Annotated in this window: 53 protein-coding genes (2 of these 53 running past the window's edge); 21 read left to right on the top strand and 32 right to left on the bottom strand. The window is 42.9% G+C overall.

The features are described from left to right. Both ACTXGK_RS18365 and ACTXGK_RS18360 read left to right on the top strand, forming a co-directional pair. On the top strand, positions 1–72 hold the 3' end of the coding sequence (locus ACTXGK_RS18365) for a secondary thiamine-phosphate synthase enzyme YjbQ (protein ID WP_443515747.1). It extends 363 nt beyond the left edge of the window; 72 of the gene's 435 nt are visible here — the last part of the coding sequence; its start codon lies off the left edge, out of view; its stop codon occupies positions 70–72. A gap of 79 nt (positions 73–151) precedes the next feature. Next, positions 152–796 (top strand): hypothetical protein, encoded by a 645-nt coding sequence (locus ACTXGK_RS18360; protein ID WP_443515749.1) that lies wholly within the window; start codon positions 152–154, stop codon positions 794–796. A gap of 141 nt (positions 797–937) precedes the next feature. Here the strand turns inward: ACTXGK_RS18360 and ACTXGK_RS18355 are convergent, their stop codons facing one another. From ACTXGK_RS18355 to ffh, 7 genes are all read right to left on the bottom strand, one after another. Then, the gene (locus tag ACTXGK_RS18355; RefSeq protein WP_443515750.1) at positions 938–1,615 is read right to left on the bottom strand and encodes a DUF4112 domain-containing protein; all 678 of its coding nucleotides are present in this window, start codon (positions 1,613–1,615) and stop codon (positions 938–940) included. Further along, complete coding sequence (gene ubiA, locus ACTXGK_RS18350; protein WP_443515752.1) at positions 1,608–2,525, bottom strand: 4-hydroxybenzoate octaprenyltransferase; 918 nt, start codon at positions 2,523–2,525, stop codon at positions 1,608–1,610. The genes ACTXGK_RS18355 and ubiA overlap by 8 nt, the downstream gene beginning before the upstream one ends. 50 nt (positions 2,526–2,575) lie before the next feature. Further along, positions 2,576–2,815: a hypothetical protein gene (locus ACTXGK_RS18345; protein WP_443515753.1), complete on the bottom strand. Its 240-nt coding sequence runs from the start codon at positions 2,813–2,815 to the stop codon at positions 2,576–2,578. Positions 2,816–2,906: 91 nt separating this feature from the next. Continuing rightward, on the bottom strand, positions 2,907–3,788 hold the full coding sequence (locus tag ACTXGK_RS18340; RefSeq protein ID WP_443516030.1) for a class I SAM-dependent methyltransferase: 882 nt from the start codon (positions 3,786–3,788) through the stop codon (positions 2,907–2,909). Between the two features lie 100 nt (positions 3,789–3,888). Beyond that, positions 3,889–4,731, bottom strand: coding sequence for an undecaprenyl-diphosphate phosphatase (locus ACTXGK_RS18335; RefSeq protein ID WP_443515755.1), 843 nt, complete (start codon positions 4,729–4,731; stop codon positions 3,889–3,891). Between the two features lie 85 nt (positions 4,732–4,816). Beyond that, positions 4,817–5,518, bottom strand: coding sequence for a tRNA (adenosine(37)-N6)-threonylcarbamoyltransferase complex dimerization subunit type 1 TsaB (tsaB, locus tag ACTXGK_RS18330; RefSeq protein WP_443516032.1), 702 nt, complete (start codon positions 5,516–5,518; stop codon positions 4,817–4,819). 267 nt (positions 5,519–5,785) lie between these two features. Then, positions 5,786–7,330, bottom strand: a complete 1,545-nt coding sequence (gene ffh, locus ACTXGK_RS18325) for a signal recognition particle protein (protein WP_443515757.1) — start codon at positions 7,328–7,330, stop codon at positions 5,786–5,788. A gap of 451 nt (positions 7,331–7,781) precedes the next feature. Between ffh and ACTXGK_RS18320 the strand changes: the two genes are divergently transcribed. Continuing rightward, on the top strand, positions 7,782–8,573 hold the full coding sequence (locus ACTXGK_RS18320; protein WP_443515759.1) for a cytochrome C assembly family protein: 792 nt from the start codon (positions 7,782–7,784) through the stop codon (positions 8,571–8,573). Positions 8,574–8,658: 85 nt separating this feature from the next. Here ACTXGK_RS18320 and purU read toward each other — a convergent pair whose 3' ends face one another. Further along, a complete protein-coding gene (gene purU, locus ACTXGK_RS18315; protein WP_443515761.1) occupies positions 8,659–9,588 on the bottom strand; it encodes a formyltetrahydrofolate deformylase in 930 nt (309 codons plus the stop codon). Positions 9,589–9,779: 191 nt separating this feature from the next. Continuing rightward, positions 9,780–15,452: a beta strand repeat-containing protein gene (locus ACTXGK_RS18310; RefSeq protein ID WP_443515762.1), complete on the bottom strand. Its 5,673-nt coding sequence runs from the start codon at positions 15,450–15,452 to the stop codon at positions 9,780–9,782. Between the two features lie 485 nt (positions 15,453–15,937). Between ACTXGK_RS18310 and rpmB the strand changes: the two genes are divergently transcribed. Both rpmB and rpmG read left to right on the top strand, forming a co-directional pair. Then, positions 15,938–16,174, top strand: coding sequence for a 50S ribosomal protein L28 (rpmB, locus tag ACTXGK_RS18305; RefSeq protein WP_057761372.1), 237 nt, complete (start codon positions 15,938–15,940; stop codon positions 16,172–16,174). A gap of 127 nt (positions 16,175–16,301) precedes the next feature. After that, positions 16,302–16,457 carry a 50S ribosomal protein L33 gene (gene rpmG / locus ACTXGK_RS18300; protein ID WP_010201403.1) on the top strand — a complete coding sequence of 52 codons (156 nt, stop codon included), beginning with the start codon at positions 16,302–16,304 and terminating at the stop codon, positions 16,455–16,457. A gap of 155 nt (positions 16,458–16,612) precedes the next feature. Here rpmG and ACTXGK_RS18295 read toward each other — a convergent pair whose 3' ends face one another. The 8 genes from ACTXGK_RS18295 to htpG form a co-directional block, all read right to left on the bottom strand. Continuing rightward, a complete protein-coding gene (locus tag ACTXGK_RS18295) occupies positions 16,613–16,924 on the bottom strand; it encodes a hypothetical protein (RefSeq protein ID WP_443515764.1) in 312 nt (103 codons plus the stop codon). 221 nt (positions 16,925–17,145) lie between these two features. Next, entirely contained in the window at positions 17,146–17,457 is a 312-nt protein-coding gene (locus ACTXGK_RS18290) for a hypothetical protein (protein ID WP_058024609.1), read from the bottom strand. Positions 17,458–17,576: 119 nt separating this feature from the next. Then, positions 17,577–17,972 (bottom strand): hypothetical protein, encoded by a 396-nt coding sequence (locus ACTXGK_RS18285; RefSeq protein ID WP_443515766.1) that lies wholly within the window; start codon positions 17,970–17,972, stop codon positions 17,577–17,579. A 104-nt stretch (positions 17,973–18,076) separates the two neighbouring features. Then, positions 18,077–18,766, bottom strand: a complete 690-nt coding sequence (gene rpe, locus ACTXGK_RS18280) for a ribulose-phosphate 3-epimerase (RefSeq protein WP_160022287.1) — start codon at positions 18,764–18,766, stop codon at positions 18,077–18,079. A gap of 111 nt (positions 18,767–18,877) precedes the next feature. Beyond that, the gene (locus ACTXGK_RS18275; RefSeq protein ID WP_443516034.1) at positions 18,878–19,177 is read right to left on the bottom strand and encodes a TIGR03643 family protein; all 300 of its coding nucleotides are present in this window, start codon (positions 19,175–19,177) and stop codon (positions 18,878–18,880) included. Positions 19,178–19,388: 211 nt separating this feature from the next. Further along, positions 19,389–20,279, bottom strand: coding sequence for an S-formylglutathione hydrolase (fghA, locus tag ACTXGK_RS18270; RefSeq protein WP_443515768.1), 891 nt, complete (start codon positions 20,277–20,279; stop codon positions 19,389–19,391). A gap of 98 nt (positions 20,280–20,377) precedes the next feature. Then, on the bottom strand, positions 20,378–21,859 hold the full coding sequence (locus ACTXGK_RS18265) for a C13 family peptidase (RefSeq protein ID WP_443515770.1): 1,482 nt from the start codon (positions 21,857–21,859) through the stop codon (positions 20,378–20,380). Positions 21,860–22,176: 317 nt separating this feature from the next. Continuing rightward, positions 22,177–24,138 carry a molecular chaperone HtpG gene (htpG, locus tag ACTXGK_RS18260; RefSeq protein ID WP_443515771.1) on the bottom strand — a complete coding sequence of 654 codons (1,962 nt, stop codon included), beginning with the start codon at positions 24,136–24,138 and terminating at the stop codon, positions 22,177–22,179. A 277-nt stretch (positions 24,139–24,415) separates the two neighbouring features. On the opposite strand from htpG, the gene ACTXGK_RS18255 reads away from it, so the two are divergent. Then, on the top strand, positions 24,416–25,246 hold the full coding sequence (locus ACTXGK_RS18255) for a helix-turn-helix domain-containing protein (protein WP_443515773.1): 831 nt from the start codon (positions 24,416–24,418) through the stop codon (positions 25,244–25,246). A 16-nt stretch (positions 25,247–25,262) separates the two neighbouring features. After that, complete coding sequence (locus ACTXGK_RS18250) at positions 25,263–25,619, top strand: cupin domain-containing protein (protein WP_443515775.1); 357 nt, start codon at positions 25,263–25,265, stop codon at positions 25,617–25,619. Between the two features lie 242 nt (positions 25,620–25,861). On the opposite strand, the gene ACTXGK_RS18245 is transcribed toward ACTXGK_RS18250, so the two are convergent. From ACTXGK_RS18245 to ispH, 5 genes are all read right to left on the bottom strand, one after another. Next, on the bottom strand, positions 25,862–26,362 hold the full coding sequence (locus tag ACTXGK_RS18245; RefSeq protein WP_443516036.1) for an IS630 family transposase: 501 nt from the start codon (positions 26,360–26,362) through the stop codon (positions 25,862–25,864). Further along, the gene (locus ACTXGK_RS18240) at positions 26,349–26,702 is read right to left on the bottom strand and encodes an IS630 transposase-related protein (protein ID WP_443515776.1); all 354 of its coding nucleotides are present in this window, start codon (positions 26,700–26,702) and stop codon (positions 26,349–26,351) included. Before ACTXGK_RS18240 ends, ACTXGK_RS18245 begins: the two co-directional genes overlap by 14 nt. Before the next feature lie 324 nt (positions 26,703–27,026). Beyond that, positions 27,027–27,842, bottom strand: coding sequence for a thioesterase family protein (locus tag ACTXGK_RS18235; protein ID WP_443515777.1), 816 nt, complete (start codon positions 27,840–27,842; stop codon positions 27,027–27,029). Positions 27,843–27,896: 54 nt separating this feature from the next. Beyond that, on the bottom strand, positions 27,897–28,145 hold the full coding sequence (locus ACTXGK_RS18230; protein WP_443515778.1) for a hypothetical protein: 249 nt from the start codon (positions 28,143–28,145) through the stop codon (positions 27,897–27,899). 47 nt (positions 28,146–28,192) lie between these two features. Next, positions 28,193–29,149, bottom strand: a complete 957-nt coding sequence (gene ispH, locus ACTXGK_RS18225; RefSeq protein WP_371531850.1) for a 4-hydroxy-3-methylbut-2-enyl diphosphate reductase — start codon at positions 29,147–29,149, stop codon at positions 28,193–28,195. A 353-nt stretch (positions 29,150–29,502) separates the two neighbouring features. Between ispH and gmk the strand changes: the two genes are divergently transcribed. The 8 genes from gmk to ACTXGK_RS18185 all read left to right on the top strand — a co-directional run bounded on the left by gmk (position 29,503) and on the right by ACTXGK_RS18185 (position 40,743). Continuing rightward, positions 29,503–30,129, top strand: a complete 627-nt coding sequence (gmk, locus tag ACTXGK_RS18220) for a guanylate kinase (protein ID WP_443515779.1) — start codon at positions 29,503–29,505, stop codon at positions 30,127–30,129. A 174-nt stretch (positions 30,130–30,303) separates the two neighbouring features. Then, positions 30,304–30,564 carry a DNA-directed RNA polymerase subunit omega gene (rpoZ, locus tag ACTXGK_RS18215; protein WP_057761396.1) on the top strand — a complete coding sequence of 87 codons (261 nt, stop codon included), beginning with the start codon at positions 30,304–30,306 and terminating at the stop codon, positions 30,562–30,564. A 355-nt stretch (positions 30,565–30,919) separates the two neighbouring features. Further along, a complete protein-coding gene (locus ACTXGK_RS18210; protein ID WP_075107190.1) occupies positions 30,920–33,118 on the top strand; it encodes a RelA/SpoT family protein in 2,199 nt (732 codons plus the stop codon). Positions 33,119–33,262: 144 nt separating this feature from the next. Continuing rightward, positions 33,263–33,643: a RidA family protein gene (locus ACTXGK_RS18205; protein ID WP_443515781.1), complete on the top strand. Its 381-nt coding sequence runs from the start codon at positions 33,263–33,265 to the stop codon at positions 33,641–33,643. Positions 33,644–33,797: 154 nt separating this feature from the next. Further along, positions 33,798–36,086 carry a primosomal protein N' gene (locus ACTXGK_RS18200; protein ID WP_443515783.1) on the top strand — a complete coding sequence of 763 codons (2,289 nt, stop codon included), beginning with the start codon at positions 33,798–33,800 and terminating at the stop codon, positions 36,084–36,086. 226 nt (positions 36,087–36,312) lie between these two features. Continuing rightward, positions 36,313–37,482, top strand: coding sequence for a cation diffusion facilitator family transporter (locus ACTXGK_RS18195; RefSeq protein WP_443515785.1), 1,170 nt, complete (start codon positions 36,313–36,315; stop codon positions 37,480–37,482). 579 nt (positions 37,483–38,061) lie between these two features. Next, entirely contained in the window at positions 38,062–38,766 is a 705-nt protein-coding gene (locus ACTXGK_RS18190; RefSeq protein WP_443515787.1) for a hypothetical protein, read from the top strand. Between the two features lie 90 nt (positions 38,767–38,856). Then, positions 38,857–40,743, top strand: a complete 1,887-nt coding sequence (locus ACTXGK_RS18185) for a monovalent cation:proton antiporter-2 (CPA2) family protein (protein ID WP_443515789.1) — start codon at positions 38,857–38,859, stop codon at positions 40,741–40,743. 23 nt (positions 40,744–40,766) lie between these two features. Here ACTXGK_RS18185 and ACTXGK_RS18180 read toward each other — a convergent pair whose 3' ends face one another. After that, a complete protein-coding gene (locus tag ACTXGK_RS18180; protein ID WP_443515791.1) occupies positions 40,767–41,696 on the bottom strand; it encodes a DUF2628 domain-containing protein in 930 nt (309 codons plus the stop codon). 197 nt (positions 41,697–41,893) lie between these two features. Here ACTXGK_RS18180 and trmB point away from each other — a divergent pair, with 197 nt between their 5' ends. The 3 genes from trmB to ACTXGK_RS18165 all read left to right on the top strand — a co-directional run bounded on the left by trmB (position 41,894) and on the right by ACTXGK_RS18165 (position 45,962). Then, complete coding sequence (trmB, locus tag ACTXGK_RS18175; RefSeq protein WP_443515793.1) at positions 41,894–42,733, top strand: tRNA (guanosine(46)-N7)-methyltransferase TrmB; 840 nt, start codon at positions 41,894–41,896, stop codon at positions 42,731–42,733. A 1,038-nt stretch (positions 42,734–43,771) separates the two neighbouring features. After that, positions 43,772–44,824 carry a recombinase RecA gene (gene recA, locus ACTXGK_RS18170; RefSeq protein ID WP_201598074.1) on the top strand — a complete coding sequence of 351 codons (1,053 nt, stop codon included), beginning with the start codon at positions 43,772–43,774 and terminating at the stop codon, positions 44,822–44,824. Between the two features lie 52 nt (positions 44,825–44,876). Next, the gene (locus ACTXGK_RS18165; RefSeq protein ID WP_443515795.1) at positions 44,877–45,962 is read left to right on the top strand and encodes a regulatory protein RecX; all 1,086 of its coding nucleotides are present in this window, start codon (positions 44,877–44,879) and stop codon (positions 45,960–45,962) included. Between the two features lie 90 nt (positions 45,963–46,052). Here ACTXGK_RS18165 and ACTXGK_RS18160 read toward each other — a convergent pair whose 3' ends face one another. The 6 genes from ACTXGK_RS18160 to ACTXGK_RS18135 form a co-directional block, all read right to left on the bottom strand. Further along, the gene (locus tag ACTXGK_RS18160) at positions 46,053–46,766 is read right to left on the bottom strand and encodes a YidB family protein (RefSeq protein WP_443515797.1); all 714 of its coding nucleotides are present in this window, start codon (positions 46,764–46,766) and stop codon (positions 46,053–46,055) included. Positions 46,767–47,023: 257 nt separating this feature from the next. Continuing rightward, positions 47,024–47,473 carry a hypothetical protein gene (locus ACTXGK_RS18155; protein WP_443515799.1) on the bottom strand — a complete coding sequence of 150 codons (450 nt, stop codon included), beginning with the start codon at positions 47,471–47,473 and terminating at the stop codon, positions 47,024–47,026. A 28-nt stretch (positions 47,474–47,501) separates the two neighbouring features. Further along, entirely contained in the window at positions 47,502–47,783 is a 282-nt protein-coding gene (locus ACTXGK_RS18150) for an FAD assembly factor SdhE (protein WP_371531839.1), read from the bottom strand. Between the two features lie 105 nt (positions 47,784–47,888). Beyond that, the gene (folP, locus tag ACTXGK_RS18145) at positions 47,889–48,809 is read right to left on the bottom strand and encodes a dihydropteroate synthase (protein WP_443515800.1); all 921 of its coding nucleotides are present in this window, start codon (positions 48,807–48,809) and stop codon (positions 47,889–47,891) included. A gap of 164 nt (positions 48,810–48,973) precedes the next feature. After that, the gene (gene ftsH / locus ACTXGK_RS18140) at positions 48,974–50,869 is read right to left on the bottom strand and encodes an ATP-dependent zinc metalloprotease FtsH (protein ID WP_201598060.1); all 1,896 of its coding nucleotides are present in this window, start codon (positions 50,867–50,869) and stop codon (positions 48,974–48,976) included. Between the two features lie 400 nt (positions 50,870–51,269). Continuing rightward, positions 51,270–51,902: an RlmE family RNA methyltransferase gene (locus ACTXGK_RS18135; RefSeq protein WP_371531837.1), complete on the bottom strand. Its 633-nt coding sequence runs from the start codon at positions 51,900–51,902 to the stop codon at positions 51,270–51,272. A gap of 334 nt (positions 51,903–52,236) precedes the next feature. Between ACTXGK_RS18135 and ACTXGK_RS18130 the strand changes: the two genes are divergently transcribed. Next, the gene (locus ACTXGK_RS18130; RefSeq protein ID WP_058024582.1) at positions 52,237–52,548 is read left to right on the top strand and encodes a YhbY family RNA-binding protein; all 312 of its coding nucleotides are present in this window, start codon (positions 52,237–52,239) and stop codon (positions 52,546–52,548) included. Positions 52,549–52,752: 204 nt separating this feature from the next. Next, positions 52,753–53,478: a DOMON domain-containing protein gene (locus ACTXGK_RS18125; RefSeq protein WP_443515803.1), complete on the top strand. Its 726-nt coding sequence runs from the start codon at positions 52,753–52,755 to the stop codon at positions 53,476–53,478. A gap of 135 nt (positions 53,479–53,613) precedes the next feature. Here ACTXGK_RS18125 and ACTXGK_RS18120 read toward each other — a convergent pair whose 3' ends face one another. Beyond that, complete coding sequence (locus ACTXGK_RS18120; protein WP_201598047.1) at positions 53,614–54,342, bottom strand: CHAP domain-containing protein; 729 nt, start codon at positions 54,340–54,342, stop codon at positions 53,614–53,616. Positions 54,343–54,587: 245 nt separating this feature from the next. Between ACTXGK_RS18120 and ACTXGK_RS18115 the strand changes: the two genes are divergently transcribed. Beyond that, the gene (locus ACTXGK_RS18115) at positions 54,588–55,103 is read left to right on the top strand and encodes a hypothetical protein (RefSeq protein WP_371531835.1); all 516 of its coding nucleotides are present in this window, start codon (positions 54,588–54,590) and stop codon (positions 55,101–55,103) included. 298 nt (positions 55,104–55,401) lie between these two features. Here ACTXGK_RS18115 and lpxC read toward each other — a convergent pair whose 3' ends face one another. Together lpxC and ftsZ are read right to left on the bottom strand one after the other, a co-directional pair. Next, complete coding sequence (gene lpxC / locus ACTXGK_RS18110; RefSeq protein ID WP_201598041.1) at positions 55,402–56,319, bottom strand: UDP-3-O-acyl-N-acetylglucosamine deacetylase; 918 nt, start codon at positions 56,317–56,319, stop codon at positions 55,402–55,404. Positions 56,320–56,635: 316 nt separating this feature from the next. Beyond that, a protein-coding gene (gene ftsZ, locus ACTXGK_RS18105; protein WP_058024577.1) for a cell division protein FtsZ crosses the window boundary here: on the bottom strand, positions 56,636–57,671 show its 3' portion. It continues 170 nt past the right edge of the window; only the last 1,036 of its 1,206 coding nucleotides appear in the window; its start codon lies beyond the right edge, outside the window; it ends in the stop codon at positions 56,636–56,638.

The raw sequence follows: 57,671 nt of genomic DNA, 5'->3' as shown, positions 1-57,671 counted from the left end.
TGCTTGTGCGAGCATAGAGACGTGACTGGATATGGCGGACAGCGCAAGCTGGTTATTACGGTCAATACGTAATAATATAGAGTTATTCACTGGCAGGTTAACGCCTGCAAATTGCCACATTGATATAGAGCGCTATTAACGGATAAACCTCATGATGACCCCTTTTGCCTCAAAACTACCAATCCCAACAAACCCTAAGTCTCACGGTCTCAAGGCTTCTGCTGTTTTTTTGAGTTTATTTCTGCTGAGTGCCTGTCAAGAAACGCCAGAATCTGAAGCACCTGCCGAAACACCATCTGAAACGTCAACACAGACCACACCAGTCACCACAAATATTAATGTTAATGAAGCGGCTAATGACAATACTGTCGATGACGGTACCACACCTGTACAGAGCGACACTGATCCAGCACGCGATGTGAGCGTGACAGAATTAGAAAAAAACCTTGGAGACACTGCGCCAAATAATGCGGATACAGCACCCAATCCAGAACAGGCAATCAAAGGCGCACAGATCACTGATGTACGCTATAAGAGTGCCGCAGGTGATAGCCTGTCAGTCGTTTTTGAGACATCAGCTGCAGGGCTACTCAATGCCATCGTCACCCGCCCCAACCAGCCAAAAATGACGCTCAGCGCACCAGAAGGACAAGGTAACAATCCCACTTATCGCTCAGCCGATGGCAATATCCAACTGGTGAGTCATGCAGGTGGTAGTACGATTGATCTTATCCAAAATGATACTGTCACGAGCTTTGATGCGGTCAGCGCTGAAGCAGAAGTCGTCACTGAATAAGTGCTAGCTGTATGCTTTTTGAAAGTCTTATCTTAAATAATTAAAAAGCGGCAAACGTTACTATCATTGCCGCTTTTTTCACTAATACTGAATGCTCTCCGCTTACTTGCATTCACTCAAATTTCTAATATATAACTTTATTTATCCAAACCCAGTCGATTGACCAAAAAGTCCGACCAACCAGCTTATCGCCGTCCATATTCCCCAACCGACAAATACAATCACGATGAGTCCTAACATGTCAGGGATATGCAAGTACAGCCAAGCCACTATAGGATTTCGCCAAAAGGCACCAAAGCGGCTTTGTTGCTGCTTGTCTTCTAGTGATTGATGCAAAAAAGGCCGATCCATATGCATGGTTTCAGTGATGCCATACTCCTGATGCAAATGCTCGTGTACGATACCCAATGTCTTGCGGCTAGGGCGAATAAAAATATCTAGCAATGTTCCAATACCCGGTACAATACCAACGATCATATCAATCAGCGCCAGTCTAACAGCGGGTGTCATTTTATCGGCAGGAACACCCAGCTGACGACCCAGTATAAAAGCATAGCTCGTCAATATCAGTCCTGCGACATCCCCTGCGAGAGGAATGGTAGAGAGCGCCGCATCCGCACCCATGCCTTGCTTGGTAAAAGGCACGCGGACAAGAGAATCCATTGTATTAGCAAACTTTGCTAGTTTACGCTCGGTGGCAATGACTTGCTCGCGCGTCAATCCATGCTCAGCAAGTTTTGCCTGATAGTCGACGCCTGAGCCATGTGTAGCGGAGGATTTCTTTACTTTAAATTTCGGCAACTTCTTAAATCTATCCATTTAGAGTCGTCCATATACAAGCAATTGCAACAAGGGCAAAAACATAGCGTCCTACCCAGATATTGGCTAAGAATGCCTGAAAGCAAGCCTGTGCATTGCGACTGGCACACGCGCTGTTTTGTTTGGCAAACATCATCGCCACCAATGCCAATCCGAATACGGGTGTCACGCCTAGCGTTGTTGGGGCAAAGTAATGCCACATAGCCGTGCCCATCATCAGCAAAAATAGCATTTGCAGGATTGAGATAATAATCACATCATAGCGGCCAAATAATATCGCTGTTGATTTGACGCCAATCTTGAGATCATCTTCGCGGTCAGCCATCGCGTACTGCGTATCATAGGCCACCGTCCAGCACATATAAGCAAAGAATAATATCCAGCACCAAATATCGGGAGCGCCCTGCACCGCCACATAAGACATCGGTATGGCCCACCCAAACGCCGCTGCTAAAAATACTTGCGGTAGATGGGTATAGCGCTTCATAAATGGATAAATAAAGGCCAAGACAACAGCACCCAATGACCAATAAAATACCGCTATCGGTAAGAAGAATAGCAAACTGGCGCTTAGCAATACCAGTACCAAAAATGCAGCAATGGCTTCTTTGCCAGATAGACGTCCATCTGCTAATGGACGACCTTTAGTGCGAGTCACATGACCATCTACTTTACGATCAGCAAAATCATTAATCGCACAACCAGCGGCGCGCATAAATATCGCTCCAAGCGCAAATATCGCAAATATCTTGAGCGTTGGAAGACCTGCTGTAACTCCTTGCTGCTGGGCTTGGCCCATGGCAGCCAGTAGTACGCCCCATAATGTCGGCCATAGTAGGAGCTCAATACCCACTGGTTTATCAAAACGCGTGAGCTGGATGTAGGCTTGTAGTTTGTCTTTGAATGTCATGGCTTCTTATTATCATTAATAAAGAGTGTTATATGCTTTTTGGCTAACCGTTAGATTTGTTGCCATAAGTTATTGGCTTCGACTAGGGACAATTCAGGATACTGTTTACGTAACGCTTTAATCGCAGGGATTTTCTCTTTGTGTGCTGCTTGTTGCCGCAAAAATGCCAATTGCTCTTGTGGACTGCTCAATTCCTTTAAACGTGCTTCAAGCCGAAGAATCCGAGTGCTCAGCATGATATTGACCAACAATAAGCCTGCACCCATGACCCAAATGATTAGCGTTGACATTTCCTGCTCCTGAATACATTTATTCTAAATACTCAAGCTAATGAATGACGTACGTTTATGCTGATACACTCATTATCACAAACAATCGCTATCAGACAAAATACCCATCAAAGCGCACGGCTTCATTATGCCAGCTTTCGCTAGCAGGCTGTTCAGCCAGCAAGGGCGCAAATTGCGGACGTTTCACGACCACACGGCCTTGTCCTTGCGCGCTTCGACTCACAATTGCCTTGGCGCTATTTAGCAGTTGGCGCTCTTCATCTAGCGTTGGTGGACGCGCCAACTGATGCAGCGCTTGCATGTGCTTACCGACTTTTGCGCCTTTGCCTGTCTTACTGTCTTGATAGCTATCCTCTGGAAACATGGGGTCCAAATACACTACATCGATTGCATTGCCATCATTCGCTATATTGTCAGCTTCTAAACTCGCAAAGTAACTCAGTGCATCAGCATTAGTAATATGTAGACGGCTCATCAGCTTCTGCCAATTAGGCAGCTTGCTCATGCGCTCTTGCTCCGCAAGTAATAGCAGCGCCATCAAAGGCTGCTGCTCAAGCATAATGACCTGTGCCCCCGTACTGCCCAATATCAAACTATCATGGCCAAAGCCGGCCGTTGCATCGATAACACGGCTATCTGCGGTAATCTTTGCTGCTTGCAGTAATAGCTCCGACTTACGACCAGCACTCACCACGCGGCGTTGCAATTTATCCCACTCTGGTGACACGCTCAGACCATCGCTAAGCCATGATAGCTTATCTTTTTCATCAAGCAGCAAAATAGGTTGAGAGGATGTTTGGCTCAGTTGTTGGCGACGTTTTTGTGTGAGCCTTTCTGTGGAGAATTGAGTCTCTAAGACGATTGGTAGTTTGTGCTCAGCTATTAATGACTGTAGACTCTCAATCTGTGCTTGCTGGCTGTCATTGATGTAGAATAACTGACAATGTACAACAGCACCTGTTTCGTCATACATTTGGGGCACATCTGTCATAACCATCATCCTATTTGCTGCTTATTTTCACTATAAATTACTGACGTGTTAAATCATCAACATCATAAACCACGGGCTAAATCTAGCCAGCCATTTGATAACCAAAGCCCCAAGCCGCAACCAACACGATAACACCCGTAATAATGCGTAACCAAGCAAAAATGGTAAAGTCGCGGCGACTCACCCATGCTACAAGCAAGCGAATACAGAGTAGCGCCACGACAAATGAAACGATGGTGCCGATACCGAGCACCAACCAGTCTTCACGATTGCTCAGTACATCGCCATGCTTGAGCAAATCCAACAGTGCTGCTCCAACAATGACAGGAATACCCAAAAAAAATGAGAACTCAGCAGATGCCTTACGTGAGACCCCAAGCCATAGCGCCCCAATAATAGTGGCTCCCGAACGCGACGTACCTGGTATCAAAGCCAAACATTGAAATAGACCAATCATTAGGGCCGTTTTTATACTGACATCTTCTGCTTCTTCTGCAATGATGGTTTTAGGGCGTTTTTCTACATAGAATATGAGCAGACCGCCGATGATGAGCATAATTGCAACGACAATAGGATTGAATAAATACGCTTTGATTTCATCGGCAAAGGTAAAGCCAACAATCATTACAGGAATGGTCGCGACAATGAGACTGAGTCCCAGCTGCCTAGGATTGGTCATACCTTCTGCTTTGCCAGTCAGCAAACCCATCAATGCTTGCCACAATCGACCCCAATAGTCATAAATCACTGCCAAAATAGCACCAAGCTGTACCACGACCACAAACAAATCAACTTTTTCTTTGGTCCAAAATCCCATCACATCGGCTGATAAAATCAAATACCCCGTGCTAGAGATAGGTAAAAACTCTGTGATGCCTTCCACGATACCCATGATGACAGCTTGAACGAATAACAGTATATCCACAATGACTTTCCTAAAAACAGGCCGATTGGCTGTCCTATATTAACGTTGGTTTTATATTGATTAATGCTTAAAAAATACTCAAAAGCTATGCTTTGCCTTGCTCTTTGAGTGTTTTCCAAGCTTGGTTGCGTAGATATTTTGGTAGTGCTTGCGCTGCCTCCGTACCGCCAACGTTTGCAAACTGAGCAATACCAAGCTGCCCAATCACAACAGCATCTGGCCAGACATCTTCATGACAGGCTTGCTGATCCTGTAACGCTAATAGCGGCGCGCCATTTCCTGCGATAGGGATATTCAGCGCTGTTTGGCTATCATAATCTAATAGCTGTTCTGTACTATCACTGCCATCAGCCAATACTGGCTGCATAATGCTATAACCTAACTGCTCGTCAACTACCAACTCATACTGTCCGAAATAGACTTGCTGCATACGAGCATCAAGGGCGCTGTATAGGTGCGTCAGGCTGTACTGCTGATACGCAGATTGTGCAATCGCTTGTAGGCTAGAGACACCAACACAAGGCAAGTCATGCGCGACAGACAACGCTTGCACCACTGCCGTATTAATGCGGATACCACTGAACGCACCCGGCCCTCGATTAAATATTAAAGCCTGTATATCAGCAAGACGTAACTGCGCCTCAGATAACGCAGCATCAATCATCGGTAAAATCTGCTGAGTTTGCTGGCGTTTACCTGTTTCGGTATGGTTCGACAGTACCTGTCCGCTCGAATCTAAAATCGCGATCGAACACTGATCGAACACGGTATCCATTGCTAAAAACATCACAACCTCGGCTTTTACTTTTGGCGTTCTAAATGGGTTTGTCAGATTTTAATAATTTTTAATAGCTATTTATTATTTATGTACTATCAAAATTCAGACAGAATGAAACAGCGCCTATCATAGCATTTAGGCTAAATGAATTTTATGAATTTCTACGTTTTCCACACTTTATTCATCTGTACTTATTCATAGCTAATCATAAAAAACCCTAAAGCTTAGGTAGCTTTAGGGCCTGTATAAAATGTTTTCAGTATACATCACGATAGCTTAGAAGCGTGTTTTAAACTTCTTTGGCGCTTGGTTTTGCATTTCTTGCATCTGCTTTTGCATCTCTTCGGTGCTTGGCATATTGTTCGGATCCAGTCCCATTTGCTTGGCCATTTGTTCTGGATTCACATCTTTTGCGCCGCCTTGTTGACCGCCGCCAAACAATGGACCGCCGCCACCGCCCGCGCTGCCGCCACCCATGAGTCCTTGCATAGACTTCATCATTTTACTGATGCCTTCAGGCTTTGAGATCATTTTCATCATTTTTGCCATTTGCTTATGCTGCTTGAGCAAACGATTAACGTCCTGAATTTCACGGCCTGAACCTGCAGCAATACGGCGCTTACGACTTGGGTTAATTTTATCAGGGTTTTTACGCTCAAACGGCGTCATTGAATTGATCAATGCTTCCATCTCGCGCACTTTTTCTTCTGGTTTGGCGTCCTCAACGGCTTTTTGCATGTCGGAACCGCCCATACCAGGCATTTTGTCTAAGAAGCCTGCCATGCCGCCCATGCTTTTCATCTGCTGGAACTGAGTCAATAGATCCTCAAGGTCGAAGTCACCACCCTTTTGCATCTTTTTCGCCATTTTTTCGGCTTTATCACGGTCGATTTTTTGCTCAACTTCTTCGACCAAACTTAGTACGTCACCCATACCAAGGATACGCTGGGCAATACGCTCAGGGTGGAACAGCTCTAACTCGTCTAGTTTTTCACCGCGACCCAAGAACTTAATTGGCTTACCGGTAATAGCACGTACAGACAGTGCCGCACCGCCGCGAGCGTCACCGTCAGTCTTGGTTAAGATAACACCCGTCAATGGCAACGCATCATTAAAGGCTTTTGCGGTATTGGCGGCATCTTGCCCCGTCATTGCATCGACGACAAATAGCGTCTCAGATGGATTGACCGCAGCCGTTAGCGCCTTAATCTCATCCATCATGGTATCGTCGATATGTAGACGACCCGCGGTATCAATAATCAGGATATCTTGATATTGGATTTTGGCTTCTTCAATCGCACGCTTTGCGATATCAATCGGATTCTCATTCGTGCTTGAGTTCACAAACTTAGCATTTACCTGACCGGCGACTTGCTCAAGCTGTTTGATCGCCGCTGGACGGTAGACGTCAGCCGATACCAGCATGACTTTTTTCTTTTGGCGTTCTTGTAGATATTTGGCCAATTTACCAGCTGTGGTCGTTTTACCCGCACCTTGCAAACCTGCTAGTAAATAGACAACGGGCGGCTTGCCTGTCATCTCTAGCTGCTGATTGGCGCTGCCCATCATTTCGGTCAGCTCATCGTGCACGATTTTGACAAATGCTTGACCTGGCGCTAACTCTTTTAGCACTTCAGCACCAAGCGCTTGCTCTTTCACGCGTTTGACGAAATCACGAGTGACAGGCAGTGCCACGTCAGCTTCTAACAGTGCCATACGTACTTCACGCAGGGTGTCTTTGATATTGTCTTCGGTCAACTGCCCCGTACCCACGATATTACGTAGGCTAGACGATAAGCGTTCTGTTAAGGTATCAAACATAAATAACTCTCAATTAAAATGGTTTTCAATTAAATAATACGCAATTAAAATAACTTTCAATAAAATGGTGGCGAATCAAACCATTCAAATGGTTCATCAATACTATTAGGATGGACTATCAAATACTGGAGTTGCTCTGATAAGAAATGTATAAAAAATCATATTATCAATACTATAGCATCAACACGGCTCAAAACTTATAGTGGTTTTGCAAAAGCCCCAGTTCTTATCTTTATAAGTGATTTCTTGTCAGTGACTATTTATAAGCGACTGATTTTATATTTTGCTCATTGCAGCCTTGGTAAACATTTATAAGGAATAATCAAGATGGTACTCAACTGGCACCCATTTTATGATAAATTGGACGATTATTCTAATCATTCTGATAATACTATTTTAGCGACACATTGAGCGGCAGTTTACGCTCAGTATAAGATGAGGCTTTTTATCTGTGCACCTTGCATTCTTACTTGCTAGCATGGCTTATGTCTTAGTCAGCCTCCACATTGGTTGGGCGCTGATTCAGGACAAACCTATTTATAAAGGCGTCAGTTTGGGGCTTTTATTGGTAGGGATGGCCGCACATGCGACCTTACTCTATCCATATGTTGTGACGCTTTATGGTCTGAACTTCAATTTGTTCAATATCATTAGCCTGACCAGTTTATTCTTCTTATTCTTTTATCTGCTGTTTTGTTTATATCGCCCTATTCTGAGCCTTGGTATTTTGGCTGCGCCTACTGCACTAATAGGTATGACCGTCGGCTATATTGGCCGCGCACCCTATCAACCGCTTACTGACGTCAGTGTCGGTCTTGAAGCTCATATCTTATTATCATTAGCGGCCTATTGTGTGCTGTTGATGGCGGCAGTACAAGCGCTATTTTTGCGTCTACAAATTCGCGAGCTCAAGCATCATACCATTCACCGATTTTGGGTCAATAAATTACCCTCATTACAAAGTATGGAGAGTCTATTATTCGATATGCTCTTGGTAGGCTTTGTGCTGCTTAGTATCGCACTGGGTATCGGGTTCATCTATGTCGAAGATTTGATGGCACAGCACATTGTGCACAAAACGGTATTTAGTCTGCTCTCGTGGTTATTATTTGGTACGTTGCTGCTTGGCAATTGGCGAGCAGGATGGCGAGGCAAACGTGCGGCGAATATCACTATTTATGCCTTTATTCTGTTAGCGATTGGCTTTGTGGGTAGTAAGTTTGTTTTGGAAATGCTGATATAAAATATCACATTATAAAAAAGGCGGTCAGTAACTGTTACTACTGACCGCCTTTTTTACTTTTAAATTGGTTTTTTACGGAATTTTACTAGTTAAAAACTACGGTCTTGTTACCTGCCACAATCACACGGTTTTGCACATGCCAATTAACAGCACGCGCCAATACATTTCGTTCGATATCACGTCCAATCGCACGTAATTCTGTTACTCCTTGGCGATGCGTCACGCGGTGCACATCCTGCTCAATGATAGGGCCTTGATCAAGCTCAGCTGTGACATAGTGCGCAGTTGCCCCAATGAGCTTAACGCCTTTATCATAAGCTTGACGGTATGGATCTGCACCCACAAAAGCAGGCAAGAACGAATGATGAATGTTGATTACTTGCATCGGCCAACGCTTCACAAAATCAGACGACAATATCTGCATGTAACGCGCCAACACAAGCAAGTCATTACCTGCCATCAGCTGATGGATTTGCTCTTCTGCTTCCACCTTATTCTCTTTGGTCACGGGGACATGGTGAAAGGTGATACCAAAGTTTTCGACCGCTTGCTGTAAGTCAGGATGGTTACTCACCACGCAAGTAATCTCGCAATCTAGCAAGCCACGCTGATGTCGCCACAATAAATCTAACAATGCATGATCAAACTTTGAGACCAAAATACCCACTTTGGTCTTGGTCGCATTGTTATGTAGACGCCAATCCATGTTATGGCGTTTAGCCACAGTATGTGCAAAGCTGGCCTCAAAATTATCAATGATATCGCTCAAGCCTGCCAAAGCAAACTCCAAGCGCATAAAGTACTGACCGCCCTCATGAGCCGTTGAATACTGATCTAGGGTGATGATATTCGCGCCATAACGATGAATAAATTCAGAGACTGCTTGCACGATGCCGGCCTGATCTTTACATTTGATGAGCAATGTCGCTGTATCAGTAAAGCTAGGAATCTGTTTGCTCTGTGAGGCTGTGTTTGTTGTATTTGATGATGAAGCCGTTTTGGTATTGTCTGACATAATACGCCCAATATAAAAAATGATGACTGATCGCTGAAGTGACTGACAGCGTAGTAAACCGGTTATTTTAATCTTTTTTGCGGTGCTTTGCTGAGCGAGTTGGTTGTTTTTGGTTATTTAACTCCATAAAACAAAAACCCCTGACATGTGGTCAAGGGTTTTGAAATATCAACTTTCAATATTTACCAATATTATTCAACCTTTATAGTTCTGGTAAAACCTGCTCCGTTGCTAACGATTCCTAACGTAGCCCCTAATTCAAACGCTTGATTGAAGTCTACAATATAACTATTATAACCTTGTGATTGTGTATTTGGTCCGACGCCATTAATCGATACTGCATAGCTTGGCTGATATGGTGAAAGTATCACTTTCGTAGTATCTTTTTCAGCATCGATATTAACACTCAAGCTATTCACACAAGTAGCTCCACCCGTACCGAATGGGCTTGCATTATCTATCCAAGGCGTGACTAAGCCGGTTCCGCTTGTTGATAAATCGTTTACCTCGCTAGGTAGTTGATAGTTAATGCTTTGTGTATTCTCACTACCATTTAAGAATGTGGTAACGTCAAACTGCACTTCCACCCAGTTGGAATAGCGCAATGGGTAACGAATTTGAAAATCAGCACGCCCTTCATCATTAGTAATAAACGTATAGCCATCTTCTGAAACCGTACCACCAATAATTGCAACTGGATTAATTGAATCTAGCTGTTTGTTACCAATGACAATATTACCATTAGCATCAACATTTCTGTCAATATCTTCGTCTTGATCTAACGTATAGTTATAGTTTAGATCTTCCGTAGTAATCCATCCAGACTGCAAGAAAATAGGCGATTTTTCAGAGAACACTTTAGGCTCAGGTGTCGTAGTAATATCTTGACCATTCTCATATTTTTCTTTAATATCAGCCGCTTGATAGGTCACTGTGCTGTCTAACAAACAGACTCTGCCTTGAGCATATTGTGTAGCATAAGACTTAATCGACACTTCCTGATTTGGCAAAGCACGACCCGAGCCATCCATAACAGATATTGAACCGCGAACCGTGTAGTAAATGTCATCAGAAGATAACGTATTGGCAAACGCCAAAGTAGTATAAACCGCTTCTTTCGATACCGTAATCTTAGTCGTTTTGGTACCAATGCTTGCATTGTCGTTTAATAAGCGGGCATTAATCTCTACACCACCTATAGGTGAGCTAGCGTTGGCTTGATACACCACACGCGCCTCTCCTCTAATGTTTGTCACTGCGGTAGCAGCAGACAATCGTCCTGCTGAGGAATCAGAAGCACGGCTAAAGACAACTGTCTGCCCTTCGACTGGTACATCATTTTTATCTTTGACAGTTGCTACAAGCTCAGTACTACTACCCGGTGTAATCACTGATCTTACTGCTTGGAACAGTATATTAGCTGGCGTAGTGGCTCTAAAACGCGTGTCTACGGTTGTTTGATACTTGAGCTGACCATTATTCATCTCACCAAGTACTGTCGCCTGTAATACTGCTGTACCAGCAAGTGGAGAATTCAGTACGACTGGAACTGTAATAATATTACCTTGAATATTGGCAGCCGTTATCGCTTGAGTCGAGATGACATCATTGTTCGCAAACGTTCCAATCGTTGTTTGTACTTCTACAAGCTTACCAATAAGTGCATTCGCCTCAGCTACAGAGGTAGTGCGAATCTGTATATTAATATTCTGAGCCATATTAACATCGTAAACATCTTCAATATCGATGAAGCTAATACCTGCTTGCGATATCTTAACTAAATCAATGCTACTGGTACTACGCTGCGTGGTCAGCTCTCGCTCACCCACTACTCTCACAAAGACGCGTAAGTTACCATTGTTATCAAAGCTCAAATCACTTTCGTTGACAGTAAAGCTAGCTTTACCTTCTGAATCGGTGGTAGCGGTTGCATCATTAGCAATAAGATTGCCGTCAGTATCAATGAGCTCTACTTTAGCATTTGCAATCGCAAGTCCCGTCCCATCAGTTAAAGTAGAAGACAGGGTGGTTGTACTATTATCTTTGAGATTTTTCTCAGACGCTGTAAGGGTGAGTGTTGTGCCAATTGCAGATAAGCTCAGAGACTTTTGTTCACGCACCTGCATATTGACAGTACCGTTAGCATCATATTGCGGCGTGACGATTTTGGCATTAATCACGACACTATGATTAAGGCGAGCATTGATACTATTAGCTGCTAACAATACACCCACATCAACCCGACCACTACTATCGCTTACAACTGTGCTCGATGTGGTCAACGCTGCTCCGCTTGACTCTAGGTTTTCGATGCTTAACTGTACTGGCACACCTGTGAGAATACCACCGTTATTATCTGTTACGATGAATGAAGCTTGGGTCTGGTCGCCACCTGTAGTCAATGTTGGCTTATCAGATGACGCGATTAGCTGGTAGCTCTCAATTGTAGACGTATCCACTGCTACAATGTAGTTTTGCTCCAATTTAACATTGTCAGATGTAGTAGTAGTCGCAGTTAATCGAATACCTGACTCTAGCGTCGCTTGATTGACACTAGCACCATTTTCAAGAGTTAAATTAAAAGTCGCCACACCATCGCTGTTAGTGACGGCTGTGCCTTGGCTGACTGTCACGCCTGTACTAAGAGGATCATTGACATTTAGAGCGACGGTACGACCTGCAATACTCTTGTCGTCTTTAGCAACGCGTACGAACACTTTGAAAGTATCCCCTTTAGTATTAACGACTTTATTTGCGCCAACAGTGAGACTTTCAGTTGTACCTGTTGGTATAGTGGTACGGACAGTACTTGTCTGCGTCACAATGTTCCCGCTACTATCAGCTGCTGATAATGCCACAACAAAACTTCTACCTATTGCCGCCTTTTGAGCATCGGTTAGATTATTAGGTACAGCAATAGTAAAGACTGTTTTACCTGAATCATCAGTCGTTTGACTGCCGCCTGAAACCAAAGTAACCCCTTTACTTGCAACAGATGCTGGCAGTGCAAGAAATACTTTTTGTCCACTAACAATATTACCTTTACTGTTTTTTGCTATTACTTCGATCTGTGTTTCGCCACCATTTAAGTTTAAAGTATTCGCTGGATTCGCTAATAGAGAGATCTCCGCTGTCATAGACTGAACTTTGACCTTGACTTGTTGTTGCTTGCCAGTCAATGTCTCTGTCAAAGTAGCAGTCAATACTTGTTTGCTGAGCACTTCTTTTTGCTCATCATTCAAGTTATTTGGAACTACAACATTAAAGCTAACCAAACCATTAGCATTTGTACTAGCAGTGATATTTGATGACCCAAGCTGACCATTTACTGTGAGCAGGCTTGCTAATTGTGGATTATCAAATACCAACTTCACTGTCTGATTAGTGACTTGCTCACCAGATGACTGATTATTTAGCTGTGCTTGGATAATGGCAGTACTACCCACATTGTTTAGGATATATCCTGCTTGATTATCGATGTTATTGGTGGCGTTCAAGATGTTTAAACTAACGCTAGGCGTAGTGATTTTTACTTTCTGTATTTCTGACTTATAAGAAACGTTGTTTTCAGCATAAGTTAGCTGATAGTTGATACCAGTGTTCTTTAAATCCGCTCGCTGTACAGCTGTTAAACCTTTAGGTACGTTAACAGCAAAAATCGCCTCACCATTAAAATCTGTAGTCGCTGTAGTTTGAGTGACTGTAACACCGTACTCTAGTGCTTTTGCACCTAGCTGTACAGTAACCACTTTGTCTTTGACTGGCTGAGCACTACTGGTTTTAGAGGTCAATCTCACACCAATATTACCGCTACCGCCCAACTCACTAATTTCTGGGGTTATGATAGAAGCGAACTGTATACTGGTTGCTGGCTGCTCAACGTTTACTTTCTGAATAATTTTGGACTGAGTACCATCTTCATCAGTTAGTACTGCAGTGTAAGCGATACCTGTTTTGATTAATTGATCACGCTGTGCTTGTGTTAGGTTTTGACTGATACGAACGGTAAACTCTGCCACGCCATTGCTATTTGTGGTTTGTTCGTTACCTTGAATGGTAATACCTGTCGTAAAGCCTTCGTTAATGACAAGCTTAACTGTACGTCCTACAGCAGCGCTGCCATCTTTACGCTTACCTAGAATTTGCAACTTAAACTGTTCATCTAGTATATTCGCAATTGCAGGTACGCTTTGCGCAGTCAATGTAATATCGCTTTGTCCGATATCTGAACCGATACGAATACTCTCACTATTAACAGTGCTCGGTACCCCCGACGCTTCTGTTATACTTGCAGTCAATGCAAAACTACCTGCATTTTCGAGCTTCGCTTTTTGTGACACAGTTAGGTTATTAGGCACTCGTACCGTATAGCTAACTTCACCTTTAGCATTAGTGGTCTGTTCTGAGTTATTCTCTAAGGTTAATAGACCTGCAGACGCTAAGCTTGCTGGTAAACTTGCTATTACTTTTTGCCCTGCAACTACACCGCCGCGGCTATCATTGACACGGAAACTAATGACCGCATTACCACCTGAGCTTGATAGCTCTTTTTTGCTGCTTTCGTTGAAGTTAATTTTGTATTTCGCAGTTGGAACAATGACTACGCTAGAAGAGTTTACTGTTGATGTCGAACGATTCGGTTCTGTGAGTACGATAGTGTAACTAATACTTTTGTCTGCAAGCTCTCGACGTTCAGCGGCGCTCAATGTTGGTGCTATATTTAATGCTACTGTCGCTTGACCATTGGCATCTAACACCAACTGCTCACTCGCAAGACTAACACCTTTAGGAGCATCATTTAGCTTGATTGTTGCCTTTGCACCATTAATTTGAGTCGACACATTTGTATTTTTAGGTGAGGCAGTGATAGTAAGCTGCTGTGTGTCACCATAAGCGCTAAGCTGCGTTGAATTTCCTGAAACTTTTAAATTGTAGTCAGAGGTGGGTAATGCGACAGATAACTTTCCAGTTACTAGTTTGGTCGCACCGCTGTCTTCTTTGATACTAATAGCATAATTGATACCTTGTAGAAGTGTATTACGTTCAGCAGCAGACAGGTTTTCATCTATTTGTATTATAAAGTTTGCATTACCTCGAGCATCTGTGATTTGGCTCGCTGCTTCGACAGACACCCCTTTTATAGAACCTAGTCCCAAACCTACTGCCACATTTGGAACCAATGCACCTTGTTCGTTTTTAAGTTGAACACTGAATACCGCACTATCTCCATAAGGGTTCAAGAGATTGTTAGATACGGAATTTGTATCAATGCTAGATTTCACAATGAGTTTGCTTTCGATAACTTGGGTACCATCACCGCTCCCTTCTCTACTAACAGAAACTTTTAACTCCTGCGGTGCGATAGCTGTACCGTCCGCTTTATTCGCAGTAGCTATCAATGTGAAGCCTTCTGTTATTAGTGTTTCTTTATCTGCAACTGCCTGTGGATTCAGCTTTAGTGTATATACAGCATTACCATTGCTATCAGTCACTTGAGTGCTTTGACCTTCAATAGTGATACCATTAGTTTCAGAATTCACTACTTTCAATGTAACTGCTTTGCCGATCATCGCACCACCTGATCCTACCTCGGCAGCTTTAACTGTAACATTGAAAAGAGCTTGCTCATCAGATAACTCAATGATAGTAGGCGATGTACTAAGCTTCTGTAAAAAGAAATCAGGCTCACCTATTTCTTGCTCTCCACCACCATTATTGCCACCCGTACCCGGCTGTTGCGTGCCCAAGTCAGGTTCTGGCGCAACCGTATCTGTGCCCCCACCACCACAACCCGCCAAGGCTAATGATAAGGTTAGCGCTGTCAGTTGAAACAAATTAGAAGTAGGTAGCGAGGGATATGACATGTTTTTGACTCCGCATGAGCAGTGATTTATTCGAGCAAAAAGGCAGAAAACCATTACACAGAATCAAAGAAGATTGGTAATGATACCTAGATTTACAGTGATACCGATGTATTAACAGATTGTATTAAATATATAACAGCAACTTTACTGACTTTTGTTATAACTTACAACTAAAAATTAATCTTTACTATTAAACAATCAACAACATAGCGCGCTCATTTCAGGGTATAATAGTCCTCCTTTAATTCGACAATTATTGTAAAAATATTTGAGTATTCATCTGTTTTATGGTATAAATGTCGGCTTTAAAATTTTCTGAATTGGTCAGCCTGTTATTTGCCTTTAGATAACAGCAAAACCAGCTCAACCTTCATATAGTTTTGTTTGGTGCAAAGCTGCCGCTTGCTGTGTCCATGCCGCAAAAACGTGCAACTTGCCCAGACTGGTATGAGAAAAACTCATACCTCATAGATTAGGAGTTCGCCATGTCTCGAGTTTGCCAAGTGACTGGAAAGCGCCCTATGGTGGGTAATAATGTTTCGCATGCAAACAACAAAACCCGTCGTCGCTTTCTACCAAACCTTCACAACCATCGTTTTTGGGTAGAGTCTGAAAACCGCTTTGTACGTCTACGTGTGTCTACCAAAGGTATGCGCATCATTGACAAACTTGGTATCGATAAAGTGTTAGCGGATCTACGCGCACAAGGTCAAAAAGTTTAAGTTAAAAATAGCAGCTGAGTGATGACTCTTATTATTTAGCTGCCGTTTTGCTACATTATAGGTAGCGACTTATTCTTCTAGACACGTACCTATCGTTTGAAGACCCCTCATTTACAGGAAAGCTATCATGAGAGATAAAATTAAATTAGTATCAACAGCTGGTACTGGGTATTACTACACCACTACTAAAAACAAGCGCACTATGCCTGGCAAAATGGAAATCAAAAAGTTTGATCCAAAAGTACGCCAGCACGTGATCTTTAAAGAAGCTAAAATCAAATAATCTCCATTTTATAAATGGTATTATTTGAACAAAAAAAGGGTTTATCAATTGATAAACCCTTTTTTATGGCTGTAGTTTGATGTTGCTAAGCTATATCTTTAATCATTCGCTTTGACTGGTATTTGCTTTAACTGGTACTCAAAAATAACCAAAGATTAGCTATAGTGTGTTGGTTCTTTATCATATACATGGGCGTGCCACTTACTCATCTGCTTTTGCATAATGACCTGAATCGCAGCATGAATCATATGTTGACCAATCGCCTGAGTGTCACTACCAAGTAGCTCTTTGAGCTTATCAGAGAAATCAATCGTCATCAGCGGCGCGTCGTCTTGCTCGGCATCACGCAACAACAACCTACCATCATCTGCTTCCACTAACTCTAACGTGGTCTCTTTGGCAAACCCTGCAAATTGATCACTATTTTCGTTGTCTACTTCTATATCGTTATCGATATCATATGGCATTAATATGTTCCTTATTATCCCGTTTAGTACTGGTAGAGAAACTAGTCATTGCAAAGCAGTTATTTATTGAAAAAAAACTCATTCGGCAAATCTATTATCTTACAGTAACGCGGGTAAATCTGTCTTACTCATACAATGGACGCTTTAACACTAGAATTCAAGGGCTGTCACATAAGTCTTCACTATAAAAACAAACTTGAATGCCTTGCAATAAGGACACATTAGCGCCAATAGCGCAGTTTCGCTAACGTAAATAAGAAAGCAACGAACATCCCAAGGTAATAGACCAGCTTTAGCTCAAGGGTGGGATCACGGTATTTAAAAGGCAGAGCAACAGTCGCCGTTGCAGTCGGAAGTATCAATAACATCAGCAACCAGTTCTCAATAACATTGAGCCAACCCTGTAAATCTGTCCCGTTACGCAGTGAAGCGAGCCCCATCAAAAGACAAGCTATGATTAAGCTAGTAAACAGGCCATTTGGTAAGTCTTTAGGATAGATAATTTTGGCAATACTGGCGGGTACAATTCGCATATAAAATTCCAGCCATGCTTACAAAGCAAGGCTTAACGATTAAAAAGGTATAAAAAATAGCTTATGAGAATATTACAACGCTATATGTATGAATAGATACTATCTTTGTGCTAAAGCATTTAACTATAAGTACCCATCAGCCATAGCATCGCTATACAAGAGGTCAAATAGCCCAAACTAATGGCATTCCAACTCTCGATATGCAGGCCTTTGACTTTATTGAGTATGCGAGAACCCACCCAAAAAAATAGCGGAATACCTAACATAAACGCAGGCACAATGACCGCAGCATGGCGCAGCACTGTTCCGACATCATCACCCACCATCAGGCGAAAGCCATAACCTGCCAAGCTAAGTACCAGTGCAAACATAGCCATGCCAATGGTAATGCCTTTGGGCACCAAGATACGTTGCGGTGTCTCACTTCTTGACTGCCTAGCCTGCTGATTCAACGCTTCATGAGATCTTGCTTGCTCAGAAGGCTCTGCTGAACTGCTAGAATTTTTTGTGTCCATATTTCACCTTTACGTGACTGACCGTTATATAGTCATAAGTTATACAGCACATTTTAGTAGTATTGTTGGATGGCTAATAGCGTTTATTAACCATCCAACACTTGCTAGCTGTTGTTTGCTAATGCCAACTCTGCGCGCATCTCATCAATAGCGGCTTTATAGTCTTCTTGATTAAAAATCGCAGAACCCGCGACAAACATGTCAGCCCCTGCTTCAGCAATCGCACGGATATTGCTGGCTTTAACACCACCATCAACTTCCAATCTGATATCTCGACCACTAGTAATGATACGCTGACGTACCTGACGGACTTTATCTAAAGTACTATCGATAAACGACTGTCCACCATAGCCTGGGTTCACACTCATTAATAAAATCTGATCTACTTTATCCATGACATAATCAAGATAATGTAATGGGGTCGCTGGGTTCAATACCAAACCGCACTCTGCGCCGCCATCTTTGATAAGCTGTAGTGAGCGATCGATATGCGAGCTGGCCTCTGGATGAAAGGTAATGATACTCGCCCCTGCTTCCAAAAACTGCTCAATCATACTATCGACAGGTGAAACCATCAGATGCACATCAATTGGCGCTTCAACCCCATAGTCACGCAACGCCTTACAAATCATGCTACCAAACGTCAGATTGGGTACGTAATGGTTGTCCATCACATCAAAATGAATCACATCAGCACCCGACTCTAATACCTTCTCTACTTCTTCGCCCAACCGCGCGAAATCAGCTGAAAGTATCGATGGAGCAATAAGATAAGGTTTAGCAGGACTGTTCATAATTGGGCTACCTAATTCATGTTTATATAAGATATTGGTAAATTAAAAAAATTCTAATCGGCTCACATATGCTGCGAGCCTTTGACATATTGATGTTAAATAATTAGTTGTTTAGCGCTGCTTGTATTGGGTCTTACAATAAGCACGACCAACTTCAAAAGAGCGCTTTGCCTCATGCTTGGTAGCGCGATTACTCACGCGCTGACGCCATAAGCGAAAAGACGACGGCTTTAGCTCTTGGCGCATGAGTTTGATAACCGCAGTCTCATCGAGACCGTAGCTATGCTCTATCGCACCGAATGGCGTTCTATCTTCCCATGCCATTTCTATCACGCGAGATATTTGTACCTCATCAAGTACTCTTTCACCCGCATCGTTGACGGTTTTTGCAATCAGCTCGTCTGACCTCATCTGAGATAATTGGTCATTATCAGTCGTAGTACGTTGTTTTTTTGCCAACGCGGCATCCATATCAGCCTGCATAGTAGCCTTTGTAGCGCTAGTATCTGCTGACTTGTCCTTTGAGTTAGAAGCTGTCAAATCTTGATAACTTGCCATAAAAATCACCTGTTGAGCATGAATGAGATCGTTAAAAATGTATCACGGTCGCCTGCACGGCATCTTAACTCAGTTGAGCCATATGCCAATGATGCTCGATATGATCGCTCATCATGCTTTGTATAAAATAATAGCTGTGATCATGTCCAGCGTGATAACGTAGTGTCAATGGTTGCTTGGCTTTTTCGCAGGCCTCTTGGAGTTTTGACGTCTGCAGGTGGCCCTCTAAGAAAAATTCATCAGCACCGCCTTGATCCACCAAAATACTGACATACTGCTGGCCTGCGCGTGCAACGACTTTTGAGGCATCAAAATGTTCCCATAGGGCTTTGTCGTCGCCGAAATACTCGGTATACGCTTGTTGCCCCCATGACGACTCACTGGCTGCACACACAGGCGACATGGCTGAGACACTAATAAACTTACTGGGGTGTTTGAAGCCTAATAACAATGACCCGTGTCCGCCCATTGAGTGTCCCATGATACCCATATTGATAATTGGGAACTCTGCACGTAGCAAATCATACAACTCATCAACGATGTAAGTTTCCATATTGAAATGCTGCGCCCATGGTGCTTGAGTGGCATCTACATAATAACCTGCACCTTGACCAACAAAGTAGCGCTCGTCATCAGCCACATCGATATCAGCATGACTACGTGGAGAGGTATCAGGCGCAATAAAAATAATACCAAGCTCGCTACATTTTTGTTGAAAGTGCCCTTTATGCGTCACATTGTCCGCGTTACACGTCAGACCCGATAGATATAATATCGCAGGACAACGTCTCCCAGCCAAGGCTTCATCAGGCAAATAAATACTGAACGTCATTGGGGACTGGGTGGCTTTTGATTCATGGCTATAATAATGCTGCTCACCATTAAAACAGCGATTCACACTTTTTTGCGTAAGCTGCTTATTGTTAGACAAACTATGACTATAAGAATTCTGCATGAGTGATATCCTTTTTATTCAAAAAACCAACGATAGCGTTTAATAAGTGCTCGTTATTTGATACTAGCATTTGCCAGTTACTAGATCATTTCTCATATTTATTCGGCAGCTGCATCTACTTCACCTACCGATAGATTAGTAGTAGTTTCAGGTAAAACATTAACGGTCGTAGAAGCAGTATTATTCGTAATACTCGCAACTGAAGGACGCGCTTTATCAAACAGCACTTGCTCAAACGCCGGTAAGGCGGTTTCCATCAAACTACCGATTACCATCTGCGGCTCTGATGGCTCAAACCCCATTGCGCTCTCACGCTCATTGACACGTATACGAGCATCCTTGAAAGCTGACTCAAAACTAGTATTTCCTCGCAAGCTTTCAGCAAAAAATGCTTGACCAAAATACGTCATCTCAGCGGTATTGGTACAGCCAAACGATGCTTTGTCAGCGGCTGATGCCGTTATCACCACTGTGGTCGGAGACGCTAGTTCATCGATGAATGAACCCGAATAACAAGCAGATACCACAATCACACGCCAGCGAATGCCCGAGGCATCCAGCGCTTCACGAAGCCATGCAGCATCTAGATTGTCCATCGCGATTGGCGGATTCGCTAACTGAACGATATCCTCGTTACCATGTGAAGACAACGTCAAAAACAACACATCTTCATCAGCATTCATCTGCTGACCGATTTTCTTCAAGCCGCGTAGGATGCTGGTTTTGGTCGCAATCGGCTCGTCCATCCAACTATACGTATTGTTAATCAAAGACAACGAGTGCCCGCTGGTCCCAAAACGCACATCAAACAGCTCACGTACTTTATTGATCTCAGAACGAAAGACGTTTTGACCAGAGAACCCTGCCACACCCATAAAGTACCAGTCGGTCTTGCCATCGATACTTGGGTCTATACTATTCAATGCTTGCTGTAATAAACGGGGCTGCTCATATAGTGCCGCCTCTTCCAACACAGGCTCTACCGGAATTTGCTTAAAGATAGGCTGGTCAGCGACATTACGCTGCCAAATCGTCAACAATGCCACGGCACCAACTAGGATAATAATTCGCTCCCACCATGGTATACGCAGGCGACGAGAAAAAATCCATAGCAAAGCGAGCGTCTGCCATAAAAACAATACCAAAAATAGTATGGGTAAAAACGAGTAACTCCACTCAGGTAACCAGCCATAGCTACCAAAAAACTGTACCAAGCTCTGTAATAATGCAGATAAGGTATCAGCAACCAACCAAAGAACAACAGGCACAAAAACCAGTGTCTGATTGCTTGCTCGCCGTGCCAAGATAATACCACTTAATAAAATAATCATCGGCCAGATCAAATAACTGACCAAGCCTTGCTCATTGAACGTGCTGCTACTTTCAGCCGCTAACCACGAAAATAGGACGTTACTACCAAGTGCCAATAAGGCAAATACAGCAAACTGTATAAAAGTGGGCTTTACCCAAGAAAACGCCCGAGTTGAACCCACCAACATCCACAAAGTTGCGATAATATTGGCAGCGAAATTAAGCGAAAAACGCTGGAGCGATACGGTTTTTAACGACGTAAGTGACAAAGACTTAGACCTCTAGCCAGTCGAGAAAAATAAAATGACCCAATGATAACTATCATGATGTCGTCGCCGTTTTATGTAATCGACTTACGATTTTTTCACAGCTGTAGACATCTATTTATATTGAATTCACGATGGAATGTTTATCGAAGATGACTAGCACTGCCTAATAGTTTAGCTCGCTAATCTATCGCGATTGTAACGGATTGTCGGTCAAGAGGATAAGGATGATTTGTAAAATTCATTCAAATATGACCATAAACCTCAATAAAAAAGGAGGCCTTGCAGACAAGACCTCCTTTTACATCAATTACCAGACATTATCTCATTAATAGCTCATTAACGCGCTTTAGATAAGCGGCCGGATCTTCTAACTGACCACCATCTGCTAACAATGCTTGATCAAAAATGACTTGCGCCAAATCATCAAACTGCTCGCTGCTCTCAAGCTTCTTAATTAATGGATGATCAGGATTGACCTCTAGCGTGGGCTTACTTGCTGGCACATCTTGACCCATTTGCTGTAGCATCTGAATCATTTGCGGTGATAGCTCACCTTCACCAACGACTAAGCAAGCAGGGCTATCAACCAAACGTGTTGAAACTTTAACATCTTTAGCACGCTCGCCTAGCGCAGTTTTGAGCTTATCAACGACAGGCTTTAAGGTTTCTTCGGCTTTTTCTGCTTCGGCTTTTTCTGCTTCATCCTGCAAATCGCCTAAATCTACGGCACCTTTGGCGATGTTTTGTAGCGGCGTGTTATCGAATGAGGTCAAGAAATTCATTGCCCATTCGTCAACACGGCTGGTCATCAAAATAACCTCGATACCTTTTTTCTTGAATAACTCAAGTTGCGGGCTGTTTTTTGCTGCAGCTAGATTATCAGCGGTGAGGTAGTAGATCGCTTTTTGCCCATCTTTCATACGGCCTTTATAGTCTTTAAAGCTTGTTACCAGACCGTCTTGGGTGCTGGTAGCATAACGTAATAACTTAGCAATACGTTCTTTATTACCGGCGTCCTCGCCTAGACCTTCTTTAATGACATCGCCGAACTCTGCATAGAATTGGGCAAATTTCTCTTGCTTATCACTGTCTTCGCTATTGGCAAGGCTGGCCAGCAAAGTCAAGATACGGCGGGCGTTACCGTCACGGATAGATTTTACATCGCGCGACTCTTGTAGTAGCTCACGGCTCACGTTCAATGGCAAGTCTGCTGAATCAATAACCCCTTTCACAAAGCGTAAGTACATCGGTAGCAACTGCTCAGCTTCATCCATGATAAAGACGCGCTTCACATAAAGCTTTAGACCATGCTGCTGCTCGCGAGTGTATAGATCGACTGGCGCTTTTTTAGGAATATATAGTAGCTGCGTATACTGTACACGGCCTTCGACACGGTTATGCGTCCAAGTAAGCGGCCCATCCATGTCATAAGAGATATTTTTATAAAAATCGACATACTCATCGTCTTCAATTTCAGAGCTTGAGCGAGTCCATAGTGCACTGGCTTTATTGATGGTTTCCCACTCATCAGTAAGCACCATCTGGCCACCAGCAGGCGTGTCATCATTTTCGTCTTCTTTTACATCTTCTTGCCAGATCTCTTTACGCATCTGAATCGGCAAGCTGATATGGTCAGAGTATTTATTGACCAAGCGCTTAATTTTGCTGCGATCTAGGTAGTTATCTTCGCCCTCGCTATATTCTTCTTTTAGATGCAAAGTAATCGCCGTACCGCGTGTGTCTTTGGTAATAGGCTCAACAGTAAAGCTACCAGTACCATCTGATACCCAGCATACGCCTTTATCAGCAGGCTCACCCGCTTTACGTGATTCAACACTGATGGTATCAGCGACGATAAAACCAGAGTAGAAACCAACACCGAACTGACCAATCAGTTGACCGTCTTGTTTTTGTGATTCAGACAGTTTATCCAAGAATGCCTTGGTGCCTGATTTGGCGATTGTACCCAAGTTTTCGATGGCATCTGCTTCATTCATACCAATACCGTTATCGGTAAAGGTAATAGTTTTAGCTTCCTCATCGACGGCCATACGGATTTTTAATTCGCCATCGTCTTCATAAAGGCTATCATCATTGGTCGCTTCAAAGCGCAACTTATCGCAAGCATCCGACGCGTTAGATACGAGCTCACGGACAAAAATATCCGCATTAGAATATAGTGAATGCGTGACCAAATGCAGCAACTGCGCCACTTCCGCTTCAAACGTATGTTTTTTTAATTCTGGATTCAGACCTTCAGCTTGCGTTGCTTCACTCATAAAAACTCCTTTAATGGCTGTTAAAAAATGATTTCAATATAACGGTTATTCATTTTAATATGCATGAATACATACGAAAAATGCCCCGTTTTTAATACCGCTAAGCTGCTTATACTAATAAGGGCAACGCAAAAAAATTCAAGTGTCAGCATATGTTTAAAATTTCTTTTTACCGTTAATGGTTCTGATGCAATTATCAAATCGCGCAATTTTGTTCCAGTTTTCTATAAAGAGGTTTGTATAATGAAAGGACAGTACGTGGTAAGAGGTTAGGTACATGACTCAACTCAACCAGTTTCGATACATTAAGGACAATGCGTTCAATCAATTTACCTTGCTTGATGCAAAAATGAGTGATTTTTCGTATTCAAAACATGCGCACGAAGAGTATTCCATTGGCGTGACGCTCAAAGGACGACAAGACTTTTTTTGTCAAAATGCCTTTCATAGAAGTCCAGCTGGCGGCGTCATCGTTTTTAGTCCAGAAGAGGTACACGATGGTCACTCGGGCATAGGCGAGCATTTAGAATACGTCATGCTATATGTACATCCAAACGAATTTCAACCTCTGTTCCAAGCGCTCGGGCACCAAACAAACGAAGCACCCAGAATTAAAAACGCGTTAGTGACTGATGCGGTGCTTGCTCGGTACGTATTACTGCTTAAACAAATGACAAGCCACAACCAATTGAGCGCCATTGAGACCGAACAAGTCTTATTTAACATCGCTCACTCATTACTTAGGCATTCAGGTCGCATGGTCGATACTTTTGAAGTCTCTTCTCGCAAAGATAGCTTATTGCTGCGAGCAAAAGATTATATCTGGGCAAACCTTGCAGATGACCTTTCTATTGATGCGATAGCAGCAGCGGCCAACATGTCTAAATATCATTTTATTCGTCTATTTAACCAGCAATTTGGTCTGACTCCGTATCAGTATGTCATCAACTGCCGCGTCAATCTGGCACGGCAATATATCGAATTGGGTTTTGCGGCTTCCCGCGTAGCGCTCGATGCAGGTTTTTCTGACAACAGTCATCTAAACAGACATTTCAAACGCGTCTTTGGCATCACCATAAAACAGTATCAGCGCCAACTCTATTTATAAATCAAAAGGAAAAGTGATGAAAACCGTCAATCTCAAAGAAAAGTTAGCTTTATTCTCAAGTCATTGGGATCCACATGTCTTGGCAGATTATAATAAGAATGAAGTGATGGTAGTAAAATTTCAAGGAGCGTATTCGTTTCATAAGCACGAAGATACAGATGACTTTTTTTATGTGCTAGAAGGTGAGATGTTCATGGATATTGAAGGAGAAGCTTCTCACCTTGTCAAAGCTGGAGAATTGTTCATAGTCCCAAAAGGCGTGTCACATCGGCCAAGAGCTGAGCACGAGGTAAAAGTGTTGTTAATTGAACCTAAAGGCGAACCGAATTCTGGCAACTCGAATAGAGAAGCTTCACTTAAGCCAAGAATTTAAGGTTTATAAAAATATTTTTGATAAAAACCTTAGTGCGTGTTCTCAATTCAATCAATAGTTATCTAAATGGACTAAAAATGAGGACACGCCCTAGTCTCTTCAGTTTTTTGGATAATTCAAACCTGTCTAAATTAATCAGTATGGCTTCTAATTTACGAATCATTCAGCCATCAGAATATTTATGAATTTTAAAGTCTATATTGATGGGGTAAAGCGTTCAACACTCACGCCAATAGCTATAGTCAGTCCATAATAAAATTAGTACAACCCATATCATGGAACAGTTTGTCTAAATTATTCTCCATCCATCCTTGGCGTAGAAACTTTGCCTGTGCCCATTTCTTTTCGATAGGATTCAAATCAGGGCTGTAAGGTGTTAGAAATAACAGACGATGACCATGTCTATTGAGTAATCTTTGAACGCGTTTATGAAAGCTGGCATTATCCATGACGATAACGCATGGTATTTTTAAGCTTGGAATCAGTGTGTACTTGCACCAATCGTAGAATATGTCACCATTAATATTTTTATCAAAGTAATTTAGTGCAAACAGTATCTTTTCATAGAGAGCACCAATGACGTTGGTTCGTTTTTTGCCTTGCCAGTTGTAACGGTCGATACAAGGCTTACCTATCGGTGCATAGCCATATGGTCTGATAGTTTCAGCCTGAAAGCCACTTTCGTCCATGTAAACAATAGGATAGCCTTGCTGCATAAAACTATTAAGTTTACTCTGATATATCGCTCTTTTTACTGGACAGGCTTTTGGATGCTCTAAGGTCTTTTTTTTGACTGATGCCGAGGCGTTTTAAAGCGGTTTTGATGCCCGACTTGCTACACCCAAAGCGCTTTGCTCTCTCGTACATGTAATCGTCTGGATACTGTTCAACGTCTTTTAATAACGCTTCATTAAGTATTTTACTGGGTGGCTTATTGCGAGTTAGTTTGATACTAGGCTCTTTGAGCCAATTCTGTAGCGTGGCCTTACTAATGTCATAAAATGCACAAGCTTGCCTGATACTCATGCCTTGTTGTTTGACACTTTTAATCACTTGAGCACAAAAGTCTGCTGAGTAAGTCATAATCTTTTTACTTTTCGCTTGGTTTAAAAGGACTGTGCTACTTTTATAAAGTCTTTACTATATAAGCATCATTTTTTAGCGTAAGAACAAAAGCTAACCACTATTCTGAATAAGCCTCTATCAATAACTCCCAAATAGTCGTCAGTTTTTTTGAAAATTGATTATGTGCTTTCATAGTAACCTCTATGTCGATTGATATCGTCTGGTTGGTAATATCTTCTTGTTAGTTACTATTAAAACCATTTCTCCAATATTTGTATAATTAATTGATTACAACTTATCGTTTCGTTTTCCAAAATCACTAGATAGTTGATTCTTTCTTTTTTAACGTGGCATCGGGCGAATGGTGAGAATTTGCTCACTACGACCGAACGGCCCGTATACATCGTGCAATACCGCACTGGTCAACCCAATACCATCATCGCCATATTGTTGTACGGCTTCAATACCCAACCAACGACCTTTCGGAGCGCGATGCATATGGATTTGCAAATCCGTATTGGGGAACATCCACTCTAACTTAGATAACCCAAGACCCAATCTTGGTACAACACCATTGGCCGTATCGACCATACCTAATAGATGCACCAAGTCATCAGTCAGCTCGCCTTCCACCATGTCAATATCATTGGTAATCCATACCATGCCGCGTCCGGGACGACGATCCTCTGTCGCCACCAAACGTACGCTTTCAATAAAGCCGCCCGGCCAACCTTTCATATCTTCCCAAACGGGCAACTCTTCAGGTTTGTATTTTGCTGGTTGATCTTCAAGTCCGGCAATCTCGCTGGTATCTTGCGTAATCAGTCGCCATGCTCTTGCAATAATGGCATCACGGCCACGGCTACTCATAACCGCTTCAATCAATTCAATAGTCTTACCTGGTCGGATACAGCGAGTAGTAATGGTAAAATTATCGAGCGGTATCAGGCCTAAGATATCAAGACTGACACGAGCAATACGGGTATTGGCTTGCAGCGCAAAGTTATTAATCTCAGCTGTCAGAAGACCTGTTGCTGGTGCCATATGCTGCTCATGCTCATTCCAAGCGCCTTGTGCATGCTTGGTTGGCTGGTAATGCGCCACACTGACGCCGTCCTCTGGCTGTTCGCGTTTGATAAATTTGTAATAAGCAGTCATAGCTATCCTATATTTGGCACTTTCACCTGTATTTTTTATTTATGCTTGTACTTGCTATTTATGGGTAAGCTCTTGTTTTCTTAGTATAAGAATACCGCGAGCTTTTTGTATAAAGAACAGTAAGCAAATCATTATGACTGCGAGTACAGCGTAAAGAACGCTTTTTTCTACCATAAACTTCATGATATTCATAAACAGTACAAAGACCACTGCCACCATCACGAGCATATTGAGTTTCAGTTGCTTATTCACTTCAGCGAGCGTGGCCTCTGCCAATACAAATCTGGCTTTTGGTTCTTTCATGCGAGCTTATCCATATAAATGACGATTCATACAAATATAAATTCTAATTACTTACCAACTTGGGTGACAGGAATCCGTAAGGCTTTTGGCAAACTAAACGTTACGTTTTCCTCAATACCGGATAGCTCACTAGGCAGATCGCCACCCCAGTCCTGCAACTGTTGCAACACTTCTTGGATCAATACTTCAGGCGCGGATGCACCAGCGGTCACACCGATACTCTGCACACCATCCAACCAACGCTTGTCCATCTCACTAGCGTTATCGATTAGATACGCACGGCAATTCATACGCTCTGCTAGCTCGCGCAGACGATTAGAGTTTGAGGAGTTTGGCGAGCCGACGACTAAAACGACTTCACATCGACTGGCCAAATCTTTTACCGCATCTTGGCGGTTTTGGGTGGCATAACAGATGTCGTCTTTGCGGGGACCTTGAATACTAGGGAACTTTTCACGCAGTGCATCAATCACGCGAGCCGTATCATCCATCGATAGGGTCGTTTGAGTCACAAATGCCAGGCGTTCGGCATTTTCCACAGTCAGAGCAGCAACATCAGCTTCGTCTTCCACCAAATGGATTTGCCCACCGTTTTTTGCATTAAATCGACCCATAGTGCCTTCGACCTCTGGATGTCCGGCATGTCCTATCAATACCGCATCCATACCGTCTTGTGCAAATTTTGCCACTTCGATATGTACTTTAGTGACCAAAGGGCAAGTGGCATCAAATACAGTAATATCACGGCGGCCAGCTTCATCTTCGACTGCTTTAGAGACGCCGTGAGCAGAGAAAATCACCACAGACCCGTCCGGTACTTCGTGAAGCTCTTCAACAAACACCGCGCCTCGATTGGCCAAGTCTGACACCACAAATTTATTATGTACAACTTCATGACGGACATAGATGGGTGGCTCAAAACGTGTTAGTGCTTCATTAACAATCGCAATCGCACGGTCCACACCAGCACAAAATCCACGGGGATTGGCAAGATAAATTTGCATAAAAAGGCCTATCGTCGGATAATTTATATCTAAAGCTTATATGTAAAAGCTTTGATTCAAAAGTTGAGGCAAAATCAATGCTCTACTTTAGCATAATTTGATTTTATTGCCCTCAAAAATAGCAGTGCGCTCATTGTAATATGTCATGTGCAACTATCAGCATGCCAACTACATATTGCAAAACCCGCTTTATCTCACATAAAAGCAGTTTATAATGACGCAACTATTATGATTTCTATCGCCATACATGATGGCTTTTTTTCTTTTTTCCAGTCTCTACCCATGACTGAATCATCTTTTAGTCTGTTACTAAGACACATTTTACTAGCACATATTCTCTTAGGATAAATTGTATGACAGGTTCATTATTCATTGTTACTGCCGCTTCAGGTACTGGCAAGACCTCACTGGTTAAGCAACTGCTTGCTACGACTAACGACTTAACTGTCAGTATCTCACATACGACTCGCATTCCGCGCCCAGGCGAGATTGATGGTCAGCACTATCATTTTACAGATACTGATAGTTTTACCAATGGTATCAATGCGGGTCTATTTTTAGAGCATGCAGAAGTATTTGGTAACTATTATGGCACGTCAGAGGAAAGTGTACGTACCCAGCTAGCGGCGGGTATTGACGTTATTTTGGAGATTGACTGGCAAGGGGCGACGCAAATTAGAAATATCTTTGCCGATGCCATTATGATTTTCATTCTACCACCTAGTATTGCTACATTGCGCCAACGTCTCTCAACCCGTGCGCAGGATTCTGTAGAAGTGATAGAGCGCCGTCTAGCTGGCGCGGTCACCGAAATGGCACAATATGTGAATGCTGACTATGTGGTAATCAATGATAATTTTGACGTAGCCTTAGCTGAACTAAAAGCGATTATCGTGGCGGATAGACAAACCCTTAGCCGTCAGCAACAACGTTATCATCGTACGATTAGCAACTTGCTAAATAAGCAAGTAGAAGAGTAAACTAAGCTACAATGTTCGTCAGTTGCTTATCTAATAAGTAGATATAAAAAGCAACTACGCGACTTGGCAAAAAATGCTATAATATTTAGCTATCCCCATTTATGTATTTGATATTATTTTTATTGAGTGGCGGGCAAGGTCCGTGGCTAATAAAAACAACCGAGGTAGCTATTTATGGCACGAGTGACGATTGAAGATTGTTTGGATAATGTTGATAATCGCTTTGAGCTGATTTTGGTCGCAAGCAAACGCGCCCGCCAATTGGCCAAAGGTATTGCCGAGCCGTTGGTTGATGTCGATAATGACAAGCCTACAGTATTGGCGTTACGTGAAATTGCCGCTGGCAAAATCACCCGCGACATTCTAAATCAACCAGAGCATAACTTTGCAACGAGCTCACTTGATTTGGCATTGTCAGGCGATCATAGCTTCTAAGAAGCTATTTTTGATAAGGTTTGTTTTACCAAGTCTTTGAAGCTGATAATGGCTTTATGAGATAAACATGACCTTTATTGATAACAAAGACCACAGCATAGGCTGTGGTTTTTTGGTTGTAACTGTATTGTATTTGCTATTTTGATAGCCATTTATCTATCAAAATAGCCCACTGAGTCAAATTTTTTCGTCGCCTACTCGCTTATCAGTTGACATTGAATGCGATTTGCGATTAATTAGAGAATGGCCTATCCCTACTTAAATTTCGTATGGTTGGTCAATATTCAGTCACCATTCACTGCTTACTTTGATCCAGGATCAAGTCAGTCAGTCATGGAAAATAGGATCGTCATTTATGAGTCAAACCCTACCCAAACTCAGTCATCATCTCGTCGATGACGCTCAATATAACTTGCTGCGTTCAGTCGGTTATCTCACTGCTGCTGAGCGCCGTGACATTGTTGATGCCTGTGAGTTCGGTGATATTGCGCACATTAAAGACAAGCGTAAATCAGGGGAACCTTATATCACTCACCCTATCGCAGTGGCTGAGATACTAGCTGGCTTTCGCTTAGATCGAGATACGATTATTGCAGCGATTTTGCATGACACGGTCGAAGACACCGACGTCAGTGACGAGCAGCTTGAGCAGCGTTACGGCAAGATAGTGGCTAGGCTGGTCGATGGTGTGACAAAACTAAAGTCATCATCTCACAATAAGCAGCAAAACAAAGCAGCGACCTTTCACAAAATCTTGACCGCCACACTCGCAGATCCACGTGTACTTATCATTAAGCTTGCTGACCGTCTACATAACATGTCTACGCTTGATGCCGTGCGCCCTGAAAAACAACGTACGACAGCACAAGAAACATTAGATTTTTATGTGCCATTTGCACGCTTGATGGGTCTCAATGATATCGCCGATTATATTGAGGTGCTGTGTTATCGTAACCTTGATTCTGATATGTACAACAAGATATCTGACAAGCTGCTACAGCATGGACTTGGGCGTAATTTCCAAAGAGAAGCCATTCATCGTTATCTGAGTATCGTACTCAATAATTTGGGGCTCAACGGACTGGTCAAAGTATTAGACAATCGCGTGGTCATTTACCGCCAGTTTTTCCGCAATCGCGGAGAAATCAACACGCTGCTACGACACTATGCCTTTGAGATTGTCCTCGATAATATCGAAGCTTGCGACAAGTTGGCGTATTATCTTATTAAAAAGTATCAAATTGATGATACGCATATTGCGGATAATATTCGCAGGCCGTTACCGGGTGGCAATCAATCACTCACGCTCATTTATGAGCGCGACAATGATGTCGTAAAAGTGACTATTTTGACCAAGCAAATGCAAAGTGCTGCCAGGCTCGGTGTTATCGGTGCAGAGCATGCTTCTGATGTGAGTCAATCAGTTATCCAAGCGTCACTGCGTAACATGAAAGACTTGGTCGATGAAGACAACTTAAATGAAAATAGTCCTAACTTTTCGGCAGCGGTCTCCACTATTAATGAGTTAATGGATTATTTGCACTCGAGTAAGATTATTTGTTATAGCCCGCAAGGTCGTGCCTATGAGCTACCACAAGGGGCAACCGCACTAGACTTTGCTTACGCAGTCGGGCCTATGGTTGGTAACGTCGCTGTCGGTGCCAATATCGATGATAAAGCAGCAAAACTCGGTACCGTGGTAAAAAACGGACAGTCCGTTGAAATTGAGATAAACAGTCACTCAGAACCAAAAGCAGAATGGTTAGGATTTGTGGTGACCAACAAAGCGCGTGAAGAGATATTACGTTGGTTCAAAGACTTGTCTACCGCTGACAAGCAGCATCATGGTCGTCAAGCGTTAGATCGTGCCCTCAAAACCTATCAAAAAACGCTCGATGACCTAACAGAGGATGATTGGAAAGACCTGACTGAATGGCGCGGTGTGACTGAAAAGAACGCCCTATTCGAACAAATAAGCTCAGGTACACTACTGCCACAGCTTGTAGTCACTCGTTTGTTTAACGATGAAGTCAGTGACGTGCAAGCCAAAGCGCACAACGAAGACATGACACAGCCACAGCAGCTGATCGCCAATGCCTCTGGGGTTGAACTTGATTTTGCTAACTGCTGTCATCCAATCTATGGTGACCCTATCGTTGGGCACTTATCTCGGCACGGCTTGGTCGTGCACCGACACAAATGCTTTTCGCTTGACGACATTCGTAAAGACAACCCCTATCAGGTGATTCAACTGCGTTGGCGTAGTGATAACGCTGTAAAACAAGGTGAAACAGACGAGCATGATATAAAAAATAGCGGCAAAATTCGTTTTCCTGCTTACTTAAAGCTGTCTATTGCGCTTAGCGATGAGCAAATCAGTGAGGTGATTTATCATCTGCGCCAGCTGCATATGGGGGTTGAGACCGTTGACGTGCGTAATAGTGATACTATCATCCATATCATCGTACGCAGTCGCAATCACTTGGCTCAAGGCATTCGTGAGCTGCGTTCATTACTCGGCTTCCCTAACATCATACGGCTATATCAATTATAATAACCCTGTCTGTCTGGCAAGCTCTTTGTCTAGTCAGATTTGAACGCATCGGGCTGAGGTTTTGATAATCTCTAAAACAATAATAGGTACTGTTGCTGGTTAGCGTGCAACAGACCAACCAATAAAATACGAAAAGGACATAATATGACTCGTCAAACGATCCAAACAGATAAAGCTCCCGCAGCTGTAGGCACTTACTCACAAGCCGTGAAAGTTGGCAACACCGTTTATATTTCAGGTCAGCTTGGTTTTGACCCTGAAACCATGGAATTAAGAGAAGGTTTTAAAGCACAGGCTGAGCAAGTATTCGAAAACATTAAAGCGATCTGTGAAGCGGCTGGTGGTAGCATCAATGACGTGGTTAAGTTCAATGTGTCTTTGACTGATTTAAGTGACTTTGCGGTTTTAAACGAAGTATTTGTGGCGAACTTAAGCGAACCATATCCTGCTCGTGCTGCCGTACAAGTCGCAGCCTTACCTAAAGGTGGTGTGGTCGAAATCGAATCTATCTTATATATTAACTAAAACTGATAGTAATTTTTTTATATAGTCCTATTATTTAGATAATCCTATAACAGTCAATCCATCATAAGCTTAGCATCATGCTAAGCTTATTGGTCTCTGCCTCTTTTTCTTTATTTCACATCAATATTAATCTGATAAGACTGCGAAGCCGTTTATGTTGGTACAAGTTGCGCTGCCCGTACCCCTTTATCGGGTGTTTGACTATAGCTTACCGGCGGATATGCTTGCTTCGCCAGACCATCTGATGCCGCCAAATGGAAGCCGCGTTGAGGTTTCATTTGGTCGCCAAACCTTAATTGGTATCGTGATTGCTCATGTTTCTGAAGATGAGAGCAGTGTACCTATCAATAAAATAAAACCGATTAATAAGTGTTTGGATGCTGACCCTATTTTGGACCCCAGCATGCTCAAGCTGGCCTATTGGCTGGCGCGTTATTATCATTATCCGCTCGGTGATGTCTTGGGCGTCATCCTGCCAAGCCTTGTCCGCCAAGGCAAACCACTAGATCTGCTAATTACTCATTGGCGAATATTGCCGCATATCACTGATGATGATTTTCGTGCCAATGCAAAAAAGCAAAAACAGCAGTTTGATATGCTAAAGCTACATGGTGAGCGCGGTGCTAGTGAAGATGTTTTGCTACTAGAAGGTATGCAGCGAGCATTTTTAAAAACGCTCGAAGACAAAGGTCTAATCGAGCGCTATATCCAAACTAAGCAAGCCCCTTCTCCCGTGAAATTGGCAAAAATGCCGCTTGATCTCAATGATGAGCAAAAATGTGCCGTTGATGCCATCGTTGCTGCGCATGAGTCTGAAATCTATACTGGCTTTTTATTAAATGGTATTACTGGTAGCGGCAAAACTGAAGTCTACCTACAAGCGATGCAGGCGGTACTAGAAGCAGGCAAGCAGGTACTTATTTTGGTGCCTGAGATTGGTCTCACACCGCAGACACGTGCACGCTTTGCCAGTCGATTTGCCGCTCATATTGTTTTGCTGCATTCCGGCTTGACCGATACCCATCGCTTGCAAGGCTGGCAAGACTGCCGCACCGGTCATGCACAAATTATCATCGGTACGCGCTCAGCAGTGCTCTATCCATTTGCAGCATTGGGATTGATCGTCGTTGATGAGGCTCATGATGGCTCGTACAAACAGCAAGACACACTGCGTTATCATGCGGCTGATGTCGCACTCTATCGCGGCCTACAGCATAACATTCCAGTCATATTAGGTACGGCAACGCCTTCTCTTGAGCATCTAAAACTGGTCGAAGACGGCAAGCTGATAGAGTGTCAACTATTGACTCGTCCCGGCAATGCCAAGCCTGCAACCATGCAACTGATTGATGCGCGCCTGCAAAGCACTCACCAGCAAGCGCAAGATGATGGTGCTCGCTATGACACAGGGCTGACAGACTCAATGATCGGGGCAATCAAGCAAACGCTAGAAGCCGGCGATCAGGTATTAATATTTTTGAATCGTCGTGGCTATGCGCCTGTTTTATTGTGCGAGGCTTGCGGTTGGCAGGCAGATTGTCCCCGCTGTGACGCGCATTTGACCGTTCACTATAACAGTCAAGCGCAGCACAGTGGCTATTCAGGCAGCTCTTATTTAAAGTGCCACCATTGCGATTGGCAGGCTTATATTCCTACAGTATGCCCTGATTGTGGCAGTCAAAACCTAGATGCCAAAGGTATGGGTACTACCAGACTCAGCGAAAACCTGCATGCGATCTTTGCCAATCCCCAAACCAGTAAAGAGCTCTATCCGATTATTCAAATTGACCGTGATACCACAAGGCGTAAAGACAGCTGGGAGAACATTTATCAGCAAATTAACCAGGGCAATCCTGCGATATTAGTCGGCACACAAATGGTCGCTAAAGGTCATCACTTTCCTAATGTCACGCTGGTCTGCTTACCCAATGCCGATCGCGGATTTTTATCGGCAGATTTTCGCTCACCAGAGCATACGGCACAGCTCATGATTCAGGTAGCGGGCCGTGCTGGTCGAGGCGACAAAGCTGGTCGCGTATTGATCCAAACACTACAGCCTGACAATGAGCTACTTTTAAAACTGGTCAAAGATGGCTACTTGTCATTTGCCCGCGAGCTATTGCAAGAACGTAAAATGATGGGCTTACCGCCTCACAGTCATGCCGCATTGATACGCTGTGAGGGCAAGACGCTGGCAGCCACTACTCAAGCGCTCAAAGATGCCATTGCTCATCTGCCAAGCGCCCATAATTTGGCTGTCCTCGGCCCGATTGACGCTCCGATGAGTAAAAAAAATAGCCGCTATCATGCACAGCTGCTGCTCTTAGCCAAAGACCGGCAGCAACTGCACCATGTATTGCATCAATGGTGGCAGCCCGTACTTGCTTTACCAAGTGCTAAATATCTCAAGCTTACCTTAGACATTGACCCCGTTGGTTGGTAAAGCCGGTGCCTTTTATTCGTAGGTGTTTTGCATGGTGTTGTAATCTTTGTAATATTTATGATTTTTGCATTCTGGTTATTTTTACTTCGTCGTTACAGCTTCTGATACTTGGCTATGTTAAATTTATAGCCCTCATCAAATGGTATTTGATCAAAATCTCACGTCTACTTGATCTACAATCGATACTGTTTACTTAACCTAGCTATTCGCTGACTTGAGTGCTGTTATGAATCAGAATAATCCAAACCCTGAAGAGCACAATCATCGTCATCAAAATGATAGCCATGAGCACTCAAGTAACGATTATGACCGTAACGATACTCATAATCACGAGGACAGTCACGACCATGATGATCATTTAGAACAGCAGACAGCATCACGAGACACCAAGGGTTACCAGCGCACCTTGCTCTTTAGCTTTATTATTATCACCGGTTATATGTTTATTGAAGCTATCGGCGGCTGGCTCACTGGTAGCTTGGCATTACTATCCGATGCAGGGCATATGTTAAGCGATGCCATCGCGCTTGGCGCCACCCTAATGGCATTCAAAATTGGCGAAAAAGCAGCCACGCATCAAAAAACATTTGGCTATAAGCGTTTTGAAATACTGGTCGCGACCCTCAATGGCGCCACGCTCGTTATTATTGCCTTGATGATTTTTTATGAAGCGATCAAACGCTTTAACTCTCCACCAGAAATCGCAACCCAAGGTATGCTAATCGTTGCCACTGTCGGTATGCTGGTCAATATCTTAGTTGCATGGCTCATGCACCGAGGCAGTCAAGGTGGGGAGTCACACGGGCACAATCATGGTAGTAACGATGTCGCATTAACAAAAACACCCGATAACAAAGAACCTGTCAATCTCAATATGCAAAGTGCTTATTTGCACGTGCTGAGCGATCTGCTGGGCTCTGTTGCTGCTATTATCGCTGCACTCTTGATGATGGGATTTGGTTGGGTATGGGCAGATGCCGCGGCATCCGTGATTGTCGCCATTCTTATATTAGTCAGTGGATACCGTGTCGTACGTGATTCTGTGCATATATTAATGGAAGGCACCCCTGGCAACATATCGCTAGTCAATGTTGAGCAAAAATTACTCGCACACCCTCAAGTACAAAAAGTCCATGACCTACACGTTTGGAGCATTACTAGCGGCCTGAACGCGCTATCTTGCCATGTGGTGGTAGATGGAGAAATGAGTATTCATGAGTCGAGCAGCCTCATTGCCAATCTTGAACAAAACCTATCAGCGCTTGGCATTCATCATGCGACTATTCAAGTAGAAAGCCTGTCACATCCACAAAACAGCTCACATAGTGAGGCTCTGGTTTGCGATATTTCGGGACAAGCACCTGCTGGCAACAGTCATATTGGGCATAATCATTAAAAACAAATACCAGTATTGTTAGAAACCTGACCAATTATTAGTTACGTTTCATCAAATGATACAAATAAAGCAATATGTGCCAAATAATCCAAGTAGCCACCAATACCCAAAGGCTGAGACCAACTACGAGTAATGTCATTCTGATCCATATATCTAAACAGCCGTTGCAGATATTTGGCAAATAGACTGAGCCCATGTTTGACATCATCAGCAACCAAAACCCAAGTGCAAGTATGACTCCGGTACAAATGACGATAAAGGCTATTTTGCTAATAATTTTCAATGAGGCTCGTCACTTAGGACAGACTGTCAGTTCTGATGAGTAGTTGCTCATAAAGGTCAGTCTCAATAATCTGATTGGCCATAAATCATTGTTGTCTTATATAGTATTAAAAATAAAAACCTATGAGCCAATGAAATAAGAATATTTCACTTAAGTTTGCCTAAAATTTGTTTCTACGATTGTAATAGCATGTTAAAACTGATGAAAAACCCTATCTCTCGACCATATTTTTGATATAAATTCTGTATACTTAAGACTGACTACCCCTTTTCACGATCTATTGATGATATAACATTATGTCTAGACGCTCAGCACCCTTTGTCGCCCCAGACTATATCGATGATCCTATGTCAAAAGACGGCAAGAAACACGCCAAAGTTTTGCTATCGACGTTGCAAGAAGACATTGCAAACTTTCGTCATGAGCAATTTCCGCCTGATATTTTGCGCCAGATTCGCGATATGCCTATCTATGAAGGCAACTTAGCAGAGGTACAGGCTTATCAGCAGCGCTGGAAAAATCTACTTGAGCGCGCCAAGGATTTTTATCCAGCGGCCAATATGCCACCTGACTATCTGCCGCTCCCAGCCAGTCTTGAGATACCGCAGTTTATCTACCATGTTCAGCGCCTACATTTAACCAAAACGCGAGCCAAGGAATCCAAAAGCTTTGGTTCAGTTGGTGCGCTGACTGATAAATGTGGACACTATACTGATGATGAAGTTGCCCGCATGACAGCGGTACTGGATAATGATGACGAAGCGCGTTTGGTCGCTCATCGTGAGTTTATTGATCTGCGCGCTTATGTTTTTTGCCGCGATAGCAAGGGTGAGATGCTAGAGCCTGAACGGGTACGTTTTTATCGTACTGGTCTTATCGTCCATGCTTTGCCTGATTTTAAGATTGTTGATAGCAGGCAAACACCGCGCAAACGCCGCAACGACGCTTATAACAATCCGCTTGCAGATAATGGTATTTGGAAGATTTATCGCAAAAAATAATGTATGTTGATGCTATATTTTTTCGTGATACTAATTTTAGTTATACCCGTTTTAAATTGCTTATTTTGTCCTAATTTCTGAGGATTCCAGATGTTCGCTGCCGCCGCCGGCTCACCAAATTTAATGTTACAAGCCACTATCTTTTTGGGAGCAGCGCTGCTCTTTGTTCCCCTTGGTAAACGCTTCGGTATTGCAACGGTCCTAGGCTACCTCATCACAGGGCTTATATTGGGTCCAAGCGGTTTGGATGTGGCGGGTGACGCTGAAAGTCTATTGCATTTTTCAGAGTTTGGCGTGGTCATGCTGCTATTTATCATCGGGCTTGAACTGCAGCCCTCGCGGCTTTGGGCGCTGCGCCGCTCTATATTCGTTCTTGGCGGTCTACAGGTTGGGCTGACTGGGACGCTATTGATGGGGCTATTGCACCATTTTTTCGCCTTACAGCTAGACACCGCTTTTATCGTTGGCTTTGGTTTGGCACTCTCCTCGACCGCTTTTGTACTGCAGATACTGACCGAAAAACAGCAGCTTTCAAGCACACATGGCCGCGAAGCTTTTACTATCTTGCTATTCCAAGACATTGCGGTTATTCCTTTATTAGCGGTCATTCCGTTCTTGTCAGGAGTTCGTGAGCAAAGCTACGATTTACTATACTTTGGGAAAGTATTTGCAGTCTTTGCCGGTCTCATTTTTGCCAGTCGTTATGTGGTTCGACCATTCTTTAAGTTTGTGGCCTCAAGCGGTGCTTCAGAATTACTAACAGCGGTCGCGTTGTTTATCGTCATGGGCGTGTCTATTTTGATGGGTCAAATTGGTCTATCAATGGCATTAGGTGCATTTTTGACAGGTGTGTTGTTAGCTGACTCTGAGTATCGACACGAATTAGAGGCCAGTATCGAACCGTTCAAAGGATTGCTATTAGGTCTATTTTTCATGTCAGTCGGTATGCTCACTGACGTCAAACTCATTTTGGCCAAGCCGATATTTATTATTGGCTGTGCCCTCGCCTTAATGTTTATCAAGTTTGCAGTGATTGCAGCCATCGCCAAAGTATCAGGTAACCGCTGGCCAACCAGTATCAGATTGGGTGTGACCTTGGCGCAAGGCGGTGAATTTGCCTTTGTCCTGTTCAGTGTCGCCACCGCCCAAAATGTCTTACGTCCTGAGCTTGCCAATACGCTAAACCTTGTCGTTACGATCTCAATGGCACTGACACCACTGGCCTTTTTGTTATTAGAAAAAATAGGCGAACCATTATTTGCCAAACGCAAGCCAAGTCGAGAATACGACACCATTCCTGATCATGAGCATCAGGTAATTATCGCAGGCTTTGGCCGAGTCGGTCAGATCATCGGTCGTGTGCTTCGTATGCATAACATTGAATTCACAGCCATTGAACGTTCTGCCAACCGAGTAGATTTCGTGCGTAAATTTGGTAACCAAGTCTATTACGGCGATCCAAAAAACCCTGAGATTCTACGAGCTGCAGGTATTCAAAAGGCGCGTGTCTTTATTTTGGCAATCGATGACCTAGAGCGTTCCATCACCACCGCTCAGTATTTACGCAAAAACTATCCTGAGTTGATTGTATTAGCCAGAGCGCGTGATCGTCAGCATTATTACCGTTTGCGCGAAGTTGGTGTGCGTCACATTTGGCGTGAGACTTACTTGTCATCTTTAGACATGTCACGTGAGTCGCTACAGCTACTCGGTATCTCTCCAGAAAAAGCTCGAGAGACAGTGAAAACGTTCCGTGATTATGATGACGACCTGATTGAGCGTCAGCAAGCCATTTACGATGATGAAGCCAGCATGATTGAGTCCGCACAATCAGCGATGGCAGAGCTTGAAAGCCTATTTGATGAAGATATCGGCAAAGCGCGCAAGATGGATTTGACCGATTTCTACGAAGCCTTGAAGAGCCAAGCGACACCAGTTGACGAACCAAACGATACCGCAACAGACTCTAAACACTAGCAAAAAATAAATAGGTATAGCCCCTAGTCAGACAGGCAGTTTTTAGGGGCTTGTTTTTTATTCAGTGAGCTTGTGCAGTCCCAGTTATCACTGTCTGGTATATGATAGAAAACCAATGTCTGCTCGTTCAGATAGCGGATTGGGAACGTCACATTTTGAATCGTTGCAATTACTGCACAGTCAGTCATTGGCACTCCAGCAGCTTGAGTATCGACATACATGCGCATCTGTTGCTCCTCGGTACTGAGTGGCAAATCTACAGGACACTGCCCTGTCTGCTGATAAATCAACGCCACTCGGTTTTGGGCATTTTTGGCGATATCATAAGCATCAAATAGCACTTCATTTTCTTTTGGTTTGGCGATAATAGGTAAAAACTGCACCTTAATGACCAATAATGCAAAGGCAAAAAAACCAAATCCTAGTGCCAATCCAAATAAACTGACGCCGCCTTCTTTTTTCAAATGCGATTTTTGTGCCGCCTCATCTCGCGGATAATCGTTAATCGCATCCGCGATCTCACGTCGCGCCATCCGGTAATAATATGCATCTGTCCAGCGTGCCACCATAGCAGACCAAAACAACCAAATAATCGCAGTAATACCAATCCGCGTTGCCATTTGATAAGCGTCTGGCACATAAGACATCGCCACAAACTCAAAGGCAACAAGCACAATGGCGACATTAAGCTGAATAAATGACCATCCTGCTACGCTATACACAATGGCATCCATATAGCGTTTACGGTATAACAGCCAAGGAAAAGTAATAAAAAATGCAGCCCAATGCCATTTTGGCGACAGATAGCCTTGCTGATCAAACTGCTCAAAGCGCTTGAGATAATAGCGCTGGGTACGATCACCGATAAACCATTGATCCAGTTGCTTGCGTTTAGTAGGTGTTAATGACTCTTGATAAAACGGTGGCGGTGAATCCGTCTCAATAAATAACATGGCAATACGCTCTACTGACTCTTAGAAAAAATATCTCTTAACGATGACACTATGATAACGCTAAAACCCATATCTAGGATAGAGAAACGACAGAACTGAGCAGCAAACGCGCTAAAATAGGATTGTACGTTCACAGTTGTATGGATTTAACTTATAATGAGCCAACATCACTCACCTAATTAAGCCTTACAAATCCTATGAGTCAACATTCTGATATCAATGACACCATCAATAGTAATAATACTACTGATGAGCAAACCTCTAATAACACTCATGCGCCTATCGATACGGATACAAACGCTAGCCAAGAGATTGAACCTAGCTCTGATAAACACATTCGCATCGTTAATACGTTTATGAAGCGGCGCACGCACATGAACAAAAACGCCGAGCTAGCACTTACCGCACCAGAGTTTTCTGAGTATCTGGTCAATAACAGTTTCGGCGATGGCGACCTTTCAGGTATTGATGACCTGCGAGCGCTGTTCGCTGATAGCCCGAATGGTTCTGACGCACCGCTGACCTTAGAGATTGGTTTTGGTTTGGGTGATTCATTTATTGAGATGGCAGCCGCAGAGCCCACGCGCAATTTCGTCGGTGTCGAAGTGCACGAGCCAGGCATTGGTAAATGCGCTTATATGGCAGGAACGCAAGACTTGAGCAATGTCAAAATCATCAATGGCGATGCTATTCAATTGCTGAAGCAACTACCAGAAAATCACATTGATCGTATTCAGCTATACTTCCCTGATCCATGGCAAAAGAAGCGTCATTACAAACGCCGTTTCGTCAGTCCTGAGCGTATGGCTATCGTTACGCGCAGTCTAAAACAAGGCGGCTGGTTTCATACAGCCACTGACTGGGAGCATTATGCATTTTGGATGGTTGAGGTATTGGATGGTTTTGCTGGATTGACCAATAAAGCAGGCGCGGGCAACTTCACTGACCGTCCTGACTTTCGTCCAATGACCAAGTTTGAGCGTCGCGGTCTTGAGCGTGGTCACGGGGTCTGGGATTTGATTTATATCAAAGACTAGCAAATACAATCTTGCTATCGATAATTTTAACAAAGCGGCTATTCTATTTAGCCGCTTTTTTATGTCCGTTTATAAGCTTGCTATCACAGCTATAAATGTGCTTGGCGGGTCGTTGGTTGCTTTTATCTCGTCATACTCTTGACTTTAAAGCCCTATAGTATGGTAATACGTGAAAGAATCATAGATTGTAATTATGTGAAACATAGCGCCCAGAGCCCTATTTATCGATGAAAAATCATCTTTGACGCACAACATTGGAAGCTTGCAATATATAACCTATACACGCAAGCATAGATATCATAAGGGCTTCGAGAGTTCTCCCCATAAGCTGTGGATAACCCTGTGTATAAGTCACCACTTGACAAGTATATGCCTAGGAAACTTAAAGGATAAGGTAAAATCGTTCATTTTTTGTACAATTTAAAAAACATTTAAAAACAGTGACTTATATTAAATATGAAGCCATAAAAAATTATTTTAAATATTTTTAAAAATAATTTAGCCGTTTATAATGTTTCACAACCAATAAAAATAAAAACATTATTTGTTGTGGACAACTCATAAGTCTATTGACAAACATAGCTGTTATCAGGTTCAAAAACACATTTGATCAAATGGCTATCTTCGTGAATCCTCACTCTTATATCGTACGACATTCAGTGTCGTTTAGCATCGTCCAAGACTCAATATAGCGCTTGGATTTTGTTATAATTACTCTATCGAATCAATAGCACTACAGAGATTCAGATAGCTGTTAGTCGTTAATATCCGACTCAAAAGCTATTGTAACTGTGATTGATTATGAACTTATTTTTACTTCTCTCGTTATTTAATTTTACTGTATAGTAGAGCGATATCTCGATATTACTACTGATAGCAGTCATATGACAACCTGTTTATTTAAGCCCGTTGTCAGAGCGCTAATAGCTACGTTACTTACCTTATTAGCAACGCTCAGTACGCACCAGTTATCACTCTTAGTCGCATAAATATTTTATCTATAGCACCAAATCAATTATCAAAAATAAGGAATCCAATATGGACGACAATAAAGCCAAAGCCCTCAAAGCGGCATTAGGTCAAATTGAAAAGCAATTTGGTAAAAACACCATTATGCACCTGGGTGATGACTCAGCCATTCTTGACGCTGATGTGGTTTCAACAGGCTCTCTTGGTCTAGATATCGCGCTTGGTATTGGTGGATTGCCGAAAGGTCGTATCGTTGAGATCTACGGTCCTGAAAGCTCAGGTAAAACCACAATGACCTTGCAAGCTATTGCGGAGTGTCAAAAACAAGGCGGCACCTGTGCGTTTATCGATGCTGAGCATGCGCTTGACCCTGTCTATGCACGCAAGCTAGGCGTCAATACCGATGACCTACTACTGTCACAGCCTGATAACGGTGAGCAAGCGCTTGAGATTACTGACATGCTCGTGCGTTCAGGCGCGATTGATATGATCGTTATTGACTCGGTTGCTGCCCTGACTCCGCGTGCAGAAATTGAAGGCGAGATGGGCGACTCACACATGGGTCTGCAAGCGCGTCTGATGAGCCAAGCGCTACGTAAAATTACTGGTAATGCCAAACGCTCTAACTGTATGGTTGTGTTTATTAACCAAATCCGTATGAAAATTGGTGTTATGTTTGGTAGCCCAGAGACCACAACTGGTGGTAATGCCCTTAAGTTCTACGCTTCTGTGCGTATGGATATTCGCCGTATTGGTGCGGTCAAAAACGGTGATGAAATAATCGGTAACCAAACCCGTGTCAAAGTCATCAAAAACAAAATGGCACCACCTTTCCGTCAAGCTGAGTTTGAGATTACGTATGGCGAAGGTACCAACCATTTGGCAGAAGTGATTGACTTAGGCGTCGAGATTGGCGCGGTTGGTAAGGCAGGTTCATGGTACAGCTATGGCGATGAAAAAATCGGTCAAGGTAAAGCCAACTCTGTCCTGTTCTTAAAAGAAAATCCTGCTATTGCTAAAGAGATCGAAGATAAAATTCGTGACGAAAAACTTGGTACGAAAAAAGATAGCAAAGCGCCTGAAACTGACGATGTAGAACTGGCGCCTGAATCTGTACAATAATGGTTCGTTAGTAACCATTATCAGTGACCGCTATAAATAATCATGACTTATTATGAAAATTAAAACATTGGCTGAAATCTTAGCTGAGTCGGAAACCGACTCAGCTGGTTCTGTTGATAGCAAACGAAAAAAACCTACTAAACACTCCTATCAAAACACATCTAAAAAATCAGGTAAATCTAGCAAGCCTTCTAAAGACTCAGCTCAAGATCATTCAAGCACTAGTGAACCTACTGTTGATACAGCGTATTTTGAAGAATCTTCTGCTAAGATAAAAAAAAACTCCAAATCTAAAAAACGTAAAAAGCGCTTTCATCCAGCTGCTAACTTCACCGCTGAGCCAAGCGATACGCCTACTTATCATCCACCTGAAGCACAAACTATCAAAGAGATGCTGGCAGAAGTCAAACTCAACGTTCATCGTAATGAGACAGAGGATAGTTCAGCTATAGATAATAGTATTGAACCGTCTTCAGGAAGCTTGGATCATGAGTCCGAATTGTCTACCGCTAATGATAGCGACATAGACAGCCAAGGCGACAATATACCAGCCGCTCTCAAAGCTTACTTACGTACCCCTGAACAAAAACAAGCAGAAATCGATGCCATTAAAGCTGAAAGCCGACTACGTTGGCTCGCATTCTATTATTTGTCACGCCGTGAATATGGCAAGGCTGAGCTCAAACAAAAACTGATCGACAAAGAACAAGACCCAGAAAAAATCGATGCCCTACTCGATGAGTTCGAGGAAAAAGGCTATCAGAGCGATTACCGTACTACCCTAATGCTCATACGTGAGAATATTCGTAAAGGTCGTGGACGCGGACGAATCAAGCAAGAGTTCTATCGTAAAAAAATCGCTATGCCAGGCAACATCGATGAATTGATTGATATGGCAAATAGCGACTCTGAAGAATTTAGCGAATTTGTCGATGACAGTGCAGATAATTTGGTCGATGGCGTAGATTGGCTAAAACTCGCTGTGGTAGCCCGTACCAAAAAATACGGTGATGACATACCTACTGAGCAAAAAGACAAAGCCAAACAACTTCGATTTTTGCAGTACCGAGGGTTCAATACAGATATCTGCTTTGCAGCGCTCAACTACACAGTGGAGACCTTAGACGAGCGATTTTAAAACCTTAATACTATTATAATAGACGTAAAAAAGAGCACGTCGTCAAACGCACTCTAAATTTATGACTCTAAGCTTTTTTAACTCAATCCGTTACTTCAAAGTACCGATACGATTAGATAGCTGGCTGATAATTTGATCAATCTCTTCGTTAGCTTCAGCTTCATTATCTAGATTGCCATTAGGCGTGAGCTGGTTCATTACCTCAGGCAGTAATTCAGCCAAACCTTGACGTACTTCTGCTTCGTTTGCACCCGTACGCGCTGCTACTTGCTGAATTTCATTCTCGTCAAATAACTGGTTAATTTCATTCGGGTCCAAGTTGTCGTTGGCCTCATTCGTGCTCATCCAAGAGCGTGCTTGTTCGGCATGACCCATGCCAGTAATTTTTGATAATGCACCGCCTATACCGCCATTACGCTTGATCCAACTCAGTACCATTGGCATAAGGACAGCGATAAGCATCCCCTTACCGCCGAAGCCACTACTGTTACGCTGACCGCCTAATACGCTACCTAAGATATCTCCCAGTCCACCAGCGCCTGAGCTTGCACTACCACGCTGATTGCCACCAGCCAAACCACCAATGATATCGTCTAGCCCAAAACCATTATCAGGCTTACGATCGTATTGCTGCGGATTATAGCCACCTGCTTGACTACCGCTGCCCAATACGCTGCCTAATATATCGCCCAAGCCACCAGTACGACGTGGGTCAGTGCGTTGGTTGACTGGGTTGCGCTGAGCATCGTCTGGATTCATCGCGCTACGTGCAACTTGGCTGACCAAATTCCCTAATAAGCTCATACTCTATTCCTCTTTTTGTCATATTATTTATCATAAAAACCTACTGCCTAATCCTATGAATACTTGCTTTTCGCTTGTATAAATTTAAAAAATAAGACAGTCGGTTTATGTGCTTTTTTATGTACTTTATTGTTGGCTTTTAATATAACAAAACTCTTTGAGCATCGAGATAGTTGTTTTGTTATGGCATGTAGGTAATCGTAAGCTCACAAAAAGAAAGTAAAAATAAATAAAGATATGAAGGCTAATTAGCAAATTTAACCTTTATTTATATTGGCTAAAATACTGAGCTCTCGCCATTCCCCATGGCTTACTTGATCGCGAAATATAGTCATTGATAAAGATCGCTGATAAGGCTCAACGATACTAAACTCAAAAACCATTACCCATTGATAGCGGTTGACAGAGATTAAATGCGCTTGCCATAGCTCATCGCCGCGGCCTGTTCGCATCAACAATTGCCATTGTTTATCCATACGCTGACCAAGGGGTGGTTGGCTAAGATGCAGTATGGTTGGTCGAGATATGGCTAGATAACTTGCAACCGCTGCTGACACTATAAAGATAAGTAGGTACTGCCAAAATGCTAAAGAGGCCAGCCATGCCAACACAATCATGATGGCGGCCAAGCTAACATACAGCAGCCAACGTAAGTAACTGGCAGGCTGGATAGCTGTATCAATGCGTAGAGACGTTACTAATGTCATTTATATACGCCAATCAATTGCACAGCATCTACACCAAGTCTTTGGTATGACGCCATGTTTTTATCTTATTGACTAGCGCCCATATGTCATCTTCCTCTGGACGATTCTGATTGGTAAAGTAATCCAATAGATCAGGGTCTTCATGGGTAAGCATTTGGGCAAAGGTCTCTTGCTCAGCAGAATCTGCTGTCAGATATAGCTCTTTGACATAAGGATCGATATAAAAATCTAACTCTTTTAAGCCGCGACGAGCCTGATAGATGATACGGCGCTGCTCATTGGTCGGTTCTGGCTGAGTGGTACTGGTCATAGAGATACTCTCTTTCATTTCAATAGTTTTTGATGTGGTATTCAACCATAGTAGAAAACTGGATTGTAAATATTGCATTCATATGCTTATTACGGTGTAGCTTTATCAAGCATTTTTACTAATAATACAATGCTCGTGATGGTACGCTGATAATTGACTCCATAGTGCCACTGCTTGCTGCATCATTCCTACATTATGCGTGCGAATGATGCTTGCACCTTGTTGTAGCGCAAATATCCCAGCAGCAGTCCCTACTGCGTCTCGTTCTGTCGCTTGAGTGGTCTGTACTGCTTTAACACCGCTATTGGTCAATACTTCTGCCAAAAAGCGCTTACGTGAAATACCGAACATCATTGGCAAACCCAATGCCTGTAAGCTGTCTAACTGACTTAACAAAGCACAATGATGCTCATAGTTTTTGGCAAAACCAAAACCTGGATCAATAATAATATTTTCCTGCTTAACACCAAGGCGCGTTACCTCTTCGATACGTGCGGTCAGTTCCGTGCTCACATCATCAATCACATTATCGTACTGTGCTAGATTGTTCATCGTCGTTGGCTCACCGCGCATATGCATCAGCATGACAGGAATATCAAGGCTAGCGGCCAGTTCTGCAGCGCCAGTACGTTTTAGTGCTCTGACATCATTCCAAATATCAGCACCAGCATCAAACGCTGCCTGCATGACTTCAGGACTGCTAGTATCAATAGATAACCAAATATCGTCTCCACAATGCTGGCGTATAGCTTGTACCACTGGCACAACCCGTTGTAGCTCCTCAGTAGTCGCTACAGCATCTGCATTGGGGCGAGTAGATTCGCCGCCAATATCAATAATAGTAGCACCGTTATCCATCATCTGCTGACAATGAGCAACGGCACTCTCTACCGCATTGAACTGCCCACCATCTGAGAATGAATCTGGCGTTACATTCAGGATGCCCATGATATGCGGATCAGACAAATTCAAGGTTTTATCACGGCTCGATACTTGATAGTTGGGTAAAGATTGGAATAATGACATGACCGACCCATCATAAATTAATTGTATAAAATAGCTCAAAGGTTCGTTATCTGCGTTTATGATACCAGTAAATCTTATGACGTCCTAAGCCATTCATAAAATGAGAGTAATAAAAAAGCCCTCTATCATAAAGGGCTTTTTATCAAATACAAATCAAATATGTACTACATCGCTGGTAATGGTGGCGGTGTAGAAGTAGTCGTTTTGATGTCGTTTTTTGACAAATTGACTTCGTTATGCTGATAGACTCTTGGTGGACGCGGTTCTTCACCTGCTAAGATATCTTGCAGTTGGTCACGGTCAATGGTTTCCCAGTTCATGAGCGCTTCGACCATTGCATGCATTTTATCTTGATTGGCTTCAATCAATTCGCGAGCGATATCGTACTGCTCTTCTAGCATACGGCGCACTTCTTCATCGACCTTTTGCTGCGTGGCTTCTGAAATCGTACGACCACCACCGCCAAAGTATCCTTGCGAGCTGTCATCATCTTCATACACCATGATACCTAGTGCATCAGACATACCGTACTTCGTGACCATTGCGCGTGCCATTTTGGTTGCACGTTCAAAGTCGTTTGAGGCACCCGTTGACATCTGATTGATAAAGACCTCTTCAGCAATACGACCACCGAACAAAATCGCAATGTCGCTTAACATCTTAGATTTATACATGCTGGTTTGATCATGCTCAGGTAGCTGCCAAGTAACACCAAGGGCAAAACCACGCGGCATAATAGTGACCTTATGCACAGGATCAGTGCCTGGCAGTAGCTCAGCTACTAACGCATGGCCTGCTTCATGATATGCAGTCGCACGGCGCTCTTCTTCGCGTATCACCATGGATTTGCGTTCAGGACCCATGTATAACTTATCTTTTGCATCTTCAAAGTCATTCATATCGACACTGGTCTTGTTACGTCGCGCGGCAAACAAGGCTGCTTCGTTTACAAGGTTGGCAAGCTGTGCGCCACTGAATCCTGGCGTACCACGAGCAAGAGAACCTGCATCGACACTGATAGTGTTCGGCAACTTTCTTAAGTGTACTTTCAAGATTTGCTCACGACCTTTGATATCTGGCAAGCCCACTTGAACCTGACGGTCAAAACGACCTGGACGCAGTAGCGCTTTATCAAGCACGTCAGCGCGGTTGGTTGCAGCAATAACGATAACGCCTTCATTACCTTCAAAACCATCCATTTCAACCAATAATTGGTTAAGTGTTTGCTCGCGCTCGTCGTTACCGCCGCCCATACCAGAGCCACGGTGACGACCGACTGCATCGATCTCATCAATAAAGATGATACAAGGGGCGCTTTTCTTTGCTTGTTCAAACATGTCGCGTACACGTGATGCACCAACACCAACAAACATCTCAACAAAGTCAGAACCTGAAATTGAGAAGAACGGTACTTTAGCTTCACCAGCAATGGCTCTTGCTAACAATGTCTTACCCGTACCCGGTGGACCTACCATTAAGATACCACGAGGAATCGTTGCACCAAGTTTGGTAAATTTATCCGGATCACGTAAGAACTCGACCACTTCAACGACTTCTTCTTTGGCTTCTTCACAACCAGCCACATCTTCGAAGTTCACCTTGATTTGGTCTTCCGTCAGCATCTTCGCTTTTGACTTACCAAAACTCATTGGGCCGCCGCCTTTACCGCCTGCGCCGCCCTGCATATTACGCATAAAGAATAAGAACAGACCAATAATCAGTAAAATTGGGAAACTGGCTATCAGTAGTTGCATCAATACGCTTTGGCGCTTTGGTGCGGTCCCTTGGACTTCGACTTGGTTCTCACGTAGCATTGGCATCAACTGGTCATCTGACACAGCTGGTCTAATGGTCTCAAAAGATGAGCCATTTTTCTTTTCGCCGGTGATCTGTTCGCCGTCGATTTCGACACTGGCTACTTGGTTTTCTGACACAGCGGTCACAAACTCAGAGTAGTTAAGGTTATCCGGCTCAGAGGATTGATCAAAGCCGCTAAACACCAGCACCAAAACGCCGATTACCACCAGCCACAATAAGGTATTTTTTACCATGTCGCTCACTAGTTATTCCCATCCCTTACTTATTGGTGTGTTTACTAAACACGTGACGTCTATAAACGTATTGCTCATTTTTGATAAACTTCCTAATATCAAAAAAACTTCACTTAGACTTGTATGATCTATAAATAGCATAAAGGCTGTTTTTACAAGTAATCAATACAATATAAGTGCAAAATTGTCATCATTGAGCTGATAAAACGCTTATTATCAGACGACTTTGCCTAAAACGTATGCTAAAAACAAAGGTAATATACCATGATATGTGGTGCTAACCCGTATAATTCAAGCAGCTTTCACGATTATTCAGTTAACGATTGTAGCGATTTTCACACTATGATAATAATAGTTTATGGTGATTCGTTATATCGCTTACAATAGCAGCAACTCATTGATGTTAAAACTATTTAATCGCCACCCAAAACATCTCTTTTGAGCGCGGACGTGATGCACCTGGTTTTATACTACGAATCTTACTAAAATCCTGCTGCATCTGCTTGCGTAATTCTTGTGTGCCTTCGCCTTGAAACACTTTCATAATAAGTGCGCCACCTTTTGGTAAGGTTGATAAAGCAAAGTCCACTGCCAGCTCGCATAAGTACATCATACGCGGCTGATCGATAGCGCTATTTCCCGCCGTATTGGGTGCCATATCAGACAATACCACGTCGACTTGCCTATCGCCTACTTCCGCCATAATCGCGTCGAACACTTCAGCTTCACGAAAATCACCTTGAATAAAGGTTACATCAGGCAAAGCATCCATCGCCAGAATATCAGAGGCAATCAAGATACCGTCGTCACCAACCAACTGCCCCGCTACTTGAGACCAACTGCCAGGCGCACTACCCAAGTCTACAACCGTCATGCCTTTTTTAATCAGGTTGGTTTTTTCATTAATCTCTAATAATTTATAAGCGGCACGGGCACGGTAGCCATCTTTTTGAGCTTTTTGTACATAGTGGTCGTCAATATGCTCTTTCATCCAAGCACTGCTGCTCTTTGATAGTTTTTTGTTTTCGATACGCGTGGCCAAAATACCTGCTCCTATTGCTTTACTAAATCTAGCTGCTTTAATCACTCTATCACTTACAAACTGATATTAATCAGATGCGGATTATTCTAAATACAGTGTTAATCAGATTTTTTATTCATGGTTGGTCGCAAACTGACCAAATTCTATTGGTTAAATAACTGTTTTATAAGACAGTAGCGTTTATAATGTACCAAACATTCAGTTTAACATTTTCGTCACGTAAAATCGTGCAAAATCCTGCTGATCTCATGCAAGATGGTCACAGATTATCTATAATGATCAATAACTGTTTTTGACAGTAACATTTTTATTTTTACCAACACCTAGGAATTCTATGCAACTCGATAACGCTACCATCAAACGTCTAAAAGGCATCGGTCACGAGCTAAAGCCTATCGTTATGATCGGCAACAAGGGTATTACCCCAACCATTACCGAAGAGATTGATCGCGCGCTAACAGATCATGAGCTTATCAAAGTAAAACTGCCTGCTGGCACGAAAGAAGAGCGCGACATCGTTGGCGCTGAACTTGCTAAAGCGGCTAATGCGTCTTTGGTTCATTCTATTGGACGTATGGCATTATTGCTACGTCAAAACCCAAATGCCAACCCTAAACTGTCTAACCTAGCACGTCACGCGCAATAATATGTGCTGACAAGCTTTGTTTGAGTAACAGTATGCCGCATCAGCTTAAATAATGACGGTAATTATAAAAGCCGCGATGCATCTTGCTCGCGGCTTTTATCTTGTCTGCTGGTTTTGGATTTACTTAATGTGTCGTATTAGCCTAGTTATTCGGTTGAATCTTTTTCCATTATTTTTTAAAAGTACTACAGAGTTTGTTAAACAATGAACCAATTTTTTAATCTTGTTATCGCCACTAAGACGCTAGAAAACGACGCACAGCAACTGGGTGTGACAGTAGAAGAGTTACAGCGTATTTGTGTCAAGGTGAACGCCAAGATCGTTCGACAGCCAGCACTACAATTACAGTTGACCTATCAGATCACTTTACCCAGTCAAATGTTAGCCAATCAATTGGCTTGGCCGACTTGGCAGCAAGCCCGAGTAGGATTTGCTGACTATCTATGGGAAGAGACTTGCCTTGAATGCTTTATCGCTGGTGACACTCTAAGTGATAAGGACATTACTGAGATTCAAGACGCTGAACCTTACATTGAGATTAATGCCAACCCTGATGGCCGCTATGCACTCTATAAGTTTAAAAGCTATCGTAAACCTGCCACATTACCACCAACACCTTTATACGAGGCTGATGGACATACACGTGCCTCTATTGAGTGGACGGATAATGTAAATACACAGGACATAATACAGAAACCGTTATTTGAAAAATCACCAGTAGTGCATTCCCTTCATTACTATGAGCGAGGCTTTAACATTCCTCTGGTCGAATTTCCTAACCAAAAATACGTGATTGCAAATACGATTATTGAGCAGATACATCCTTGTGTGATCTTACAGCTCGGTAAGACTACTTTATATTTTGCCTCAAACCACGCCTCCCCGCCTGATTTTCATAATCGCAACTATTGGCCAAAATTTGTGCTTTGATTTGCTTCTATGAGCTGCACTCATTTAGATACAGTTATTATTAGATATCATTATTTAAAGCACAAAAAAAACCCAGCAATGTCATAAATAGCATTACTGAGTTTGGAGAAAACTTTTAACTCGTTTAACTGATAATTATTTGTCAGCCATCGCAAGGTAGATACCACGGTCTGATGCATCATCAACATACTGCGAGTCACGCCAGGTCGTATAGCTGTAGTTACCGCTATATGGGCTAATGCTGTTTTGACGGAAATCAGATACCCAGTCATTGCCATCAAAAATTTGGATATGACCATGTGGACGGCTTGATGTGCGGTTATAGACAACGACGTCACCAACTTGAGGTTCCATATCGTTACTGATTTTGGTAAAGCCTGCTTGGGCTAGTGTGCCACGAGAGGCATATTGATAAGCTGAAGGATTAGGCGTAAATTCGTAACCTGCTGACTGTAGCGCTTTACGTACATAGCGAGCACAGTAGCCAGAACTTCTAGATAGTGCGACTCGTGATGCGTTTGCTGCAGCAATAGCAGGGGCAGAGTTGCGGTCAGGTACACGGCTTGCTTGCTGTTGACGCTGCTCATATGATAAACGGCTAGTGAGTGACGCAAGCTGATATTCTTTTTGCTTAGCATGAGCGCTTAGGTTGTCAATGGCTTGACTGATCTCATCGTTGCTATATACATGAGCACCACTGTTAGTGCTGTAGATGTTGCGACTAGAACCATAGTTCGCAGAAGTAGAAATATTTGTGATGGTATGACTCAAGGTATTATTTGGTTGAAAGGTTGTTTCGGCAGCACCACTCGTCTGTGCGATACCCATTCCCAATACTGACAAAATTAATAAAGCTTGTTTCATAAATTTACTACCTATTGTTAATACAAGTCTGCTCGTCATCCGTGACGAAACATCAATTAATTTAGAAGATATAATCATTAAACAAACATGATAAAATCTTTATCACAACAGCTCGTTCTTTTATAGTGACTAACACCAGTATCATCGCCCGTTTAGTCAACTACCTCATAAAATTTTGCTATATATCGCTTTTAGCATGTCTATTCTAAATATCGAGTTTGTCACCTAATAGATGAGTCATCACGATGTCAAAAAAACAGCCTAATCGGCTTGCCCAGCTTATAGATCATCAAGCGTTTGCTGGTAGTGCGCTACCTCAAACTCTTGCTAATAACATGCGGCTATATATAGAAGCGACCAATGAGGTAAAAGAGCTGCTGGTAGACTGTCTACCTGAGGAAATCCTCAATACCTGTTGGGTCGTAGGCTTAACCTCTGAGCAGTTAATACTCAGTGTAGGCTCAATGACAGCGGCTAATCATATTCGCTATTTACAAAACGCGTATTTGCAAGTATTAACAGAGCAGTCAATTACATTTAAACAACTCAAGCAAATTCGTGTTGTAGTAGCTAAAACATCTGCTAATAATTATTCATCTAAACAATCATCAGCGTTATCAGCAACCTTGTCCAAACCTGGTAAAGCCAATGAAAATCAGGCTCTTAGCCAAAACACAAAACGGACTATATCACAGGCTGCAGAGCATGTCACCACTGATGAAAATCTAAAAAAAGCCCTCCTACGCCTAGCAAATCACTAAAAATATAGATATTACAATGTAAAGTTATGTAAATAAAATCATGAAATAAGATTGTTAACGCTGCCTTTTTGTAATGTCGTAAACAAAAAAAATCATCTATTGGTGCCATTCAATTTATGAATAGAACCAATAGATGATTTGGAAATCACCTACAGCTTTTACGCACTCTGCCTTAGAATAAAATTCACAAAATGCTATAGACTTTATATTCAAAATACTGCATATTATATAAATGTAATTATAGCGTTGCTATGTAATATTGCGTAAATGTTTCGATACTTCGTGTATATTCCTGTATTTATCCTTCAACTGCTAAACCATTTAGCGGTGAATATTCGATTGGGCATGTTACATTGTCATCAAAAGTTACAATTTCAAAGTTATTTTCATCAGAGAGTATTTCACGCACTAACAAATTATTTAATGCATGACCAGATTTGTAGGCATTAAAACGACCGACGATAGGATAACCAATCAGATATAAATCTCCGAGCGCATCTAAAATTTTATGGCGAACAAATTCATCATTAAAGCGTAGGCCTTCTTCATTAAGAATATTGGCATCATCAATGACGATGGCATTTTCCATACTACCGCCCAAGGCTAGATTATTCTGACGCAATTGTTCTATGTCACGCAAAAAGCCAAAAGTACGTGCTTCGCTTAGCTGCTCAATAAAGTTTTGGGTAGAGAATTGCAACTGAGCATGTTGAAAATTTTTGTCGATGGCAGGGTGATCAAAGTCAATCTCAAAGTTCAATTCAAATCCATCATAAGGGCGTAGCTCTGCCCATTTATCATCTACTTTGACGCGTACTGGTCGTACAATCTTAATGAATTTCTTTAAAGCATCTTGTTCACAGAATCCTGCATCAAGTAGCAAAGCAACAAAAGGAGCGGCACTACCGTCCATAATCGGTATTTCTGAAGCAGAAACACGAATCAATAGATTATCTACGCCAAGCCCAGCGATCGCACTTAACAAGTGCTCAACCGTACCTACTCGCGTACCACCAAATACTAAGTTTGATGACATCATCGTGTCTTGCACCAAAAAAGCACTTGCTGGAATAGGCTCGCTGCCTACAATATCAGAGCGCTCGAAAACAATACCAGTATCAACCGGCTGTGGATGAAACTCCAAGTCAACAGGCTGACCACTATGGAGACCAGTACCTGTAACGGCTATCGCTGTCTTTATGGTTCTTTGGTTCATGGCTGTCTTCTCACATATTTTGTTACAATTGACATAGTGTACCACTACCTCCCCCATATCCGCTACAAATAAAAAGCGTTAATTTCCTTATCTCTTTGATTGATAACACTTATCGTCATTATCTCATCATATATTTTCACAGTTTTATGCCCTATTGAACGCTTAGAAACACTAGATTCTGGACATACTTTTTCGATCAGAAACATTTTGCGGTACTTCTGATTTTGTCGCTCTCCTTTTATAGGCCAGTCTTTTCTACGTAGACACAAAAAAGCCAGCGTTTGAGCGCTGGCTTTTTTTAACTTAATACTAAAAACTATTTGTTCTGTTGACGCTTCAGATAGTCTTGGATGCTGTTGGTTTTGGTTTTTGTCTGCTCTTGAGGCGCGCTTGGGCGTGCAGTATTAACGTTATCTTGATGCAGTTGAGCTTGTGATTTCTTCTGACTATTTAATGCACTGGTATGTACATTAGGATCGACAGGTTGTGTACTATTCACAGAAGGAACAGGTTGCTCAACCACTTCTGGCTCTTGCCCTGCGTTTTCATCTAAGGTCAGACCCGTTGCAATAACCGTCACATGCAAGTCATCACCCATTTTTTCATCGATTACAGAACCGTAGAAAATATGAGCATCATCGATATCAGTAATTTCCTCAACGATGATGCTGATTTTGCTCATCTCATCGAGTGATAATGACTCAGAAGAAATCACGTTGACCAATAGACCTTTGGCATTCTCTAGACGTAAATCATCAAGTAGTGGTGATCTGATGGCTTTTTCGGTGGCTTGACGCGCACGATCATCGCCACTTGCACGGCCGATACCCATCATTGCATGACCTTTAGCCGTCATTGCCGTACGGATATCGTTAAAGTCAATATTGATCATACCTTCGCTAGCGATAGTCTCTGCAATACCTTGGACCGCATGTAGCAAAACATCGTCCGCTTTCTTGAAAGCGTCTTGCATAGAGATATTGCCGTATACACTCATCAACTTATCATTTGGAATCGTGATAATTGAATCAACGAAATTGGTCAACTGCTCGATACCTGCTTTCGCAGCTTTGATACGTTTGCCACCTTCAAATTTAAATGGTGTGGTCACAACAGCAACCGTCAATACTTCCATTTCTTTGGCAATACGTGCAACCACTGGTGCTGCGCCTGTACCTGTACCGCCACCCATACCAGCAGTGATAAATACCATATCTGAGTGTTCAAGCAATGCACGGATAGCTTCTTCTTCGCTTTCTGCTGCTTCACGACCAACTTCTGGATTTGCACCTGCACCTAGACCACGGTTCGTTTTTGCACCAAGTTGTAGTTTGTGCGGTGCAGTCAGACGA

Source organism: Psychrobacter sp. T6-5, from assembly GCF_052258485.2.
Classification (GTDB): domain Bacteria; phylum Pseudomonadota; class Gammaproteobacteria; order Pseudomonadales; family Moraxellaceae; genus Psychrobacter.
Note: the sequence above shows the minus strand (reverse complement) of the source record. Positions and strands in the feature narration are given on the sequence as shown.

Coding starts and splice junctions, on each gene's coding strand:
- ACTXGK_RS18190 (WP_443515787.1), top strand. CDS start 38,062: ATGTCTAGACGCTCAGCACCCTTTGTCGCCCCAGACTATATCGATGAT.
- ACTXGK_RS18285 (WP_443515766.1), bottom strand. CDS start 17,972: ATGGACACAAAAAATTCTAGCAGTTCAGCAGAGCCTTCTGAGCAAGCA.
- lpxC (WP_201598041.1), bottom strand. CDS start 56,319: ATGAACCAAAGAACCATAAAGACAGCGATAGCCGTTACAGGTACTGGT.
- ACTXGK_RS18290 (WP_058024609.1), bottom strand. CDS start 17,457: ATGCGAATTGTACCCGCCAGTATTGCCAAAATTATCTATCCTAAAGAC.
- rpmB (WP_057761372.1), top strand. CDS start 15,938: ATGTCTCGAGTTTGCCAAGTGACTGGAAAGCGCCCTATGGTGGGTAAT.
- ACTXGK_RS18230 (WP_443515778.1), bottom strand. CDS start 28,145: ATGAAAGAACCAAAAGCCAGATTTGTATTGGCAGAGGCCACGCTCGCT.
- trmB (WP_443515793.1), top strand. CDS start 41,894: ATGAGTCAACATTCTGATATCAATGACACCATCAATAGTAATAATACT.
- ACTXGK_RS18295 (WP_443515764.1), bottom strand. CDS start 16,924: ATGCCATATGATATCGATAACGATATAGAAGTAGACAACGAAAATAGT.
- folP (WP_443515800.1), bottom strand. CDS start 48,809: ATGTCATTATTCCAATCTTTACCCAACTATCAAGTATCGAGCCGTGAT.
- tsaB (WP_443516032.1), bottom strand. CDS start 5,518: ATGTTTTTAGCAATGGATACCGTGTTCGATCAGTGTTCGATCGCGATT.
- ACTXGK_RS18130 (WP_058024582.1), top strand. CDS start 52,237: ATGCAACTCGATAACGCTACCATCAAACGTCTAAAAGGCATCGGTCAC.
- ACTXGK_RS18275 (WP_443516034.1), bottom strand. CDS start 19,177: ATGAGGTCAGACGAGCTGATTGCAAAAACCGTCAACGATGCGGGTGAA.
- gmk (WP_443515779.1), top strand. CDS start 29,503: ATGACAGGTTCATTATTCATTGTTACTGCCGCTTCAGGTACTGGCAAG.
- ACTXGK_RS18155 (WP_443515799.1), bottom strand. CDS start 47,473: ATGACATTAGTAACGTCTCTACGCATTGATACAGCTATCCAGCCTGCC.
- ffh (WP_443515757.1), bottom strand. CDS start 7,330: ATGTTTGATACCTTAACAGAACGCTTATCGTCTAGCCTACGTAATATC.
- rpoZ (WP_057761396.1), top strand. CDS start 30,304: ATGGCACGAGTGACGATTGAAGATTGTTTGGATAATGTTGATAATCGC.
- ACTXGK_RS18250 (WP_443515775.1), top strand. CDS start 25,263: ATGAAAACCGTCAATCTCAAAGAAAAGTTAGCTTTATTCTCAAGTCAT.
- ACTXGK_RS18345 (WP_443515753.1), bottom strand. CDS start 2,815: ATGTCAACGCTAATCATTTGGGTCATGGGTGCAGGCTTATTGTTGGTC.
- ACTXGK_RS18185 (WP_443515789.1), top strand. CDS start 38,857: ATGTTCGCTGCCGCCGCCGGCTCACCAAATTTAATGTTACAAGCCACT.
- ACTXGK_RS18360 (WP_443515749.1), top strand. CDS start 152: ATGATGACCCCTTTTGCCTCAAAACTACCAATCCCAACAAACCCTAAG.
- ACTXGK_RS18210 (WP_075107190.1), top strand. CDS start 30,920: ATGAGTCAAACCCTACCCAAACTCAGTCATCATCTCGTCGATGACGCT.
- ACTXGK_RS18200 (WP_443515783.1), top strand. CDS start 33,798: ATGTTGGTACAAGTTGCGCTGCCCGTACCCCTTTATCGGGTGTTTGAC.
- ACTXGK_RS18115 (WP_371531835.1), top strand. CDS start 54,588: ATGTCAAAAAAACAGCCTAATCGGCTTGCCCAGCTTATAGATCATCAA.
- ACTXGK_RS18165 (WP_443515795.1), top strand. CDS start 44,877: ATGAAAATTAAAACATTGGCTGAAATCTTAGCTGAGTCGGAAACCGAC.
- ACTXGK_RS18180 (WP_443515791.1), bottom strand. CDS start 41,696: ATGTTATTTATTGAGACGGATTCACCGCCACCGTTTTATCAAGAGTCA.
- ACTXGK_RS18160 (WP_443515797.1), bottom strand. CDS start 46,766: ATGAGCTTATTAGGGAATTTGGTCAGCCAAGTTGCACGTAGCGCGATG.
- ACTXGK_RS18255 (WP_443515773.1), top strand. CDS start 24,416: ATGACTCAACTCAACCAGTTTCGATACATTAAGGACAATGCGTTCAAT.
- ACTXGK_RS18150 (WP_371531839.1), bottom strand. CDS start 47,783: ATGACCAGTACCACTCAGCCAGAACCGACCAATGAGCAGCGCCGTATC.
- rpe (WP_160022287.1), bottom strand. CDS start 18,766: ATGAACAGTCCTGCTAAACCTTATCTTATTGCTCCATCGATACTTTCA.
- ubiA (WP_443515752.1), bottom strand. CDS start 2,525: ATGACATTCAAAGACAAACTACAAGCCTACATCCAGCTCACGCGTTTT.
- ACTXGK_RS18125 (WP_443515803.1), top strand. CDS start 52,753: ATGAACCAATTTTTTAATCTTGTTATCGCCACTAAGACGCTAGAAAAC.
- ACTXGK_RS18235 (WP_443515777.1), bottom strand. CDS start 27,842: ATGACTGCTTATTACAAATTTATCAAACGCGAACAGCCAGAGGACGGC.
- ACTXGK_RS18205 (WP_443515781.1), top strand. CDS start 33,263: ATGACTCGTCAAACGATCCAAACAGATAAAGCTCCCGCAGCTGTAGGC.
- fghA (WP_443515768.1), bottom strand. CDS start 20,279: ATGCAGAATTCTTATAGTCATAGTTTGTCTAACAATAAGCAGCTTACG.
- ACTXGK_RS18240 (WP_443515776.1), bottom strand. CDS start 26,702: ATGACTTACTCAGCAGACTTTTGTGCTCAAGTGATTAAAAGTGTCAAA.
- ACTXGK_RS18120 (WP_201598047.1), bottom strand. CDS start 54,342: ATGAAACAAGCTTTATTAATTTTGTCAGTATTGGGAATGGGTATCGCA.
- recA (WP_201598074.1), top strand. CDS start 43,772: ATGGACGACAATAAAGCCAAAGCCCTCAAAGCGGCATTAGGTCAAATT.
- htpG (WP_443515771.1), bottom strand. CDS start 24,138: ATGAGTGAAGCAACGCAAGCTGAAGGTCTGAATCCAGAATTAAAAAAA.
- purU (WP_443515761.1), bottom strand. CDS start 9,588: ATGTCAGACAATACCAAAACGGCTTCATCATCAAATACAACAAACACA.
- ACTXGK_RS18195 (WP_443515785.1), top strand. CDS start 36,313: ATGAATCAGAATAATCCAAACCCTGAAGAGCACAATCATCGTCATCAA.
- ispH (WP_371531850.1), bottom strand. CDS start 29,149: ATGCAAATTTATCTTGCCAATCCCCGTGGATTTTGTGCTGGTGTGGAC.
- ACTXGK_RS18355 (WP_443515750.1), bottom strand. CDS start 1,615: ATGGATAGATTTAAGAAGTTGCCGAAATTTAAAGTAAAGAAATCCTCC.
- rpmG (WP_010201403.1), top strand. CDS start 16,302: ATGAGAGATAAAATTAAATTAGTATCAACAGCTGGTACTGGGTATTAC.
- ACTXGK_RS18340 (WP_443516030.1), bottom strand. CDS start 3,788: ATGTATGACGAAACAGGTGCTGTTGTACATTGTCAGTTATTCTACATC.
- ACTXGK_RS18310 (WP_443515762.1), bottom strand. CDS start 15,452: ATGTCATATCCCTCGCTACCTACTTCTAATTTGTTTCAACTGACAGCG.